Source organism: Aeromicrobium jepli, assembly GCF_047246605.1.
In the GTDB taxonomy this organism is placed as follows: domain Bacteria; phylum Actinomycetota; class Actinomycetes; order Propionibacteriales; family Nocardioidaceae; genus Aeromicrobium.
Map to the genome: position 1 here is coordinate 1 of NZ_JBFOKO010000013.1, position 54274 is coordinate 54274.

60 protein-coding genes (1 of these 60 cut by a window edge) are annotated in these 54274 nt (G+C 72.7%); 39 read left to right on the forward strand and 21 right to left on the reverse strand.

Annotation, left to right across the window (positions count from 1 at the left end):
- Positions 1-73: 73 nt before the first annotated feature.
- On the reverse strand, positions 74-691 hold the full coding sequence (locus tag AB3M81_RS17240) for a class I SAM-dependent methyltransferase (protein WP_412905166.1): 618 nt from the start codon (positions 689-691) through the stop codon (positions 74-76).
- A gap of 77 nt (positions 692-768) precedes the next feature.
- Here AB3M81_RS17240 and AB3M81_RS17245 point away from each other — a divergent pair, with 77 nt between their 5' ends.
- Together AB3M81_RS17245 and AB3M81_RS17250 are read left to right on the forward strand one after the other, a co-directional pair.
- Entirely contained in the window at positions 769-1485 is a 717-nt protein-coding gene (locus tag AB3M81_RS17245; RefSeq protein WP_412905167.1) for a YqjF family protein, read from the forward strand.
- A gap of 51 nt (positions 1486-1536) precedes the next feature.
- The gene (locus AB3M81_RS17250) at positions 1537-2103 is read left to right on the forward strand and encodes a DUF2231 domain-containing protein (RefSeq protein WP_412905168.1); all 567 of its coding nucleotides are present in this window, start codon (positions 1537-1539) and stop codon (positions 2101-2103) included.
- A gap of 3 nt (positions 2104-2106) precedes the next feature.
- Here AB3M81_RS17250 and AB3M81_RS17255 read toward each other — a convergent pair whose 3' ends face one another.
- Both AB3M81_RS17255 and AB3M81_RS17260 read right to left on the reverse strand, forming a co-directional pair.
- Positions 2107-2856 (reverse strand): cytochrome c oxidase assembly protein, encoded by a 750-nt coding sequence (locus AB3M81_RS17255; protein WP_412905169.1) that lies wholly within the window; start codon positions 2854-2856, stop codon positions 2107-2109.
- A gap of 59 nt (positions 2857-2915) precedes the next feature.
- On the reverse strand, positions 2916-3434 hold the full coding sequence (locus AB3M81_RS17260; RefSeq protein WP_412905170.1) for a DUF2243 domain-containing protein: 519 nt from the start codon (positions 3432-3434) through the stop codon (positions 2916-2918).
- A gap of 195 nt (positions 3435-3629) precedes the next feature.
- Between AB3M81_RS17260 and AB3M81_RS17265 the strand changes: the two genes are divergently transcribed.
- The 8 genes from AB3M81_RS17265 (at position 3630) to AB3M81_RS17300 (ending at position 10623) form a co-directional block, all read left to right on the forward strand.
- Positions 3630-4985, forward strand: coding sequence for a cryptochrome/photolyase family protein (locus tag AB3M81_RS17265; RefSeq protein ID WP_412905171.1), 1356 nt, complete (start codon positions 3630-3632; stop codon positions 4983-4985).
- On the forward strand, positions 4982-5614 hold the full coding sequence (locus AB3M81_RS17270) for a CPBP family intramembrane glutamic endopeptidase (RefSeq protein WP_412905172.1): 633 nt from the start codon (positions 4982-4984) through the stop codon (positions 5612-5614). The genes AB3M81_RS17265 and AB3M81_RS17270 overlap by 4 nt, the downstream gene beginning before the upstream one ends.
- Before the next feature lie 4 nt (positions 5615-5618).
- Positions 5619-7013 (forward strand): tryptophan-rich sensory protein, encoded by a 1395-nt coding sequence (locus tag AB3M81_RS17275; RefSeq protein WP_412905173.1) that lies wholly within the window; start codon positions 5619-5621, stop codon positions 7011-7013.
- Positions 7014-7423: 410 nt separating this feature from the next.
- Positions 7424-7831: a VOC family protein gene (locus tag AB3M81_RS17280; RefSeq protein WP_412905174.1), complete on the forward strand. Its 408-nt coding sequence runs from the start codon at positions 7424-7426 to the stop codon at positions 7829-7831.
- The gene (locus tag AB3M81_RS17285) at positions 7828-8379 is read left to right on the forward strand and encodes a DUF488 domain-containing protein (protein WP_412905175.1); all 552 of its coding nucleotides are present in this window, start codon (positions 7828-7830) and stop codon (positions 8377-8379) included. Before AB3M81_RS17280 ends, AB3M81_RS17285 begins: the two co-directional genes overlap by 4 nt.
- Positions 8380-8420: 41 nt before the next feature.
- Positions 8421-8933 (forward strand): hypothetical protein, encoded by a 513-nt coding sequence (locus AB3M81_RS17290; RefSeq protein ID WP_412905176.1) that lies wholly within the window; start codon positions 8421-8423, stop codon positions 8931-8933.
- Positions 8930-9379, forward strand: coding sequence for a DUF421 domain-containing protein (locus AB3M81_RS17295; RefSeq protein WP_412905177.1), 450 nt, complete (start codon positions 8930-8932; stop codon positions 9377-9379). Before AB3M81_RS17290 ends, AB3M81_RS17295 begins: the two co-directional genes overlap by 4 nt.
- Before the next feature lie 65 nt (positions 9380-9444).
- Positions 9445-10623: an alcohol dehydrogenase catalytic domain-containing protein gene (locus AB3M81_RS17300; protein ID WP_412905178.1), complete on the forward strand. Its 1179-nt coding sequence runs from the start codon at positions 9445-9447 to the stop codon at positions 10621-10623.
- Between the two features lie 75 nt (positions 10624-10698).
- On the opposite strand, the gene AB3M81_RS17305 is transcribed toward AB3M81_RS17300, so the two are convergent.
- The 4 genes from AB3M81_RS17305 to AB3M81_RS17320 are packed head-to-tail and all read right to left on the reverse strand — an operon-like array spanning position 10699 to position 12747.
- Positions 10699-11070, reverse strand: coding sequence for a VOC family protein (locus tag AB3M81_RS17305; RefSeq protein WP_412905179.1), 372 nt, complete (start codon positions 11068-11070; stop codon positions 10699-10701).
- Positions 11071-11082: 12 nt separating this feature from the next.
- The gene (locus AB3M81_RS17310) at positions 11083-12150 is read right to left on the reverse strand and encodes a carboxylate-amine ligase (protein WP_412905180.1); all 1068 of its coding nucleotides are present in this window, start codon (positions 12148-12150) and stop codon (positions 11083-11085) included.
- A gap of 49 nt (positions 12151-12199) precedes the next feature.
- A complete protein-coding gene (locus tag AB3M81_RS17315) occupies positions 12200-12361 on the reverse strand; it encodes a DUF8730 family Cys-rich protein (RefSeq protein ID WP_412905181.1) in 162 nt (53 codons plus the stop codon).
- Positions 12361-12747, reverse strand: a complete 387-nt coding sequence (locus AB3M81_RS17320; protein WP_412905182.1) for a carboxymuconolactone decarboxylase family protein — start codon at positions 12745-12747, stop codon at positions 12361-12363. Before AB3M81_RS17320 ends, AB3M81_RS17315 begins: the two co-directional genes overlap by 1 nt.
- Positions 12748-12840: 93 nt before the next feature.
- Between AB3M81_RS17320 and AB3M81_RS17325 the strand changes: the two genes are divergently transcribed.
- From AB3M81_RS17325 to AB3M81_RS17340, 4 genes are all read left to right on the forward strand, one after another.
- The gene (locus tag AB3M81_RS17325; RefSeq protein ID WP_412905183.1) at positions 12841-13251 is read left to right on the forward strand and encodes a DUF302 domain-containing protein; all 411 of its coding nucleotides are present in this window, start codon (positions 12841-12843) and stop codon (positions 13249-13251) included.
- A complete protein-coding gene (locus tag AB3M81_RS17330; RefSeq protein WP_412905184.1) occupies positions 13248-13508 on the forward strand; it encodes a metal-sensitive transcriptional regulator in 261 nt (86 codons plus the stop codon). The genes AB3M81_RS17325 and AB3M81_RS17330 overlap by 4 nt, the downstream gene beginning before the upstream one ends.
- Before the next feature lie 142 nt (positions 13509-13650).
- Positions 13651-15516: a DNA/RNA helicase domain-containing protein gene (locus tag AB3M81_RS17335; RefSeq protein WP_412905185.1), complete on the forward strand. Its 1866-nt coding sequence runs from the start codon at positions 13651-13653 to the stop codon at positions 15514-15516.
- 90 nt (positions 15517-15606) lie between these two features.
- Positions 15607-15837, forward strand: coding sequence for a MazG-like family protein (locus AB3M81_RS17340; protein ID WP_412905186.1), 231 nt, complete (start codon positions 15607-15609; stop codon positions 15835-15837).
- Between the two features lie 44 nt (positions 15838-15881).
- Here the strand turns inward: AB3M81_RS17340 and AB3M81_RS17345 are convergent, their stop codons facing one another.
- Positions 15882-16058, reverse strand: coding sequence for a hypothetical protein (locus AB3M81_RS17345; RefSeq protein WP_412905187.1), 177 nt, complete (start codon positions 16056-16058; stop codon positions 15882-15884).
- A gap of 118 nt (positions 16059-16176) precedes the next feature.
- On the opposite strand from AB3M81_RS17345, the gene AB3M81_RS17350 reads away from it, so the two are divergent.
- The 9 genes from AB3M81_RS17350 (at position 16177) to AB3M81_RS17390 (ending at position 24971) form a co-directional block, all read left to right on the forward strand.
- Positions 16177-18453, forward strand: coding sequence for a catalase (locus AB3M81_RS17350; protein ID WP_412905188.1), 2277 nt, complete (start codon positions 16177-16179; stop codon positions 18451-18453).
- A 1-nt stretch (position 18454) separates the two neighbouring features.
- Positions 18455-19585 (forward strand): glycosyltransferase, encoded by a 1131-nt coding sequence (locus tag AB3M81_RS17355; RefSeq protein WP_412905189.1) that lies wholly within the window; start codon positions 18455-18457, stop codon positions 19583-19585.
- Positions 19582-20655 (forward strand): glycosyltransferase family 4 protein, encoded by a 1074-nt coding sequence (locus AB3M81_RS17360; protein WP_412905190.1) that lies wholly within the window; start codon positions 19582-19584, stop codon positions 20653-20655. Before AB3M81_RS17355 ends, AB3M81_RS17360 begins: the two co-directional genes overlap by 4 nt.
- On the forward strand, positions 20652-21641 hold the full coding sequence (locus AB3M81_RS17365; RefSeq protein WP_412905191.1) for a hypothetical protein: 990 nt from the start codon (positions 20652-20654) through the stop codon (positions 21639-21641). Before AB3M81_RS17360 ends, AB3M81_RS17365 begins: the two co-directional genes overlap by 4 nt.
- Positions 21638-22489 carry a glycosyltransferase family 2 protein gene (locus AB3M81_RS17370; protein ID WP_412905192.1) on the forward strand — a complete coding sequence of 284 codons (852 nt, stop codon included), beginning with the start codon at positions 21638-21640 and terminating at the stop codon, positions 22487-22489. The genes AB3M81_RS17365 and AB3M81_RS17370 overlap by 4 nt, the downstream gene beginning before the upstream one ends.
- On the forward strand, positions 22486-22971 hold the full coding sequence (locus AB3M81_RS17375) for a hypothetical protein (RefSeq protein ID WP_412905193.1): 486 nt from the start codon (positions 22486-22488) through the stop codon (positions 22969-22971). The genes AB3M81_RS17370 and AB3M81_RS17375 overlap by 4 nt, the downstream gene beginning before the upstream one ends.
- A gap of 42 nt (positions 22972-23013) precedes the next feature.
- Entirely contained in the window at positions 23014-24009 is a 996-nt protein-coding gene (locus AB3M81_RS17380; protein WP_412905194.1) for an NAD-dependent epimerase/dehydratase family protein, read from the forward strand.
- A 9-nt stretch (positions 24010-24018) separates the two neighbouring features.
- A complete protein-coding gene (locus AB3M81_RS17385) occupies positions 24019-24687 on the forward strand; it encodes a hypothetical protein (RefSeq protein ID WP_412905195.1) in 669 nt (222 codons plus the stop codon).
- An 83-nt stretch (positions 24688-24770) separates the two neighbouring features.
- Complete coding sequence (locus AB3M81_RS17390) at positions 24771-24971, forward strand: DUF5302 domain-containing protein (RefSeq protein ID WP_412905196.1); 201 nt, start codon at positions 24771-24773, stop codon at positions 24969-24971.
- A 73-nt stretch (positions 24972-25044) separates the two neighbouring features.
- Here AB3M81_RS17390 and gdhA read toward each other — a convergent pair whose 3' ends face one another.
- Positions 25045-26379 (reverse strand): NADP-specific glutamate dehydrogenase, encoded by a 1335-nt coding sequence (gene gdhA, locus AB3M81_RS17395; protein WP_412905228.1) that lies wholly within the window; start codon positions 26377-26379, stop codon positions 25045-25047.
- Between the two features lie 119 nt (positions 26380-26498).
- Positions 26499-27446, reverse strand: a complete 948-nt coding sequence (locus AB3M81_RS17400; protein ID WP_412905197.1) for an NAD(P)H-dependent flavin oxidoreductase — start codon at positions 27444-27446, stop codon at positions 26499-26501.
- A 175-nt stretch (positions 27447-27621) separates the two neighbouring features.
- Between AB3M81_RS17400 and AB3M81_RS17405 the strand changes: the two genes are divergently transcribed.
- From AB3M81_RS17405 to AB3M81_RS17415, 3 genes are read left to right on the forward strand one after another with little or no spacing between them, the layout of a single operon-like run.
- Positions 27622-28533, forward strand: a complete 912-nt coding sequence (locus AB3M81_RS17405) for a crotonase/enoyl-CoA hydratase family protein (protein ID WP_412905198.1) — start codon at positions 27622-27624, stop codon at positions 28531-28533.
- Entirely contained in the window at positions 28530-30137 is a 1608-nt protein-coding gene (locus AB3M81_RS17410; RefSeq protein ID WP_412905199.1) for a class I adenylate-forming enzyme family protein, read from the forward strand. Before AB3M81_RS17405 ends, AB3M81_RS17410 begins: the two co-directional genes overlap by 4 nt.
- Positions 30138-30179: 42 nt before the next feature.
- Complete coding sequence (locus AB3M81_RS17415) at positions 30180-30761, forward strand: TetR/AcrR family transcriptional regulator (protein WP_412905229.1); 582 nt, start codon at positions 30180-30182, stop codon at positions 30759-30761.
- Position 30762: 1 nt separating this feature from the next.
- Here the strand turns inward: AB3M81_RS17415 and AB3M81_RS17420 are convergent, their stop codons facing one another.
- The 5 genes from AB3M81_RS17420 to AB3M81_RS17440 all read right to left on the reverse strand — a co-directional run bounded on the left by AB3M81_RS17420 (position 30763) and on the right by AB3M81_RS17440 (position 35018).
- Positions 30763-31440: a sigma-70 family RNA polymerase sigma factor gene (locus AB3M81_RS17420; RefSeq protein ID WP_412905200.1), complete on the reverse strand. Its 678-nt coding sequence runs from the start codon at positions 31438-31440 to the stop codon at positions 30763-30765.
- Positions 31441-31553: 113 nt separating this feature from the next.
- Positions 31554-32375: a DUF72 domain-containing protein gene (locus AB3M81_RS17425; protein ID WP_412905201.1), complete on the reverse strand. Its 822-nt coding sequence runs from the start codon at positions 32373-32375 to the stop codon at positions 31554-31556.
- Between the two features lie 4 nt (positions 32376-32379).
- Positions 32380-33351 (reverse strand): TIGR03885 family FMN-dependent LLM class oxidoreductase, encoded by a 972-nt coding sequence (locus tag AB3M81_RS17430; protein ID WP_412905202.1) that lies wholly within the window; start codon positions 33349-33351, stop codon positions 32380-32382.
- Between the two features lie 13 nt (positions 33352-33364).
- On the reverse strand, positions 33365-34861 hold the full coding sequence (locus AB3M81_RS17435; protein ID WP_412905203.1) for an FAD-dependent oxidoreductase: 1497 nt from the start codon (positions 34859-34861) through the stop codon (positions 33365-33367).
- Positions 34862-34871: 10 nt separating this feature from the next.
- The gene (locus tag AB3M81_RS17440; protein ID WP_412905204.1) at positions 34872-35018 is read right to left on the reverse strand and encodes a hypothetical protein; all 147 of its coding nucleotides are present in this window, start codon (positions 35016-35018) and stop codon (positions 34872-34874) included.
- 146 nt (positions 35019-35164) lie between these two features.
- Here AB3M81_RS17440 and AB3M81_RS17445 point away from each other — a divergent pair, with 146 nt between their 5' ends.
- The 5 genes from AB3M81_RS17445 to AB3M81_RS17465 are packed head-to-tail and all read left to right on the forward strand — an operon-like array spanning position 35165 to position 38073.
- The gene (locus AB3M81_RS17445) at positions 35165-36151 is read left to right on the forward strand and encodes an iron-containing redox enzyme family protein (RefSeq protein ID WP_412905205.1); all 987 of its coding nucleotides are present in this window, start codon (positions 35165-35167) and stop codon (positions 36149-36151) included.
- Positions 36148-36354, forward strand: coding sequence for a CDGSH iron-sulfur domain-containing protein (locus tag AB3M81_RS17450; RefSeq protein WP_412905206.1), 207 nt, complete (start codon positions 36148-36150; stop codon positions 36352-36354). Before AB3M81_RS17445 ends, AB3M81_RS17450 begins: the two co-directional genes overlap by 4 nt.
- Positions 36351-37214, forward strand: coding sequence for an SDR family oxidoreductase (locus tag AB3M81_RS17455; RefSeq protein WP_412905207.1), 864 nt, complete (start codon positions 36351-36353; stop codon positions 37212-37214). Before AB3M81_RS17450 ends, AB3M81_RS17455 begins: the two co-directional genes overlap by 4 nt.
- Entirely contained in the window at positions 37214-37849 is a 636-nt protein-coding gene (locus AB3M81_RS17460; protein ID WP_412905208.1) for a methyltransferase, read from the forward strand. The genes AB3M81_RS17455 and AB3M81_RS17460 overlap by 1 nt, the downstream gene beginning before the upstream one ends.
- Entirely contained in the window at positions 37849-38073 is a 225-nt protein-coding gene (locus AB3M81_RS17465; protein ID WP_412905209.1) for a hypothetical protein, read from the forward strand. The genes AB3M81_RS17460 and AB3M81_RS17465 overlap by 1 nt, the downstream gene beginning before the upstream one ends.
- 104 nt (positions 38074-38177) lie before the next feature.
- Here AB3M81_RS17465 and AB3M81_RS17470 read toward each other — a convergent pair whose 3' ends face one another.
- Both AB3M81_RS17470 and AB3M81_RS17475 read right to left on the reverse strand, forming a co-directional pair.
- Positions 38178-38714 carry a cysteine hydrolase family protein gene (locus AB3M81_RS17470; protein WP_412905210.1) on the reverse strand — a complete coding sequence of 179 codons (537 nt, stop codon included), beginning with the start codon at positions 38712-38714 and terminating at the stop codon, positions 38178-38180.
- Between the two features lie 91 nt (positions 38715-38805).
- Positions 38806-39582, reverse strand: coding sequence for an SDR family NAD(P)-dependent oxidoreductase (locus AB3M81_RS17475; protein ID WP_412905211.1), 777 nt, complete (start codon positions 39580-39582; stop codon positions 38806-38808).
- A gap of 30 nt (positions 39583-39612) precedes the next feature.
- Between AB3M81_RS17475 and AB3M81_RS17480 the strand changes: the two genes are divergently transcribed.
- Together AB3M81_RS17480 and AB3M81_RS17485 are read left to right on the forward strand one after the other, a co-directional pair.
- Entirely contained in the window at positions 39613-40785 is a 1173-nt protein-coding gene (locus AB3M81_RS17480) for an acyl-CoA dehydrogenase family protein (RefSeq protein WP_412905212.1), read from the forward strand.
- A gap of 166 nt (positions 40786-40951) precedes the next feature.
- Entirely contained in the window at positions 40952-41818 is an 867-nt protein-coding gene (locus tag AB3M81_RS17485; protein WP_412905213.1) for an LLM class flavin-dependent oxidoreductase, read from the forward strand.
- Positions 41819-41858: 40 nt separating this feature from the next.
- On the opposite strand, the gene AB3M81_RS17490 is transcribed toward AB3M81_RS17485, so the two are convergent.
- Positions 41859-42515 (reverse strand): SDR family NAD(P)-dependent oxidoreductase, encoded by a 657-nt coding sequence (locus tag AB3M81_RS17490; protein WP_412905214.1) that lies wholly within the window; start codon positions 42513-42515, stop codon positions 41859-41861.
- 301 nt (positions 42516-42816) lie between these two features.
- Here AB3M81_RS17490 and AB3M81_RS17495 point away from each other — a divergent pair, with 301 nt between their 5' ends.
- Together AB3M81_RS17495 and AB3M81_RS17500 are read left to right on the forward strand one after the other, a co-directional pair.
- Positions 42817-44418, forward strand: a complete 1602-nt coding sequence (locus tag AB3M81_RS17495; protein ID WP_412905215.1) for an AMP-binding protein — start codon at positions 42817-42819, stop codon at positions 44416-44418.
- 212 nt (positions 44419-44630) lie between these two features.
- The gene (locus AB3M81_RS17500) at positions 44631-45203 is read left to right on the forward strand and encodes a hypothetical protein (protein WP_412905216.1); all 573 of its coding nucleotides are present in this window, start codon (positions 44631-44633) and stop codon (positions 45201-45203) included.
- A gap of 61 nt (positions 45204-45264) precedes the next feature.
- On the opposite strand, the gene AB3M81_RS17505 is transcribed toward AB3M81_RS17500, so the two are convergent.
- The 3 genes from AB3M81_RS17505 to AB3M81_RS17515 form a co-directional block, all read right to left on the reverse strand.
- Entirely contained in the window at positions 45265-46017 is a 753-nt protein-coding gene (locus AB3M81_RS17505; RefSeq protein ID WP_412905217.1) for an SCO1664 family protein, read from the reverse strand.
- Positions 46014-46565, reverse strand: a complete 552-nt coding sequence (locus AB3M81_RS17510) for a DUF3090 domain-containing protein (protein ID WP_412905218.1) — start codon at positions 46563-46565, stop codon at positions 46014-46016. The genes AB3M81_RS17505 and AB3M81_RS17510 overlap by 4 nt, the downstream gene beginning before the upstream one ends.
- A gap of 100 nt (positions 46566-46665) precedes the next feature.
- Complete coding sequence (locus tag AB3M81_RS17515; protein ID WP_412905219.1) at positions 46666-47352, reverse strand: histidine phosphatase family protein; 687 nt, start codon at positions 47350-47352, stop codon at positions 46666-46668.
- Between the two features lie 101 nt (positions 47353-47453).
- Here AB3M81_RS17515 and AB3M81_RS17520 point away from each other — a divergent pair, with 101 nt between their 5' ends.
- The 4 genes from AB3M81_RS17520 to icmF all read left to right on the forward strand — a co-directional run.
- Entirely contained in the window at positions 47454-48614 is a 1161-nt protein-coding gene (locus tag AB3M81_RS17520) for an exonuclease SbcCD subunit D (protein WP_412905220.1), read from the forward strand.
- Positions 48611-51499: an AAA family ATPase gene (locus tag AB3M81_RS17525; protein ID WP_412905221.1), complete on the forward strand. Its 2889-nt coding sequence runs from the start codon at positions 48611-48613 to the stop codon at positions 51497-51499. Before AB3M81_RS17520 ends, AB3M81_RS17525 begins: the two co-directional genes overlap by 4 nt.
- 46 nt (positions 51500-51545) lie before the next feature.
- Positions 51546-52214 (forward strand): TetR/AcrR family transcriptional regulator, encoded by a 669-nt coding sequence (locus AB3M81_RS17530; protein WP_412905222.1) that lies wholly within the window; start codon positions 51546-51548, stop codon positions 52212-52214.
- Between the two features lie 231 nt (positions 52215-52445).
- A protein-coding gene (gene icmF, locus AB3M81_RS17535) for a fused isobutyryl-CoA mutase/GTPase IcmF (RefSeq protein ID WP_412905223.1) crosses the window boundary here: on the forward strand, positions 52446-54274 show its 5' portion. Its footprint extends 1318 nt past the window's final position; only the first 1829 of its 3147 coding nucleotides appear in the window; its start codon is at positions 52446-52448; its stop codon lies off the right edge, out of view.

The window sequence follows — 54274 nt, forward strand, 5'->3', positions numbered from 1 at the left end:
AGACATCTCCACTAAGCCGGGAGGTCCTCCTCTTTCACAAGCCCCGTGTCACCAACGTGTCTGCCGAGTACAGCTAGACGACGCGCAGCACCGTGACGGCGAAGTCCGAGTCGGGCTCGAACGGGTCGAGGTGCCACGTCGAGAACCGGCTCTCCACGCGCGCGATCCCGCGCGCCTCGAGGTCGGCCAGGTCGGCGTCGTACTGCTCGAACGGGTAGCTGGGGCCGCGCCGGAAGCCCAGCACCACGCGGCCGCCGTGCCGGGTGGCGGCGCAGAGCCGCTCGAGGACGCGCCGCTCGGTGCCCTCGGCGAGGAACACCATCACGTTCCCGGCGCAGACGACGAGGTCGACGGGCTCGCCGCCGACGTCGTCGAGCGTCAGCTCGCTGAGGTCGACCACCCCGTACGTGGGACCGGGGTGGTCCGCCTCGGCGGCCTCGACGAGGGCGGGATCGACGTCCACGCCGTAGGCCGTGTGGCCCGCCGCGTGGAGCGCCTGGGCGAGCCGCCCCGTCCCGCATCCGGCGTCCAGCACCCGCGAGCCGCGCTGCAGCAGCATGTCCGCGAAGCGCGCCTCGCCCAGCAGGTCGGCGCCCTGCGCCTCCAACGTCCGAAACCGCTCGATGAACCACTGCGAGTGGCCGGGCTGCGTCTCGGTGAACCAGCGCGGACGGGGCGTCGGTGAGCTCATGGCCCCATCCTGCGCGAGGCCGGGTGAGCGAGGGGACGACGGGGGTACACCCCGGACGTCCCCCATCGGAGGAACCCATGGCCCACCGGACCGCCGAGCACCGCATCCGCGTCCCCGTCGCGCACTCGGCCTGGCGGTGGATGGCCTTCGCCCACTGGCGGGTGGATCCGGGTGCGGTCCAGGCGCTCCTGCCCCGGGGCCTGGAAGTCGACACGTACGACGGAGCGGCCTGGCTCAGCCTGACGCCGTTCGAGCTGGCGGACGTGAGGCCGGGCCTGCCGGGACTCCACGGGGTCGACCGCGGCTGGTCCACGCTGGAGACGAACCTGCGCACGTACGTCCGACGGCCCGGGGGAGCGGACGGCCTGTGGTTCCTGAGCCTCGACGTCGAGAACGTCCTGGCCGTCGCGGGCGCACGCCTCGGAGTCGGGGCGCCGTACTTCCGCGCCGACCTGACCCTGCGCCGCGAGGCCGGGACGGTCGCCTACTCGGGGCGGCGGATCGGGTCGGACGCCGACTACGCGATCGCCCTGCGCCCGGGCGAGCCGATCGAGCCCGACCCGCTCGAGGTCTGGCTGACCAGTCGGTGGCGCGCCTACACGCGGCACCTCGGCCGGCTGTGGATGCTGCCCGTCGAGCACGAGCCGTGGCCGCTGCGGGCCGCCGAGGTGGTCGAGCTCGGCGAGACGGTGACCGACGCGGCGGGGTTCGAGGCCCTCGGTGCGCCGGACCTCGTGCACTGGTCCGAGGGGGTCCGCCGGGTCCGCAGCGGCGCGCCGCGCCCCTGCGCATGACGACCGGGCGCCCGGGTACCTCAGCAGCACGGATCGTCGAAAGGACTCATCATGGCGACACGCTCGCACCGGCGCCGCTCCTCCTCGCCCGCCGTCCGGCTGGCCAGGTCCGTGGAGTCGGCCTCGGTCCTGGATCCCGTCGTTCGCGCGATCAACCCCGCGGCCCAGGCGCTGATCGGCTCCGAGGGACGCCGACGGCTCCTGCAGGGCGACTGGCTGGGACATGCGGTCCACCCGCTCATGACCGACCTGCCGATCGGCTTCTGGACGTCGGCCACGGTCCTGGACCTCGTCGGCAGCGAGCAGTCGAGGCCGGGAGCGCGCAAGCTCGTCGGCCTCGGGGTGCTGAGCGCGGTGCCCACGGCGATCACCGGGTGGGCCGAGTGGGCCTCGGTGTCGCGTCCGCAGGAGCGCCGCGTGGGCGTCGTGCACGCCGTCTCGAACGCGGCCGCGATCGCGGCCTATGCCGCCTCGTGGCGCGCCCGGGCCCGCGGCGAGCACGCCCGCGGGCGCAACCTCGCGCTCGTCGGCGCCGCCGTCGCGTCGGCCGGCGGCTTCCTCGGTGGGCACCTCGTCTCGGCGCGGAAGGTCTCGAGCCGGAACGCCGAGTTCGACTGAGTCCTAGCGTCGTCGCGCGGTCGCGGGCACCCGTGTGCCGGCCGGCCGATAGCCGGGCCGTGCCGCCAGCAGCATGACGAGCGCGAGCAGCAGCTCGGCGATGTCTCCGCCGAAGTACATGAGCGACCCCGCCGCCTGGAGCTGTCGGGTGGGCTCGTCCACGCGCACCCACAGTCCCGCGTACAGCAGCTGCGAGACCGCCGAGTGCACGACGATCGCCGCCGCCAGCGTGATCAGACGGGTGCGGACGCTCGCCCGGTGCGGCGACGGGTCGAGCCCGACGATCACCCACGCGAAGAGGAACCCGGACAGCACGAGGTGCACGTGCACGAGCAGGTGCACCGTCGGGGACTCCGTGCTCCAGCGGTAGAGGTCCGTGAAGTAGAGCAGCACGAGTCCGCCGCTGCTCAGCAGGAGCGCGACGAGCGGGGTCGAGAGCACGCGGACCGGTGCGGTGTTGAGCAGCGAGCCGAGTCCGCGCGCCGCCGCGTGGGGGAGTGCCCGCAGCAGCAGCGTGACCGGCATCCCCAGCACGAGCAGCAGCGGCGCCACCATCGCTATGAGCAGGTGCTGCGCGGCGTGGCCGCTGAAGTCGTCGTGCGCGAACGCGTCGAACGGCGGCGAGAGGGCCAGCGCGACGAGCGCGGCCCCGGCGACGAACGCCGAGGTCCGGCGCAGCGGCCAGCCCTGTCGGGACTCGGCGCGGACAGCGCACACGACGTAGGCCACGGCGACGGCGCCGACCACCAGCATCGGCGTGTACGCCGAGACTCCCGAGGATGCCGCGTGGTCCGCGTGTGACGCGAGCACGGTCAGGCGCGCCGGTCGTGCGCGGGCGACAGTCGCCGCGCGAGCAGCCAGCCGACCGCGATCAGGACGACGCCCATCGCGAGGTAGCCCAGGTCCCACGCCAGCTCGGCGTCACCGGGGCGCACGTGATGGATGCCGAGGATCTGGTGGCTCAGCAGGCCCTCGACGACGTTGAACACGCCCCAGCCGACGAGGATCCACGGCCACAGGGCGTTGAGCCGCCACGTCCGGCCGCGCCCGCGCTCGACACGACTGAACAGCATCGCCATGCCGGTCAGCACGAGCAGCCACGTGACGACGTGGAAGATGCCGTCCCACAGCGTGTTCATCTCGAGGCCGTGGACCGTCGTGTCCGGGTAGTAGGGGATGCCCACGTGGTCGCGGTCCGTGGTGGTCAGCAGGTGGTGCCACTGCAGCACCTGGTGCAGGACGATCCCGTCGAGGAAGCCGCCCAGGCCCATGCCCAGGACGATCCCGGGCGCGGCCAGGCTGCGTGGGGTGGTGTCGGTCTCGGAGGTCATCGCTGCTCCTGTTCTCGACGTGGACTCGATGCGCCGCTCGTTGGTCGCGTCACCCGACCAGGGGAAGGTCGGGCACCGGTTCCTGGAGCCGTACCCAGACTCCGCGGAGCCATGCGCGCGCCGTGCCGACCGTGCCGCGCCGCCCTACGGTGGGGGCATGGCGACCATGGACGTGGACCCGGCGCGGCCGCTGCGATGACCTCGATCTGGTGGATCCGCCGCGACCTGCGGCTGGCCGACAACCCCGCGCTGGTGGCCGCCGCCGCCCAGGGCGAGGTCGTCCCCCTGATCGTCCGCGACCCCCGGCTGGCCGGGACCGGTCGTCCGCGACGGGCCCGGCTCGAGGCGTCGCTCGTCGCCCTCGACGAGGCCATGAACGGCGCCCTCGTCGTCCGCACCGGCGACCCCGCCGACGTCGTGCCCGAGGTCGCGGACGAGGCCGGCGCCACGAGCGTCCACGTCACGGGCGAGTACACGCCCTTCGGCCGCCGCCGCGACGAGCGGGTCGTGGAGCGGCTCGAGGAGGCCGGGATCGAGGCCGTGGCCACGGGAACCCCCTACGCGGTCGAGCCCGGCACGGTCCTGTCGGGGCAGGGAACCCCGTACAAGGTGTTCACGCCGTTCTCGAAGGCCTGGCGCGAGATCGCGTACGTCGACCCGGCGCCCAGGCCCGAGGTCGAATGGGTCCGGCTCCACGGCGAGGACCTCGACCACGAGCTGGCCGGTTTCGGTCGCGGCTCCGGCCCGGTCGGCGAGGCCGAGGCGCTCCGGCACTGGCGTGAGTTCGTCGACGAGCGGCTCGCCGACTACGGCGACCAGCGCAACCGTCCCGACCTCGACACCACGAGCCGCATGTCGGTCCACCTCAAGCTCGGCGAGATCCACCCGCGCACGATGCTGGCCGACCTGCACGACTTGGCCCCGGACGACGAGGGCGGCGTGGAGCGGTACGTCACCGAGCTGGCCTGGCGCGAGTTCTACGCCGATGTGCTCTGGCACCGTCCCGACTCGGCCTGGTCCGACCTGCGCGACGAGCTACGCGCCATGCCGTACGACTCCGGGCCCGACACCGCCGCGCTCGTCGACGCCTGGCGCGAGGGCCGCACGGGGTTCCCCTTCGTGGACGCCGGGATGCGCCAGCTGCTGGAGCAGGGCTGGATGCACAACCGCCTGCGGATGGTGACGGCGAGCTTCCTCGTGAAGGACCTGCACGTGTGGTGGCCGGTCGGCGCGCAGCACTTCCTCGACCACCTCATCGACGGCGACATCGCCTCGAACAACCACGGCTGGCAGTGGGTCGCCGGCACCGGCACGGACGCCGCCCCGTACTTCCGCGTGTTCAACCCGGTCGGCCAGGGGCGGCGATTCGACCCCGACGGCGCGTACGTGCGCCGCTGGGTCCCCGAGCTGGCGCACCTCGACGGCGCGGCCGCCCATGAGCCGTGGAAGGTCCTCGACGGCTACGCCCACGGCTACCCCGAGCCGATCGTCGACCACGCCGAGGAGCGCCGCGCCGCCCTCGACCGCTACGACCGGGCCCGGGGCCGATGACCGTGACCGAGGCGACCGGGCGGCGACGCGGGTGGGTCGTGGTGACGCTCGTGGTGGGGGCCGCCGCGCTCGCCTTCACGCTGAACCGGCCGACCGGCGACGACCTGTTCCTCGTCACGGGGTACGCCATGGCCGCCGTGTGGGCGGGAGGCGCACTGCTGTCCGGGCCGATCCCGCGCAGTGACGCGGGAGCCGGCCGCGCGGCGCTCATCGGGGCCGCGGTCGGAGCCGTCCTGCTGGGCGCGTGCCTCGTCGTCGCCGTCCTGATCGCCGACGTCCCCGCCCTGGCTGAGCCCGCCGACGAGCTCCTCGAGCACGCGGACGGCGCCCTGCTGCCGGTCCTGCTCATGACCGCCGTCAACGGCGTCGGTGAGGAGATGTTCTTCCGCGGCGCCCTGCACGACTCGCTGCCGCGCCGATGGGCGTGGCTCGTGAGCACGGCGGTCTACACGCTCACCACCGCCGGCAGCGGAATCGCGCTGCTGGTCCTGGCCGCGGCCATGCTCGGGGGCGTGACCGCGTTCCTGCGCGAGCGGACGGGCGGCCTCGCGGCGCCGATCGCGACGCACCTGGTCTGGTCCCTCGGCATGCTGCTGCTCCTGCCCCACGCCCTCGCGATCGGAAGGTGACCCCATGACACGCACCGCACTGGTGACCGGAGCGTCCGGCTACGTCGGCGGGATGCTCGTGCCTCGGCTGCTCGAGGACGGCTGGCACGTGCGCGTCCTGAGTCGCCGACGGGCGTCGATCGAGGGGCACGACTGGGCCGACCGGGTCGAGGTCGTCGAGGGCGACGCCGGCGACGACCAGGTCCTCGCGCGGGCCCTCGGCGGCACAGACGTCGCGTACTACCTGATCCACTCGATGGGCGGCGGGAGGGACTTCGCCGAGCGCGACCGTTCACTCGCGGAGTCGTTCAGCCGCGCCGCCGAGCGCGCGGGCGTCGGCCGGATCGTCTACCTCGGCGGACTGCACCCGGACGGCGAGCTGTCCCCGCACCTGGGCTCTCGTGTCGAGGTCGGCCAGGTCCTCCTCGACGGTGGTGTCCCGACCGCCGCGCTGCAGGCGGCCGTCGTGCTGGGCGCCGGCTCGATCTCGTTCCAGATGCTGCGGTACCTGACGGTGCGCCTGCCGGTCATGCTCGCGCCCAAGTGGCTCTACAACCGCATCCAGCCGATCGCGATCGACGACCTGCTGCACCACCTCGTGAACGCGGCGGACCTGCCGGCCGACGTGAACCGCACGCTCGACGTGGGCGGGCCCGAGGTGCTGACGTACTCGCAGATGATCCACCGCTTCGCGCGCGTCACGGGACTCAAGCGCCGCACCGTGCTGGGCGTCCCGGTGCTGACACCGGGGCTGGCGAGCCGCTGGATCGGCCTCGTGACGCCGCTGGACACGAAGGTCGCCCGGCCGCTCGTCGACAGCCTCGTGCACGAGGTGGTGTGCCGTGACGACTCCGAGCGGCTGCTGCCCCCGCCGCCCGGTGGTGGCACCGGCTTCGACGAGGCGATCCGGCGCGCCATGGCCGAGCTGGAGCCCGACCACGGTCCGCGAAACCTCGCGATCGCGGCCGCGGCGACGGCCGCCTGTGCGGTGGCCGGCTCGATCGCGACCAACCCGGGCTCGCGGTGGTACCGGCGCCAGGAGCTGCCGCCCTGGCAGCCGCCGGCGCTCGCGTTCCCGGTGGTGTGGACCGCGCTCTACGCCGACGTCGCGGTCACGTCCGCGCGAGCGGTGACCGAGTACGAGCGCGATGGCGACCCGCGCTCGGCGCGCTCGTACTGGCGCGCGTTCGCGGTGAACCTCGTGCTGAATGCGGGCTGGAGCGCCGTGTTCTGGCGTGGCCGTCGACCGGACCTCGCGACGCTCGAGGCCGCCGCGCTCGCGGTGAGCAGCGCCGACCTCGCGCGCCGGGCCGGAAGTCCCGGCCGGCGCCGCGCCCTCGTCCCGTACGCGGTCTGGTGCGCCTTCGCGACGGGCCTGTCGGGCTCGATCGCCCGCCGCAACCGCCTGCGCGGACGCTGATGGGGCGGTGAGCCTTCAACCCCTCCCCGCGGACAGCGGTGAGCCGTCAACCGGACGGGGCACCGTTTCGGTTGATGAACGACCGGCGTCCGAGGCGCTCGATCTCCGGCGCGACCCGGCCCCGGCGCCGCGCGACGATGCCCTGTCGGCGAACGCGATCCATCGGGGCCCAGACGATCGGCTCCATCGACGTGCGAGGCCCGGGGACAGGGCACCGCGAACGTCATCACCGGCTTTCTCCTCGGTCGCCGCGCTGGACGCCATCGAGACCAAGTACGAGCGCAAGGGCAAGCGCGTCGAGATCGTCGGCCTCGACCGCGCCAGCGCCGACCGGCACGGACGCCTCTCGGGCCGGCTGCCCTAGGTCCCACGGGATGCCGTCGCGCGCCCCCTGTGGTGACAATGCCGTCATGGCTGGCTACCCGCAGTTGATCCAGACGGTCATCGACACGACCGAGGTGCGCGCCACGGCGGAGTTCTACCGCGAGCTGTTCGGGCTCGTGTACCGGCCCGGCGACGAGCCGGCGGACGGCGAGGAGCCGCCCCAGTGGCTCGTGCTGCGCCGACCGGACGGCACGAACGCGCTCGCGTTCCAGCAGGCCGACGAGGTCAAGCGCACGACGTGGCCCGACCCCGAGGTGCCGATGCAGCTGCACCTGGACTTCACCGTCACCGACGTCGACGAGCTGTACCGGCACCGCGCCCGGGCCGAGGAGCTCGGCGCGACGTTGCGGCTGGACCGGTCCGACGACAGCGAGGAGCCGCTCTTCGTCATGACCGACCCCGCGGGCCACCCGTTCTGCCTGTTCGTCGGATGAGCGCGCCACTGCTCACGATCGGGCACGGCACGTCGGAGCGCGACGAGCTGGCGCAGCGGTTCCGCGACGCCGGGATCGACACCCTCGTCGACGTGCGCCGCTTCCCGGGCAGCCGGCGCCACCCCGAGGTGTCGCGCGACGCGATGCAGGAGTGGGTCCCCGGCCTGGGCATCGAGTACGTGTGGGAGGAGCGGCTCGGCGGCCGTCGGCGCGTGCCCAAGGACGACCAGGACGCCGACGCGTGGTGGCGCGTCGAGGCCTTCCGCGCCTACGCCGCGCACACGCGCGATCCGGAGTTCCACGCCGGCATGGCCGACCTGCTCGACCGCGTCAGCGGGAGCACGGTCGCCGTCATGTGCTCGGAGTTCGTGTGGTGGCGGTGCCACCGGCGGATCGTCTCGGACGTCGCCGTCCTCGTGCACGGGATCGACGTCGAGCACGTCATGCCGGACGGTCGGCGCAGCGCGCACGAGCCCTCGGAGGGAGCCGTCGTCGCCGGGCAGGGCCTCACGTATCCCGCGACACCTGCCGAGGCGGGCGACGCGTAGCCGGGCTACGGTGACGCTCAGTCGAGCTCTGGAGGTGGATCGTGACCAGGGTGTCCGAGGTGCCGACGCTGGCCGAGGTCGCCGACGTCGACCAGGCCCGTCGCGCGCGCAGGTGGCGTCGCGTGGGGGTGACGCTGCTGACGCTGGTCGTGGCGGCCGCGTGCCTGGGCCTGCTGGGCCCGCGCGAGGGCACCGCGACCGACGGTGACCGCCTCACGGTGGCGTACCCGCAGGTCACGCGATCGGGCTCGGACAGCGCGCTCACGATCGAGGCGAAGGGCGTCTCGGCCGACGCGCCGCTCTCCGTGGAGATCCCACACGAGGCGTTCGAGCGCCTCGGCCTGGAGACGATGACGCCCGCGCCCACGGCGGAGTCCTCCGACGGTGACACCGTCCGGCTCACGTTCGAGGCACCGGGCGCCGACGAGCTCTCGGTCGACCTGTCGGGACGCTTGGGCACCCGGTCGACGCTCGGCACGTTCACGTTCGACGTCCGGGTCACCAGCGCCGGCGAGGAGCTCACCGCCTCGGCCAGGACGTGGGTGCTGCCATGAGCATCGTGCTGAGCGCCGTCGCCGTCTTCGCACTGGTCTGGGTCGTCGTCCGCATCGTCGGCAAGCGCGAGCTGAGCGAGATGGCCCCGTTCGACTTCGTGATCCTCGTGGTCATGGGCGACCTCGTGGCCGAGTCCGTCATCGCCGAGGACACGTCGGTGACGGGGGCCGTCATCGCCGTCGCCACGTTCGGCCTGCTGACCGTGGTCGTCTCGTGGATCTCGTGGCGGCTGCCGCAGCACCGCTCGGTCTTCGAGGGCGTGCCGACCCTGCTCATCAGGAACGGCGAGCTCATCGAGGAGGCGCTGCACATCGAGCGGCTCAACCTCGAGGACCTGCGCACGGCGGCCCGGCTCGAGGGCATCCGCGACCTCGAGGACGTCGAGTGGGCCGTGCTCGAGCAGGACGGCAAGTTCTCGTTCTTCGCGCGAGAGCAGTCCGGCTGAGCGTGTAGGGGCGCCATGCGCGGGTACCCCCCTGCCGACCGATCTTTCCGACGCAGAGGTGGGACATGAAAGCAGTGACCTGGCAGGGCAAGCGCGACGTGCGGGTCGAGCAGGTGCCCGATCCGACGATCCAGGCCGACACGGACGCCATCATCGAGGTGACCACGACCGGCCTGTGCGGATCGGACCTGCACCTGTACGAGGTCCTCGGCCCGTTCATGACCCCGGGCGACGTCCTGGGCCACGAGCCCATGGGCGTCGTCGTCGAGACCGGCTCGGGCGTCGGCAACCTCAAGGTGGGCGACCGGGTCGCCGTCCCGTTCCAGATCGCGTGCGGCAAGTGCTGGATGTGCGACCACGACCTGCAGACCCAGTGCGAGACCACGCAGAACCGCGAGCACGGCATGGGCGCGTCCCTGTTCGGCTACAGCTCGCTCTACGGTGCCGTCCCCGGTGGCCAGGCCGAGCTGCTGCGCGTGCCGCACGCCGACTACGGCCCCATCAAGATCGAGTCCGATCTCGACGACGAGCACTTCGTCTACCTGTCCGACGTGCTGCCGACCGCGTTCCAGGCGCTCGAGTACGCGCAGGTGAAGGAGGGCGACACGCTGCTCGTGATCGGCCTCGGTCCCATCGGCGACATGGCCGCCCGGCTCGCGCTGCACCGCGGGATCCGGGTGATCGGCGCCGACCTCGTGCCCGAGCGCCTCGCGCGCACGGCCGCGCGCGGCGCCGAGACGTACGACGTGACGAAGGTCGACGTGGCCGAGATCGTCCGCGAGGCCACGAGCGGCCGCGGCGCCGACGGCGTCATCGACGCGGTGGGCATGGAGGCGCACGGCTCGCCCGTCGCCCAGGCCGGCCAGACCGCCGTGGGCTTCCTGCCGGACTTCCTGGCGCGCAAGGCGATGACCACGGTGAGCGTCGACCGCCTCGGAGCGTTCCACATCGCGGTGGACGCGGTCCGTCGCGGCGGCACGATCTCGCTGAGCGGCGTCTACGCCGGCACGGTCGACCCGATCCCGCTGCAGACCCTGTTCGACAAGCAGGTCGCGCTGCACATGGGCCAGGCCAACGTCCGGCGGTGGGTCGACCAGGTCAAGCCGCTCGCCGAGGACGCGTCGGACCCGCTCGGCCTGGCCGACTTCGCGACGCACCGGCTGCCGCTGGACCAGGCGCCGGACGCGTATAAGGACTTCCAGGACAAGGCGAACAACACCGTGAAGGTGCTGTTCAAGCCCTGAGGCCCGGTGGTGGGGCGGTGGGCCCCCGTCCGAACCCGTCGGTTCGGCCGGGGGCCCACCTGTGTCCGGAGCGGTTCAGCGTGGGACCTTGAGGACGCAGAACTCGTTGCCCTCCGGATCGCGCAGGACGACGAACGCCTCGTCCGGGCCCTGGCCGACGTCGGCGTACGTCGCGCCGAGGGACAGCAGCCGCTCGACCTCGCGGTCGACGTCGCCGTCCGCCGGGCGCAGGTCGACGTGGGCGCGGTTCTTCGTCGTCTTGGGCTCGCCCGCGTGCTGCACCCACACCGTGACGGCGCCCTCGGGCGCGTCGTCCGGCGGCCACAGGTGGCACGTCGGGCCGTCGCCGTCGCGCTCGAGCCGGTAGCCCAGAGCCTCCGCCCAGAAGCGCGCCATGAGGTCGATGTCGCGGGCGTCGATGGTCCATTGGCGGATGACGGCGGTCATGGGCCCTCCTGCTCAGTGGTGGGGATCGGTCCGGTGGACGAGGTCCTGCATGACGGCTCGCAGGTCGGCGGGCGTGCCCGCGGCCGCGCGCTGGCGGGCGGCGCCGTTGCCCGTGGTGAGCAGCCGCTGGACGCCCTCGCGCACCCGGTCGGTGGTGCCGGCCTCGTCGAGCGCCGGCGCGACGGTGGTCAGCAGGGACTCGAGCGCCTGCGACGCGGGGACGAACTCGCCGGTCGTGGGGTCCATGAGCCGGCCGCCGAGCCCGTCGTGCCGCGCGCGCCAGCGGGCCCAGCGCAGCAGGTCGAGGTTCCAGTCGGCGGCGTCCTGCCCGTCGGCGATCGTGGTCACGATCGCCCGCGCGAGCTCGGCGACGAGCAGCGCGTCGTCGACCTCGGTGCACACGTCGGCGACGCGGATCTCGACGGTCGGGTAGTTCTCGGCGATGCGGGCGTCGAGGTAGACCATGTGCTCGTCGACGGCCGCGCCGGACGAGATGGCCGTCTCGACGAGCCGCCGGTAGGACTTGAGGTCGCCGAACGCGTCGACGACGCCCGCCGTGGGCCACATGTCCCACAGGTGACCGCGGAAGCTGGCATGGGCGGTGTCGCGGCCGTGGAAGAACGGCGCGTTCGCCGAGAGCGCGTTCAGCAGGGGAGTCCACGGGCGCAGTCGGTCGATCACGCGAACGGCGTCCTCGTCGGCGACCTCGACGTGGATGTGCATGCCGCACGTCATGCCGTTGCGGGCGATCTCGCCGTAGTGGGCGATCATGCGCGCGTACCGGGAGTCGGGCGTGGGGACCGGATCGCCACCGCCCAGGACGTCGACGGGCATCGCCGCCAGGTGGAAGCCGGCGGCGCGGGCGGCCGCGACGGCGGAGGAGCGCTGGGCGGCGAGGTCCTCGCGCAGCGCATCGGGGTCATCGTGGGCGTCGGTCTGGATCTCGACCTGCTGCAGGAACAGCTCGTGATCGAGCTCGTCGCCGGGCTCGAGGCGCCGGTGCGCCCTCACGACCGCCTCGGACTCGGGCACCACACGGCCCTCGTCGTCGACCACGAACAGCTCTTCCTCGATCCCCACGCGTCGCACGCGCCCGACGTACCCGCGCGCGGGCGCGCCAAACCGCGCGTCAGCGCCCCAGGATCCGGCGCAGCCAGGAGTCGTTGTCCGGGTCGTCGTGGCCCGCGCACCACTGGTCGGCCGGCACCGTCGCCTTGACCGAGGCCACGTGGTTGCCGCAGCCGGCCCACGTCGTCTTGCCGCACGTGCGGCACGTGGTGGGTCGGCACATCAGACCGCCGCCTCCTTCGCGTCCAGCGCGTCGGCGAACTCGCAGAACGCCTCGTAGGCACGGGCGCCGTGGATCGTCGCGGGCCCGCCGTGCATGAGGAACGTGACGCCGATGGCCTCGGCGGCCTCCTGGCGGGTGGCGCCGGCGCGCGCCGCAGCCTGTCCGTGCGAGGCGATGCAGCCGTCGCAGCCCTCGACGACGCCGATCGCGAGGGCGATGAGCTCCTTGGCCTTGCGGTCGAGCTCGCCGTCGGCGAACGCGGCGCCGGACAGCTCGGCGAAGCCGCGGTAGACGTCGGGGATCGCCTGGCGCAGCCGGCGGTGCTGGGGCGAGAGCTCGCGCAGCACGGACTTGCCGTGGGCGGAGCAGGTGTTCTCGGTGGTCATGTCAGCCTTCCGTCGTCTTGATCTCGAACCCCCTGGGGGGATACGATGACGACGATAACAGAACCCCCCAGGGGGATCCAAGGAGGAGGCAGGATGCCTGCGTTCACGATGGCCGCGACGGTGCGGTCCGGATACGACGAGACGCTCGAGCGGGTGCGGGCGCTGCTGGCCGACGCCGGCTTCGGCGTGCTCACCGAGATCGACCTGCGGGCGACGCTGCGGGACAAGCTCGGCGTGGAGGTGCCGCCCCGCGTGATCCTCGGGGCGTGCCGTCCGCAGCTCGCCCACCGAGCGCTCGAGGCCGACCCGCGCGTCGCGACGCTCCTGCCGTGCAACGTGGTGGTGGCCGCCGAGGAGGCGGGCACGCGCGTGGAGGTGCTCGACCCGGCCGTGATGTCGTCGCTGGGCGACGCCCCCGCGCTGGAGGAGGTCGCCGGTGAGGCCCGCGAGCGGCTCGCGGGCATGATGGACGCCTTGGTCCGAGGAGAGGAAGAACGCCGATGAGACTCGAGCCCGACGAGGTCAAAGCGATCGCGACGCGACTCAAGCGCGCGAACGGTCACCTGGCATCCGTCATCAGGATGCTGGAGGAGGGCACCGAGTGCGAGGACGCGCTCACGCAGCTGGCCGCCGTGAACAAGGCGATCGGCCGCGGCGGCTACGCGCTGGTCTCGACCGGCCTGCAGAAGTGCCTCGCCGAGGGCGGTCCCGACAGCGTCGACGCACAGAAGCTGGAGAAGCTGTTCCTCGCCCTGGCGTGAGCCGGGCGATCCGATACGGCCGATGGGTGAGCGAGGACTGCGCTAGGTTCTCCTCGTAAGTCCGTTGCGGCCCGACAGGCGAGTCCGATGACAAGCCTCCACCCGTGCGGGAAGTTCGTCATGTCTTCCTGGGGTTGTCGTCGTGCCGCTGTACCGCGGGTCTGCCGCGAAGTTCCTTGCGCAGGCCGAAGACGGGTCGTTGTTCACCGTGCTGTCTGAGCAGTTCCGTCACGTCGTGGGCCGCGCCGCGCCGCCGGCGGAGGTCCGGTCATGGGAACGGAGCCTCCGGGTACTGGCGCACGACCTCTCGGATGCGGCTCTTGGACCGGTCGAGGTGCTGGTCGAGCACAAGCTGCCCCTGAGCAGCCTCCGCATGGACGTCGTGCTCTGCGGCGTTGATCCGCAGTCGGCCGTGCCGTCCTACGTCGTCGTCGAGCTCAAGCAGTGGACACACGCCGCGGTCCTCGACGGGACGGACGACGTCTGCGAGCTGGGGCACGGTGTGACGCGACTGCATCCGTCGGCACAGGTGGAGCGCTACTGCAGATACCTGCGCGACTACGTCTCTGCGTTGACGGCCAATCCCACGCGCCTGTCCGGGGTCGCGTACCTCCACAACGCCACGGACCTCGATGTCCAGAGCCTGTGGTCCTACCCCCATGACGACTGCTCGCAGATGTTCACGGGGCAGCGTCGCGGCGAGTTCCTGGATTTCCTCCGCGGGCGGCTCGCCCCGAAGCCCGGTGCTGACGCCGCCGACCTGCTGCTGGGGTCTGCGGTCAGACCGAGCAGGCAGTTGATGGCCGTCGCGGCCGATGAAGTCCAGCGTCGGGAGCAGTTCGTTCTCGTCGACGAGCAGCAGACCGCCTACTCCTTGGTGATGCGCGCGATCGAGAAGTCCTACCGCGCGAACACCAAGGAGGTCATCGTCGTCCAGGGCGGTCCGGGCTCGGGAAAGAGCGTGATCGCGCTCTCCTTGCTGGGCGAGCTGTCGCGCCAAGGGCGCACCGCGCTCCACGCGACGGGATCGAGCTCCTTCACCCAGACCCTTCGTCGGGTCGCGGGTGCGAGGAACAAGCGCGTCCAGTCGATGTTCAAGTACTTCAACCAGTTCATCGACGCCGAGCGGAACGGTCTCGACGTGCTGATCAGCGATGAGGCGCATCGCATTCGCGAGACGTCCGAGAACCGGTACACGAAAGCCTCGCTGCGGACTGGAAGGCCACAGGTCGAGGAGCTCATCGACGCGGCACGGGTGCCTGTGTTCCTGCTCGACGAGCACCAAGTCGTACGACCCGGCGAGATCGGGCGCGTGGAGGACATCCAGGAGGCCGCAGGACGCATGGGTCTCGGTGTTCGGGTCATCGACCTCGATGGCCAGTTCAGGCTGGGTGGGAGCCGCGCGTACGAACGCTGGGTGCTGCGCCTGCTGGGGCTCGAGCCCGGCGGGCCTGCGGTGTGGGAGGGCGACGACACGTTCGACCTCGTGGTCGACCCGGCGCCGTCGCTCATGGAGCAGCGGCTCGAGCGTCTCTTGAATCAGGGCTACGGAGCGCGGATCGCTGCCGGCTACTGCTGGCGATGGAGCGATCCCGTCAAGGACGGAAGCCTGGTCGAGGACGTGGTGATCGGCGACTGGCGACGGCCGTGGAACAACAAGAAGCCCACGTCGCACGGAGGTGCGCCCGGGACACCCTTCTGGGCCACCGACCCGGCGGGCTTCGGCCAGGTCGGCTGTGTCTACACCGCTCAAGGGTTCGAGTACGACTACTCGGGCGTGATCATGGGACCGGACCTGGTCTGGCGCACCGATCATTGGGAGGCCCGGCCCGAGTTCAGCCATGACAGCCAAGTCAAGAGGGCGACGGTCGAGGAGTTCGACCGTGCCGTTCGCAACACGTACAAGGTCCTGCTCACGCGGGGGTTGCGTGGGACCTCGATCTACTCCACGGACCCCGAGACCCAGGCGTTGCTGGAGAAGCTCGTCGGTGGCGCTGCTCGTGGATGACCTGTCGGAGGTAACCCGGGCCATGCGGGAGTTCTCGCAGGCTCGCGACTGGGAGCGCTTTCACGATCCCAATCGCTCACCCTCGCCCTGGTGGGTGAGGTCGGCGAGTTGGCGGAGCTGCTCCAGTGGCTCCCAGCGCGGCATCAGGACCGCGCAGTCCGCAGCGAACCGCTGCAGACGAGACTCGGCGAGGAGCTCTCGGACGTGCTCCTGTACTTGGTGCGACTCGCCGACGTCTGCGGCATCGACCTGGCGTCCGCCGTGGACCGGAAGCTCCTGTTGAACGAGCAGAAGCATCCGGCGCCCGGCCAAGACGGCTGAGCCCGGTCCCGCCGGTCTCATCCCGGCGGGACCGGGCTCACCGGTCAGGCGTGGTGCTCGTCCTGCTCGGCCACGTCGGGCCGGGTGGGGGACTGGGGCATGTCGTCGACGTCCTCGGACGTCGTGGTGTCCGTGTCCGGCGGGACGGGGTTGGCCGAGCTCTCGCTCACCTGGCCCTCCTGCTCGTCCTCGGGTGTGGAATCGCGCGGGTCTGTGGTCATGGTGATCCCTCCTTCGGCAGCCACGTACCCGCCTCGCGCGCGCTGACACGCGCGCCTGCATGACCCGCGCGCGGCGGGGTACGTGCCGGAGGTACCCCACCCTCAGGAGAGCATCAGCATGGATCCGAGCCAGGCCGCGAAGAACATCAAGGACGCCGTCGAGACGACCGCGGAGAAGGTGGCGGAGAAGGCAGCCGACCTGATGCAGCCCGACATCCCGGGACGACCGGGAGCCGAGCCCGCGAGCCTCGAGGAGCCCACCGAGCCGCGCGAGCCGCTGCCGCCCAAGCCCGACCAGGGCGCCCCCGAGGTCCGCACCGCGACCGGCGCGGAGACCGGTGCCGACCCGCGCGTCCGCGCGCAGCAGGGCGCGTACCTGACGACCTCGCAGGGCGCCCGCCTGCGCGACACGGACCACTCGCTCAAGGCGGGTCCGCGCGGGCCGATCCTCATGCAGGACCACCACTTCCGCGAGAAGATCACCCACTTCGACCACGAGCGCATCCCCGAGCGCGTGGTCCACGCCCGCGGCTCGGGCGCGCACGGCGTCTTCGAGGGCTACGGCACCGCCGGTGACGTCACGCACGCCGCGTTCCTGCAGGAGGGCGTGCAGACGCCGGTCTTCACGCGGTTCTCGACCGTCCTCGGCTCACGCGGCTCCGCCGACACCGTGCGCGACACCCGCGGCTTCGCGACGAAGTTCTACACGCTCGAGGGCACGTTCGACCTCGTCGCGAACAACATCCCGGTCTTCTTCATCCAGGACGGCATCAAGTTCCCCGACGTGATCCACGCCGGCAAGCCGCACCCGGACCGCGAGATCCCGCAGGCCCAGAGCGCGCACGACACGTTCTGGGACTTCGTCTCGCTGCACACCGAGGCCCAGCACCACGCGCTGTGGAACATGTCCGACCGGGGCATCCCGCGCTCCTACCGCATGATGGAGGGCTTCGGCGTCCACACGTTCCGGCTCGTCAACGCCGAGGGCACGACGTCGCTGTGCAAGTTCCACTGGAAGCCGAAGCTGGGCACGCACTCCCTCACCTGGGAGGAGGCGCAGCTCATCAACGGCATCGACCCCGACTTCCACCGCCGCGACCTCGCCGACGCGATCGAGGCCGGCGCCTTCCCGCAGTGGGAGCTGGGCATCCAGGTCTTCGAGGACAACCCCGAGCAGGAGTTCGCCGGCATCGACCTGCTCGACCCGACGAAGATCGTCCCCGAGGAGCTGGCGCCGGTCCAGCCGATCGGCCTGCTGACCCTGAACGCGAACCCGACGAACTTCTTCGCCGAGACCGAGCAGGTCGCGTTCCACCCGGGCCACCTCCCGCCGGGCATCGACGTCACCGACGACCCGCTGCTGCAGGCCCGCCTGTTCTCGTACATCGACACGCAGCTGACCCGCCTCGGCGGCCCCAACCACTCGCACATCCCGATCAACCGCCCGCACGCCCCGGTCAACGACATGTTCCGCGACGGCTTCCACCAGCACGCCGACCACGTGGGCGTGGCGCCGTACAAGCCGAACTCGCTCGACGGCGGCTGCCCGTTCCACGCCGGCGCCGGCGACCGGGCGTTCGAGGACCTGCCGGTGCGGGTCACCGAGTCCACCAAGGTCCGCCGGAACCCGGCCTCGTTCGACGACCACTTCAGCCAGGCCCGCCAGTTCTGGCTGAGCATGTCGCCGGTCGAGAAGGAGCACATCATCCGCGCCTACTCGTTCGAGCTGGGCAAGTGCTACGAGGAGGCCGTCAAGGCGCGCCAGCTGCAGTGCCTGGCCAACATCGACCCGGTGCTGTGCAGTGAGGTCGCCACGGCCCTCGGCCTGCCGGCGCCCGAGCCGACGGTCCCGCTCGCGGACGTCGAGCCGAGCCCGGCGCTGTCTCAGGTCGGCGGCGAGTACCCGCCGGACGGCCGCATGGTCGGCATCGTCGTCGATCCCGCGGGCGACCTCAGCGGCGTCGACGCGGTGCGCCGCACGATCGCCGGAGCCGGGATGGTGCCGCTCGTCATCGCGCCGCACGGCGGCACGGTCGGCGGCGTCACGGTGCAGCGCACGTTCGCGACGGCGCGCTCGGTCGAGTTCGACGTCCTGCTGCTCGCGGGCTGCCCGATCCCGGCGCCCGACTCCCTGGCGTCGCGCGACGACAAGGGCGGCGCGCCGGCCGGCCCGGGCCTCGACCCGCGCGTCAAGCTCATGATCGACGAGGTCTGGCGCCACGCGAAGGTGATCGGCGCGTGGGGTCCCGGCCGGGACGCCCTGGAGGCCGCCGGTTACGACGGCCGCCTGACGGGCGTGGTCGTCGACGACGACGCCACCGCCGTCCTGGCGAAGGTCCAGGAGCTCATGGCCCACCACCGGGTGTGGGACCGCTTCCCGGTGGCGGTGTCCTGAGTTGAGGCTCCACGACGAGACGGCCCTGCGCCGTCCCGCGGCCACGGCCGACCCGCAGCGCCTCGCGGCGCTGCGGGTCGCCTCCGTGCCGTCGACGCACGTGTACATCCGCCACCTCGGACCCGTCGAGGGGCCCGCGCCGTTCAAGTTCCTGCCCGACCCGGACCCGGACGACCCGACGCAGCCGGCCCGGGGCCGCTGGTGGCCGCCGGCGATGCTCGACCCGCAGTGGGTCCGCCAAGGCGAGTTCGACGTGTTCCACGTCCAGTTCGGCTTTGACGCGCGCTCGCCCGAGGACCTCGCGGCCCTCGTCGGGGCGCTCAAGGAGCGCGGCAAGCCGTTCGTGCAGACCGTGCACGACCTGCGCAACCCGCACCACCCCGACCGCACGCTGCACGACGCGCAGCTCGACGTGCTGGTGCCCGCTGCGGACGCCCTCGTCACGCTCACCGAGGGCGCGGCGGACGAGATCCGCCGCCGCTGGGGGCGTGAGGCCCACGTGATCCCGCACCCGCACGTCATCGACTTCGCGACGATGGAGCGCCTGCAGCGGCACCGCGCCGAGCGGCGCACCGACGAGTTCCGTGTCGGCGTCCACATCAAGAGCCTGCGCCAGAGCATGGACCCGCTGCCGGTCATGCAAGTGCTCGCGGACGCCGTCACCGCCATCCCCGGCGGCGTGCTGCAGGTCAACGGGCACCACGACGTCCTCGACGACGACGGCGCCCGCCGCGACGACGAGGTCGCCACGTGGCTCACGCGCGCCGCGGCGGACGGCCGGATCGACCTGCGGGTGCACGACTTCATGCCCGACGAGGACCTGTGGGACTACCTCGGCAGCCTCGACGCCGCCGTGCTGCCGTACCGCTTCGGGACGCACTCGGGGTGGCTCGAGGCGTGCCGCGACGCCGGGACCACCGTCGTCGCGCCGACGTGCGGCTACTACGCCGACCAGGCGCCGGTCCTGACGTACGGGTTCGACGAGGACCACTTCGACGCCGACTCGCTCCGGCACGCGATCGAGGTGGCCTTCACCGAGCGTCCCGACCACCGCGTGACCGTCCAGGAGCGGCGCGACCAGCGAGACCACGTCGCCCGGCTCCACGAGCACCTCTACCGGTCGCTGACATGAGACCGCTGCGGATCTGCCTCATCGCCTCCAGCCGGTTCCCGATCCGGGAGCCCTTCGCCGGAGGCCTCGAGGCGCACACGCACGCCCTGGCGCGCCAGCTGCACGCGCGCGGGCACGAGGTGTCGGTGTTCGCCGCGCCGGGGTCGGACCCGTCGCTCGGCGTGGTCGAGCTGCCGGTCGAGACGTTCGAGCCGGCCGAGGGCGAGCGCCACGACACGGGCGTCACGCCGGACTCGTGGCTCAACGAGCACCACGCGTACCTCGGGCTCATGCTCGACCTCGCCCGCACGGGCCACGAGCGGTTCGACGTCGTGCACAACAACTCGCTGCACCACCTGCCGATCGCGATGTCACCGGCCCTGCGGGTGCCGATGTTCACGACCCTGCACACCCCGCCCGTGCCGTGGCTGGCGTCCGCCGTCGCCTACGCCGACCCGGGCAGCACGTTCGTCGCGGTCAGCCGGTTCACCGCGCAGGAGTGGTCGCCGTCGGTCGCCTGCCTGACGATCCACAACGGGATCGACGTCGAGGCGTGGTCACCCGGTCCCGGCGGGGGACCGGCGGTGTGGTCCGGCCGGCTCGTGCCCGAGAAGGCGCCGCACCTCGCGATCGACGCCGCCCGCCGGGCCGGCATGCCGCTGACCCTGGCGGGGCCGAGCCTCGACCGCGGCTACTTCGCCCGCGAGATCGAGCCGCGGCTCGGCGGCGACGTCGAGTACGTCGGGCACCTGACGCACGAGCAGCTGCGCGTCACGCTCGGCGCCGCCTCGGTCGCCGTGGTGACGCCGGTGTGGGACGAGCCGTACGGCCTCGTCGCGGCGGAGGCGCTCGCGTGCGGCACGCCCGTCGCGGCGTTCGCCCGCGGCGCGCTGCCCGAGTTCGTGGACGACTCGGTCGGCGCGCTCGCCCGGCCCGACGACGTCGACGACCTGGCCCGCGCGATGCGGCTGGCCGTGACCCGCGACCGCGCGACCGTGCGCCGTGTCGCGGAGGAGCGGTGCTCGATCGCCCACATGGTCGACAGGTACGAGGAGCTCTACCTCACCGGACGCGAGCGGGTGGCCGCATGATCGGCTACTACGTCCACCACGTCGGCCGCGGTCACCTGCACCGGGCGACCGCCCTGGCCTCGCTGCTCGACCACCCGGTGACAGGACTGTCGTCGCTGCCGCGCCCCGACGGCTGGGAGGGGGAGTGGATCGAGCTCGAGCGCGACGACACGACCGGTCCCGGTGCCGATCCCACGGCGCACGGCGCGCTGCACTGGGTGCCCGAGCGCGACCCGGGCCTGCTCGACCGGATGGCGGCGATCTCGCAGTGGTGCGCGAAGGCCAGGCCGGACCTGATGGTCAGCGACGTCTCGGTCGAGGTCGCGCTGCTCGCCCGGCTGCACGGCATCCGCGTGCTGTCGGTCGTCCTGCCCGGCCACCGCGCGGACGCGGCGCACCGCCTGGGCTTCGCCGCGTCGGCCGCGCTCGTGTCCTTCTGGCCGGAGTCCGCCGCGGGCATGGTGAGCGGCATCGACACCGCCGCGATGCGCCGCTGGCACCGCGTCGGCGCGATGTCGCGATACCCCGTCAGCGACACGCCCGCTCCGGGTGCGCGCCGTGTCGTGGTGCTCAACGGCAGCGGTGGCGATGCCGTCGGTGCGGCCGAGATCGAGGCCGCTCGCGAGCAGACGCCGGACTGGGACTGGCAGGTCCTCGGGCCCGGCGGCTCGTGGGTCGCCGACCCGTACCCGGTCCTGCTTGGTGCCGACGTGATCGTGACCCACGCCGGCCAGAACGCGCTCGCGGAGGTCGCCTCGGCGCGCCGGCCCGGGGTCGTCGTGCCGGGGGACCGGCCCCACCTCGAGCAGCGCACGACGGCACAGGTCCTCGCCGACGGCCCGTGGCCCGTGCTGGTCGAGTCCCAGTTCCCGACGACCGGCTGGCGCGAGCGGCTCGAGACGGCCGCCGCGCTGGACGGGACCGCGTGGTCGTCCTGGTGCGACGGACAGGCCGCGACGCGATTCGCCGCCGTCGTCGACGAGCTCGTCACGGGGGACCGGGGATGACGTCGGTCGCGGCGATCACGATCGTCCACGGCCGGCACGAGCACCTCGTCGCCCAGGAGTGCTCGCTCGCGGCCGGGACGCGGCCGCCGGACGTCCGCGTGATCGTGTCGATGGACGACCCGGCCGTCGCGGACCTCGTCGATGGCGCGACGGTCGTGCCGGTCGAGGCGCACGAGCTCGGCCTCCCGCTCGCCGCCGCGCGGAACGCCGGCGCGCGGACGGCACTCGCGGCGGGCGCCGACGTCCTCGTCTTCCTCGACGTCGACTGCCTCGCCGGCCCCGACCTGGTGGCCGACTACGCCGACGCCGTCACCACCGCGCCGGACCGGCTCTGGTGCGGGCCCGTGACGTACCTGCCACCCGCGCCGGAGGGCGGCTATCCGGACGACCTCGCCGGCTGGGACGACCCGCACGCCGCGCGGCCGGCGCCGCTGCCGGGGGAGCGCGTCGAGGGCGGCGACCCCGACCTGTTCTGGTCGCTGTCGTTCGCGCTGCACCGCGCCGCGTGGGAGCGCATCGGCGGGTTCGACGAGGCCTACGTCGGGTACGGCGGCGAGGACACCGACTTCGGCCACCGGGCCGTCGAGCGCGGCGTCCCGCTCGGCTGGACGGGCGGCGCCCGCGCCTACCACCAGCACCATCCGGTGGAGCGACCCCCGGTGTCGCACCTCGACGACATCCTGCGCAACGGCGCGGTCTTCGCACGGCGCTGGGGCCGCTGGCCCATGACGGGCTGGCTCGAGGCATTCGAGCAGCGAGGGCTCGTCGAACGAGACGGCGACGGCTGGCGACGTGCGGGACGGGCCGACAGCCGAGAGACTGCCAGCACGAGACAGGAGGCATCATGAGGAACGAGGACGTGTTGCACGGCCACATGCGCACCCACCTGATGGGGGCCAGTGGTGGCACCGCGGCGTTCGAGCGCGTCGCCCACACCCACGGCATCCCCGAGGTCGCCGCCGGCCTCAAGGCCATGGCCGAGGAGATCAAGCAGGAGCGCGACTGGCTGCGCGAGATGATGGCCGACGTGGGCATCGAGCCCTCGGTCATCAGTCGGCTCGCCTCGCAGGGCGCCGAGACCTTCGCCAAGTTCCGCCCCACGCTGCGCCTCGTGGGCCGGTCCGAGCTCATGGACGTCCTGCAGCTCGAGGCGCTGTACGCGGCGGTCGCCACGAAGCGCAACGGGTGGCGGTACATGCGCCAGGCCGCGCGTGCCGGGGCGAACCTCGACCTGGCCCAGATCGACGAGCTGGAGCGCTGGGCCGACTCGCAGCTCGAGCGGCTGCGGGACTGGCACGCGCTGACCGCGGCGACGCACTTCCCGGCCTGACCCGGGCCGCGTGAGCCTCGCCGACGCGGGTACGTGGTGGGCATGAAGGTCGTGATCATCGGCGCTACCGGCAACCTGGGTTCGGCCGCCACGCGCGAGCTGACGGCCGCGGGCGACGAGGTCGTCGGCATCGCCCGGCGGCGTCCCGACGTGCCGCAGGACGCCGACGCCTCGGTCCGCTGGCATGCCGCCGACGTGTCCACCGACGCCCTCGAGCCCTTGCTGGAGGGCGCGGACGCCGTGGTGCACCTGGCCTGGAAGTTCCAGCCCACGCGGCACCAGGACATCACGTGGGAGACCAACGCCGTCGGCACCCGGCGCGTGCTCGACGCCGCCGCGACGGTGGGCGTGCCGACGGTCGTGGCAGCTTCGTCGGTCGCCGCCTACTCGCCCGTTGACCACGACCGCCCGGTCGACGAGTCCTGGCTGACCGACGGCACGTCGGAGGCGACGTACTGCCGCGAGAAGGCCTACAACGAGCGGGTGCTCGACGCGTTCGAGCTCGCCAACCCCGGCACGCGCGTGGTGCGCCTGCGCCCCGCGTTCGTCTTCCAGCGCTCGGCCGCCCGCGAGCAGCGCCGGATCTTCGCCGGGCCGCTCGTGCCGGCCATGCTGTTCGAGCGCAGCCGCATCCCGGTCCTGCCCATCCCGCGCGGCCTGCGCATGCAGGCCGTCCACGCCGCCGACGTCGGCCGGGCGATCGTGGCCGCCGTCCACCGGCCGGTCTCGGGTCCGTTCAACCTTGCGGGCGACGGGGTCCTGCGCCGGCCCGAGTTCGGCGAGCTGTTCGGCGCGAGGACCGTCGAGGTCCCGCCCATCGTGGTGCGACGCGCGCTGGGCGCGGCCTGGCGGGCCCACGTCGCCCGGGTGCCGGGGAGCCTGTTCGAGGCGCTCATGCACGTGCCCGTCCTGTCGAGCGACCGCGCCCGCGCGGAGCTGGGCTGGGAGCCGCGGCACACGGGCATGGACGCCCTCGAGGCGCTGCTGTCCGGCGTCACCGAGCACGGCGGCAGCACGATGCCGCCCCTGCACCGCTAGGAGCCGCCGATGTCGTCCGAGCCCGGCCTGCTCACGGCGGCCGCCCGCGGGGGAGGGGCGCTGCTGGAAGGGGCGACCCACGTCGTCTCCGCGCTGCGTCCAGCCCCGAAGCCGCTGCACCCGCGGGGCACCGTCTGGGCCGCCGAGATCCAGCGCACCGGCGGCGGCGTCGTGCCCACCGGCGTGCCGTGGCTGGACGAGCCCGGCACGGATGAGGCCGTCGTCCGGATCTCCGCCGCGATCGGCTTCCCGCACGGCTGGCCCGACATCCAGGGCGTCGCGATCCACCTGCCCGACCAGGACGGCGCCGACCTGCTGCTCGCCAGCACGGGCGCCGGCCGGGTCACCCGGTTCATGCTGCGGCTCGTCAGGCCCACCTCGCGCCACGTGACCTCGACGCTCATGCCGTACAAGGGCCCACGCGGTCCGGTCATGCTCGCGGCGACGCAGGTGGAGCCGGGCGAGTACGCGCTGCTGCGCGCGGCCGGTGACGGCCCGTGGGTCGGCTTCGGCCGGCTGCGGCTCGTCGCGCAGATCGACGAGGAGCACTCCTACGACCCGGTCCTGCGGCCGCTGCCGGGCCTGGAGAACTACGCGTGGGTCGAGCGCTTGCGCGCGCCCGCGTACCGCGCGGCCCGGCACGATCGCGGCGAGACGCTGGACGACAACCTCACCTGAGCCCCCGGACCTGCGGCGCCGTCGGCGACCCGACGCCGTCCTGTGATCCGGGTTACGTTGGAGACCGACCCAGGAGGTATGACGTGACCGACACCGAAGACCTGAAGGCGAAGATGCGCGAGGCGCTCGACAGGAAGAAGGAGCACCACCACCCGACCGCGGAGGGCGTGGAGCACGACGGCAGCGACAAGTCGCACGGCGCGGCCGAGTCGCTCGACAAGCCCGAGTTCCACCGCAAGTCCACCCACGGCGGGATCCGCGGCACCTCCGGCGGATCGACCTGATCCCCGCTGGACGACGAAGCGCACCGAGTCCGGCAGGACTCGGTGCGCTTCGTGTTGGGGCAGTCCCCGGGGCTCAGATGACGCCGAGGGCCAGCATGGCGTCGGCGACCTGCGTGAAGCCGGCGATGTTGGCGCCCGCGGCGTAGTTGCCCGGCGCGTCGTACTCGTCGGCCGTCTCGAGGCAGCGGTCGTGGATGCCGCGCATCGTCTCGGCGAGGCGCTCCTCGGTGTACTCGAACGACCACCGGTCGCGCGAGGCGTTCTGCTGCATCTCGAGCGCGCTCGTGGCGACGCCGCCGGCGTTCGCGGCCTTGCCCGGCGCGAACGTGATGCCGGACTCGGAGAACAGGCGGACAGCCTCGGGCGTGCACGGCATGTTCGCGCCCTCGGCGACGATCGTGCAGCCGTTCTGGGCGAGCGTCGCGGCGTCCTTGTCGTCGAGCTCGTTCTGCGTGGCGCACGGCAGCGCGATGTCGCACGGGACGCTCCAGATGGAGCCCTGGCCGAGCTGGGCGGAGTCGCGCTGGGCGGCGTAGTCGGCCACCCGGCCGCGCTGGACCTCCTTGACCTCCTTGAGCAGGTCGAGGTCGATGCCGGCCTCGTCGACGACGTAGCCGCTGGAGTCCGAGCAGGCCACGACGACCGCGCCGAGCTGCTGCAGCTTCTCGATCGCGTAGATCGCGACGTTGCCCGAGCCGGACACGACGACGCGCTTGCCGTCGAACGAGTCGCCGCGCGAGCGCAGGATCTCCTGGGCGAAGAACACGGTGCCGTAGCCGGTGGCCTCGGTGCGGACGAGCGAGCCGCCCCACGTGATGCCCTTGCCGGTCAGCACACCGGACTCGTAGCGGTTCGTGATGCGCTTGTACTGGCCGAACAGGTAGCCGATCTCGCGGCCGCCCACGCCGATGTCGCCGGCCGGGACGTCGGTGTACTCGCCGATGTGGCGGTACAGCTCGGTCATGAAGGCCTGGCAGAAGCGCATGACCTCGCCGTCGGAGCGGCCCTTGGGATCGAAGTCCGAGCCGCCCTTGCCGCCGCCGATCGGCATGCCGGTGAGGGAGTTCTTGAAGATCTGCTCGAAGCCGAGGAACTTGACGATGCCCAGGTAGACGCTGGGGTGGAAGCGCAGGCCGCCCTTGTACGGGCCGAGCGCGGAGTTGAACTCGACGCGGAAGCCGCGGTTGATCTGGACGTTGCCCTGGTCGTCGACCCACGGAACGCGGAAGATGATCTGCCGCTCGGGCTCGCACACGCGGCGGATGACGGCCGCGTCGGTGTACTGGGGGTGCTTCGCCACGACGGGGTTGAGGCTCTCGAGCACCTCGCGCACGGCCTGGTGGAACTCCGTCTCGCCGGGGTTGCGGTGCAGCACCTCGTCGTAGATCTGGCCAAGGCTCTCGTGCAAAGTCACCGGATGCGTCCCCTCTGGTTTGTTACGAACATGTGACGAGTCGTCACGCCATCCTCCCTCACGGGACCTCGCGCCCGGGCAGGGGCTCCCGGGCGCGAGGGTCGTGCGCCGTGTCAGGCGGTGGCCAGCAGGTCGGCCCGCGCGGCCTCGTACTCGCGCTTGAGGCGGGCGACGAGCTCGGCCGCGGGAACGGTCCGGTCGATCACGCCCAGGCCCTGCCCGGCACCCCAGATGTCCTTCCACGCCTTGGCGTCGCTCGTCCCGCCGGAGCCGAAGTTCATCGTCGACGGGTCGCCCTCGGGCAGCGCGTTCGGGTCGAGGCCGGCGGCCTCGATGCTGCCGCGCAGGTAGTTGCCGTGGACGCCGGTGAACAGGTTGGAGTACACGATGTCCTCGGCCGAGGAGTCCACGATCATCTGCTTGTAGTCGTCGACGACGTTGGCCTCCTCCGTGGCCAGGAACGCCGAGCCGACGTAGGCCAGGTCCGCGCCGGCGGCCTGGGCGGCGAGCACCGCGCGGCCGTGCGCGATCGAGCCCGACAGCAGCAGCGGGCCGTCGAACCAGGCGCGGATCTCCTGCAGCAGCGCGAAGGGGGACAGGGTGCCGGCGTGGCCGCCCGCGCCCGACGCGACGGCGATGAGGCCGTCGGCGCCTTTCTCGATCGCCTTGTGCGCGAAGCGGTTGTTGATGATGTCGTGCAGGACGATGCCGCCGTAGGAGTGGACGGCCTCGTTGATCTCGGGTCGCGCGCCGAGCGACGTGATGACGATCGGCACCCGGTGCTCGACGATCGTCGCCATGTCCTCCTCGAGGCGGCTGTTGGAGCGGTGCACGATCTGGTTGACCGCGAAGGGCGCGGCGTCGGTGCCGGCCAGCTCGTCCTCGATCTGGTCGAGCCAGTCCTTGAGCATCGAGGCGGGGCGGGCGTTGAGGGCGGGGAACGAGCCGACGACGCCGGCCTTGCACTGCGCGATCACCAGGTCGGGGCCCGAGGCGATGAACATCGGGGACGCGACGACCGGGATCGACAGGCGGTTCTCCAGGACTGCGGGCAGGGACATCGTTCAACCTCCGCGGCGGCGCCGCTGATCTCGACAGTGCAACGAGTTGCATATTACTTCGCGGCGCGGAGATGCGCCAGCCCTCGGGGGCGGCGGGACCGTCACAATTCATTGACAGTCCGGACGGACTGTGAAATCGTGACGGCGACCACATCCCTCCCCGAAGGAGACGAGCATGACCTTCGCCGGCACCACCGTCCGGTACGAGGTGCGAGACCACCGCGCCTACATCACGCTGGACCGGCCCGACCGCCTCAACGCGATCACGGCCGAGATGGCGCGCGAGATCCACGCCGCGGTGGACGAGGCCAATGCGGATCGCGCCGTGCGGGTCATCGTCCTGCAGGGCAGCGGCCGATCGTTCTGCTCCGGCTACGACCTGAAGGTGTACGCCGAGGGAGGCGTCGACCACCAGGGTGAGGTCTGGGACCCGATCCAGGACTTCCAGATGATGAAGGCCAACACGGACCACTTCTTCTCCCTGTGGCGCTCGGCCAAGCCGACGATCGCGAAGGTGCAGGGCCATGCCGTGGCCGGCGGCAGCGACATCGCCCTCTCGTGCGACCTCGTGGTCATGGCCGAGGACGCGCAGATCGGCTACATGCCGGCCCGCGTGTGGGGTTGTCCGACGACCGCGATGTGGGTCTACCGGCTCGGCGCCGAGAGGGCGAAGCGCATGCTGCTCACCGGCGACACGATCGACGGACGTCAGGCGAAGGAGTGGGGCCTGGTGATCGACGCGGTCCCGGCCGACGAGCTCGACGCCGCCGTCGAGCGGCTCGCCGACCGGATGGCCGGGGTGCCGATCAACCAGCTCGCGATGCAGAAGCTCATGGTGAACCAGGCCCTCGACAACATGGGGCTGCAGAGCACGCAGAACATGGCCGTGCTGTTCGACGGGATCACGCGTCACTCGCCCGAGGGGCGCTGGTTCGTCGACTTCGCCCAGGAGCACGGCTTCGGCGCCGCCGTCCAGTGGCGCGATGCCGGCCGCTTCATCCCCGACGGCGGAGGGCCCATCCCGTCCGCGGGCGAGGTCGAGCAGCTGCGTCGCGACGCCGCCACGGAGCGGGAGGCCGGCCGATGACCACGCTGACCTCGTCGCTGTGGCCCGCCGACACCAGCGAGCCGGTCCTGCCGCTCACCGTCGGCGACCTGCTCCGTGCGGGGGCGGACGAGTCCCCGGACGCCGTGGCACTCGTCTCGGTCGCGCCCGACCGCGCCCCGCGGACCTGGACCTACGCCGAGCTGCTCGAGGACGCCGAGCACGCCGCGGCGTGGCTGCTCGACCGGTTCGAGCCCGGCGAGCACGTCGTGGTGTGGGCGCCCAACGTCCCGGAGTGGCTCGTGCTGCAGTACGGCGCCGCGCTGTCGGGGCTCGTGCTGGTGACGGCCAACCCCGCCCTGCGCGGCGAGGAGCTGCGCTACCTGATCGACGCCTCGCGGGCGTCGGGCGTGTTCCACGTGGCCGACTTCCGGGGCACGGACATGGCCTCGATCCTCGGCGAGGTCGCCCCGCAGGTGCCGGCCGTGCGCCACGTCGTCGACCTGGCGGGCTGGCTCGAGCAGACCCGTGCCGTCCCGCGTCGCCCCGAGCTGCCCGCGGTGGATCCGCACGGACCGACCCAGATCCAGTTCACGTCGGGCACGACCGGCCGCCCGAAGGCGGCCGTGCTCAAGCACGCCGCGATGGTCAACAACGCGCTGTACGTGCGGCAGCGGTGCGGAGCCGAGCGCGGCGCCACCTTCGCGACGGCACTGCCGCTGTTCCACACGGCCGGATGCGGGCTGGCCGCGATGGGCACGTTCGGCGAGGGCGGCACGCTCGTTCTCGGCGAGCTGTTCGAGCCCGGGCTGCTGCTCACCGCGGTCGAGCAGCACCGCGCCCGCGTCCTCGGAGGCGTCCCGGCGATGCTTCACGCGATGCTCGCCCATCCGCGCCTGGCCGAGTTCGACCTGTCGAGCCTCGACGTGATCATGTCCGGCGGCGACCTGGTGCCGCCGGCGATCGTCGATCGCTGGCGCGAGGTCTGCGGCGCCGCCTCCAGCGCGGTCTACGGCCAGACCGAGCTGAGCCCGATCGTGTGTCAGACACGGCCGGACGACGCCCGCGACGACAACCTGTACACGGCCGGCCAGCCGCTGCCGAACGTCGAGGTCGCGATCCTGGACCCGCAGACGCGCGCGGTCCTGCCCGTGGGGGAGGAGGGCGAGATCTGTGCCCGCGGATACCAGACGATGCTGGAGTACCTCGACCGGCCGGACGCCACGGCACAGGCGATCGACGTCGACGGCTGGCTGCACACCGGTGATCTCGGCCGGATGGACGAGCGCGGGTACGTCACGGTCACGGGCCGCATCAAGGACCTCATCATCCGTGGTGGCGAGAACATCTACCCCCGTGAGATCGAGGACCAGCTCGTACGGCACCCGTCGGTGGCCTCGGCGATCGTCATCGGCCTGCGGGACGAGGCGTGGGGCGAGTCGGTGGCGGCCGTCGTCCAGCTCGCGGACGGGGCGCCCCGCCCGACCGCGGAGGAGCTGCACGCGTTCCTGCGCGAGCGGCTCGCGCCACACAAGACGCCGAAGGCGTGGCACGTCGCGACGGACCTGCCGACGAACGCGATGGGCAAGCTGCAGAAGTTCCGCCTGCGCGAGCAGATCGAGGCCGGCACCCTGCCGGCGTTGTGATGCCCGGGGCCGGCGGTCAGTAGGTTGGTGGCCGTGGCCACGATGACTCGCAAGGAGCAGCTCGCACGCACGCGCGAGCGGCTGCTCGACGCGACCGTCGAGTGCCTCGTGACGTACGGTCACGCGCACACCACGACGCAGCGGATCCAGGACGCGGCGGGCGTCTCGCGCGGGGCGCTGCTGCACCACTTCGGCTCCAAGTCCGAGGTCCTCGTGGCGGCGATCCACCACATCGCCCAGATCCGCTTCGACAGCATCAGCAGCACGCTCTCCGAGCTCGACGACGGTCCGGACTCGCTGCGAGAGATGGTCCGCGCCATCCGCGAGGCGATGACCGGGCCTCCGTTCCAGGCGGCCCTCGAGCTGTGGGCGGCCTCGCGCACCGACGAGCAGCTCCGCGCGGCGCTCCTTCCGGCGGAGCGGCGGCTCGGCGAGGCCCTGCGGGAGATGTTCCACCTCCACGCAGGGATCGCCGATCCCCAGGACGAGACCGTGGCGTTCGAGTCCCTCATGGCGCTCGTCCGCGGCCTCGAGCTCACGCGAAACATGCGGTCGACGTCGGACGTCGCCGACCGGGTGGTCGAGGCGTGGCTCGAGAGCGTCGAGCGACTGCGGTCCGCCTGAGTCAGGCGGCGGCGAGGTCGGGGTGGCCGCGCAGCGTGTCGAGCACCTTGGAGATGCGGCGCGAGACCTGCATCTGGCTGATGCCCAGCCGGTCGGCGATGACCTGCTGCGTGAGGCCGTCGACGAACCGCCACTGCAGCAGCTGGCGCGCGCTCCGGTCGAGGTCGCGCAGCGGCCGGCACACGGACGTCCAGTCGACGACGAGGTCGAGGTTGTCGTCGTTGCGGGCCAGCTCGCGGCGGCCACGCAGGTCGTCGACCGAGTCGGGATGGAAGCAGCCGCGGGCGGCGGCGGCGTCCTTGAGCTCCTGCGGCTCGACGCCGATGCGCTCGGCCAGCTCCTCGACGTTGGCGCCCGTGATCTCGGGCAGCTGCTCGGCGACGATGAGGGCCTGGATCTCCTGCAGCCGGCGCGGCGGACGGACCATCCACGCGCGGTCGCGGAAGTGACGCTTCAGCTCGCCCTGGATCGTGGCGGTCGCGAACGGCGGGAACGGCCCCTGCTCGGGGTCGTAGCGGCGGGCGGCCTTGCACAGGGCGAGGCGGGCGACCTGCTCGAGGTCGTCCATGTCGACGCCCCGGCCACTGAAGCGACGGGCCAGGGCGGACGCGAGTCCGAGGTGATCGAGGACGAGTTCGTCCGTGTCCGACTGGCTCGCGGGGTGCAACATCACAGTCATGGTTCCTCCGGTGGGAGAGGGGAACGTCTGGCTGGGGGGCTCAACCTTTTTCACCCTCACACGCGCCCATGGGGTCGGCAACTGGAAGCGCTTCTGCCCGAATGAGGCGCGGATCAGTCCCGCCGCACCCGTCCCAGCAGCCTCACGGCGTCGTGCGGCGCGTGGCCCTCGGAGTCGTTGTCGAAGTACACGTGCACGTCGCGACCGGCCTCCAGCCAGCGCTCGCACCACTGCGCCCAGCCGTCCAGTCCGGCGTCCGAGTAGCGACTGGCGTACAGCCGCGTGTGCCCGTGCAGCCGGGCGTAGGCGACGCTCGACGACGCGATGTCCAGCACGGGCCACGGCTTCGGGGCGTCGTTGCGCACGGCCGCCACGTCGTGGCGGTGCAGCAACGCCTCGAACTCGGGCACCACGAACGACTCGTGCCGGACCTCGAGGACATGGTGGATCGGCACGTCGACGAGGGGAGTCGTCGTGGCGCGCTCGGGCGGCAGCCGGTCGTCGTGCTGCTCGGCGAGCCGTCCCGCCGCCACCGTCGTGCGCGGCAGCAGGCCGAGGAAGCGGTCGATCAGGTCGGCGTCCCACGTGATCGTGGCGGGCAGCTGCCACACGATCGGGCCGAGCCGCGCACCCAGCTCCAGCACGCCGGAGGCGAAGAAGTTCGCCAGCGCCGTCTCGACGTTCACGAGCCTCAGCAGGTGCGTCACGTAGCGGCTGCCCTTGAGCGAGACGACGAAGTCCTCGGGCGTCTGCTCGGCCCACCGCCGGAAGGTCGTGGGCCGCTGCAGCGAGTAGAACGTCCCGTTCACCTCGACCGCGGGCAGCTGCGACGCGAGATACGTCAGCTGCTTCGTGCGGGCCAGGCCCTCGGGGTAGAAGTCGCCGCGCCAGGAGTCGTAGCTCCACCCGCTCACGCCGATCAGGGGACGGGGCACCGGCTCACCCGCCCAGCCGCTCGCGGACCCGCGGGAGCACGTGCCGCCCGAACGCCTCGATGAAGCCGGCCTGGTCGCGCCCGACCTGGTGGACGTAGATGCGCTCCACGCCGAGCCCGGCGCACGTGCACAGCCACTCGACGTGCTCGTCGAGGTCGGCCGAGACGACCACCCCGTCCGCCAGGTCGTCGGGGGTGGCCCCGGCCGCCGCGGCCGCGATCTCGGCGGGCAGGGCGAGGTCCTGCGTGGCGGATGGGTCGAGCACGGCCATGGCCCACTGGTCCACGGCCTGCTCACGGGCCATCCGCTCGTCCTGCGCCCACGAGACGTGGACCTGCACGTGGACGGGACCGTCGCCGCCCGCGCCCCGGTAGGCCTCGACGACGTCGCGCAGGTGGTCCCACGACGCGTTCACGGTGATGAGGCCGTCGGCCCACGTGGCCACCTCGGCCGCGGACTCCGGGGTCATCGCCGCCGCGAACAGCCGCGGCCGGACGGGCGGCAGGCTGTACAGCCGCGCGCGGTCGACGCGGACGAGGCCGTCGTGGTCGACCTCCTCGCCGTCGAGCAGCCGCGCGATCACGTCGGCGCACTCGGCGAGCCGGGCGTTGCGCTCGGCCTTGTCGGGCCACGGATCGCCCGTCACGTGCTCGTTGAGCGCCTGGCCCGAGCCGAGGGCGACCGTGAGCCGGCCGGGGGCGAGGGCGGCGACGGTCGCGATCGCCTGGGCCAGGACCGCCGGGTGGTAGCGCTGGCCGGGTGCCGAGACCGACGCGAGGGGCACGTCCGTCGTGGCCGCCAGCGCGCCGAGCCACGACCAGGCGAATCCCGACTCGCCGTCCGGCGACCAGGGCGCGAGGTGGTCCGAGGACAGGACGGCGTCGAAGCCGGCCGCCGCGGCGGCGCGCGCGAGGCCGAGCAGCTCGGCGGGGCCGAACTGCTCGTGCGAGGCGTGGTACGCGAGCTCCACGGTCATCGCGGCTCCGCGCTCAGGACCCGTCGGCGCGATCCAGGCACGGCAGCGGACGCGTGGCCGGGCCGTTGAGCACCTGGCCGTCGGGCGCGAATCGAGAGCCGTGCAGCGGGCAGTCCCACGTGCGCTCGGCGTCGTTCCAGCTCAGGACGCCCGCCAGGTGCGTGCACAGGCCCGAGACGCGGCGCACGGTGCCGTCGGCGTTGGACTCGGCCACGACCTTGGCACCCTCGCGGTGGACGAGGCCCTCGCCCTCGGCGGGGGTGCGCGACGGCGCCGTGAGCGCGCCGGCGACGCCGGTGACGACCTCCTTGGCGACCTCGGCGTTGATCTTCGCCCGGCCGGCCGCGGAGACCAGCGGAGCGGAGCGGTGCGTCAGCGCGCGTGCCCACGACGGGGCGTCGCCGAGGATGTCCTGTGAGATCGCGATGGCCGCGGCGGTGCCGTTGGTGAAGCCCCACTTCGCGAAGCCCGTCGCGAAGCGGATGTTCCCGCCGCCACGCGGGAGGTGGCCGTAGCGGGGGAGCCCGTCGCCGGTCGTGTAGTCCTGCGCGGACCACGCGGCGATCTCGCGGGCTTCGGGGAAGTGCTCGGCGGTCCACGAGCGCAGCCCGTCGACGTGCTCGAGCTCCGAGCCGGTGCGTCCGACGCCGTGGCCGTTGCCGCCGACCAGCAGGACCGGCCGGCCGTCGGCCGTGCGCGCGTCGCGCAGGGACAGCGAGGGGGAGCCGGCCGACAGCGCCATCGTGGTCGGCGGCGCGTCCAGCTCGAACGCGACGCTGTACGACCGCGAGGGCTCGAGGTCGGCGAACGCCATGCTGCGGTCGAGGATGGGCGAGCCGGTCGTGACGACCATCGTCCGCGGCTCGATCTGGCGGCCGTCGAGCAGCGTCGCGCGGGGCGCGCCCGTCCAGCTCACGTGCTCGACCCGGGCGTCCTCGACCAGCACGCCGCCGGCCGCGCGCAGCTCGCGCACGAGTGCGGCCACGTGGGTCGCCGGGTCGACCTGGGCCTGGTCCGGCAGAACGGCGGCGCCGTGCGTCGTGAACGGCACGTCGAGCTCGTCGACCCACTCGACGGGCAGGCCCATCGCCTGGGCGGAGACGAACTCGGCGCGCGCCCGGGACCGCTGGTCCGGGCTCGCCGCGAACGTGGCCGCCGGGCGACGGTCCAGGCGCACGTCGTGCTCCTCGGCGAAGCGCACGAGCCACTCGAACCCGGCGAGGTTCGCGTCGACGTACGCGCCGACCAGGTCCCGGTCGTGCTGGCGCAGCAGCGTCGACAGCCGCGTGCCCTGCAGCAGCGTCACCTTCGCCGTGCTGCGGCCGGTGTTGCCGGAGCCCGCGCGCCGGCCCTCGACCACGACGACGTGGCGACCGGCGCGGGCCAGCAGCACCGCCGTGGTGAGGCCCGCGATGCCGGCGCCGACCACGAGGTCGTCACACGTCTCGGGCAGGACGTCCTGCGACGGCTCCGCGACGGGAACCTCCCACAGCGGACTGCGTTCGCTCATGCCTCGCCTCTCAGATCGGCCGGGTGGCGAGCTTCGCGTCCTCGCCGGGCTCGTCGTCGCCGGTGCCCTCGTCCGGGGTGTTGGGCTCGTCCGGCGCCGATGCGGGGTCGGCGGGATCGGCGCCTTCGGCGGGTGCCTCGGGGTGCGGAGTGCTCATGGTTCCTCCTCGGATCGGGTGTCGGCGCAGGCGTACCCGGCCGCCCCCGACTCATGCACGGGGCCGCCGCGGGGCACGAGCGTGCATGACGCGGGCGCGCGCGGGTACGTCGGCGTCGACGCCTGAGGCACGAGGGAAGGACACGGATGAGCACAGCGGTCATGACGGAGCGGGGCGAGGCCACCGCGATGGGCCTGCCGAGGCCGCGGGGCGAGCTGAGCGCCGCAACGGTCGCCGCCCTGTCCGGAGAGCTGCCCTGGGACCGCCTGCCGCGGGTCCGCGCCTCGAGCGACGAGGACGGCCTGCTCACCGCGTGGATCGCCCACGAGCTGCACCACCGGGGATTCCCCGGCCTCGAGGACGCCGAGTGGACACCCGAGCTGATCGCCGTGCGGATGCGCGTCGAGCGCGAGCTCGAGGCCCGGCTGCGCGAGCGCGCCGAGGGCCGGCTGCCCGCGTCGTCGGAGCCGGACGCGCTGCTGGACTTCGTCCGCGAGCACCCCGGCCGCTCCCTCGCCGCGTACGTGCAGCGCTCGGCCACGACGGAGCAGGTGCGCGAGCTGCTGTGGTTCCGCACGCTCTACCACCTCAAGGAGGCCGACCCCACGACGTGGACCGTGCCGCGCCTGCCCGCCCCGTCGCGCGCCGCGCTGGCCGAGCTCCAGTACGACGAGTACGGCGCCGGCAAGCCCGGCCGGCTGCACGCGCACCTGTTCACGCAGGGGCTGCGGGCCTGCGGGATGGACGCGCGCGAGAACGCCGCGATCGACGACGTGCCTGCCGAGGTCCTCGAGATGAACGTGACGCTGACGATGTTCGGCCTCCAGCGGCGCCTGCGCGGCGCCTCGGTGGGGCACCTCGTCGCGTTCGAGGCGTCGAGCTCGGGTCCGTCGCGCAAGCTCGCACGCGGCCTGCGCCGCCTGGGCTTCCCCGAGGAGATGGCGGCGTACTACGACGAGCACGTCGAGGCCGACGCCGTCCACGAGCAGACCGCCGCCCGCTTCATCGCCGGCGCCCTGCTCGAGGCCGAGCCCGAGCTCGCCGAGGACGTCGCGTTCGGCGTCTTCACGTGCCTCGACCAGGAGGACCGGTTCGCCGAGCACATGTTCGCCCGGTGGGGAGTGGACGCGTGAGCCGCGGCGTCGACCTGTGGGTCTGCCCCAACGGCCCGCTGCTGGTGCGCGGCGACATCGGCGTGCGCACCGAGGACGGCGAGGTCCACCGGACCGAGCGCCCCGTGAGCGCCGTCTGCAGATGCGGCAAGTCCGCATCGCTGCCATGGTGCGACGGGACCCACCAAGTGATCCGATTCCGTGACGAAGGAGATTCCGCATGACTGAGGACGAGGCCGGCTTCCCGGCCCAGCAGCAGGAACCGCCCGGAACGACGGGCGAGATGGAGCCCAAGCCCGATCACGGCGAGGAGAGCTACGTCGGGTCGGGCCGACTGGAGGGGCGCAAGGCGCTCATCACCGGTGGTGACTCCGGCATCGGCCGCGCGGTCGCGATCGCGTACGCCCGCGAGGGCGCCGACGTGGCCTTCACGTACATGCCTGAGGAGGTCGAGGACGCCCGCGAGACGTCGCGCCTGGTCGAGGAGGCCGGCCGCACGTGCCTGGCCATCGAGGCCGACCTGCGCGACAGCGCGACGTGCGACCGCGTCGTGGCGCACGCACACGACGGGCTCGGCGGCCTGGACATCCTGGTCAACAACGCCGGCTTCCAGATGGCGCGCGACGGCAGTCTCGAGGAGATGAGCGACGAGCGTCTCGAGCGCACGTACACGACCAACGTGCTGGCGCTGCTGTGGCTGACCCGCGCCGCGCTGGCCCACCTGGGCCGTGGCTCGTGCATCATCAACAACTCCTCGATCCAGGCGTACGACCCGTCGACGAGCCTGCTCGACTACGCCTCGACGAAGGCGGCCATCAACAACCTCACGGTGAACCTCGCCGCCGACCTCGGCGAGCGCGGCATCCGCGTGAACGCCGTGGCGCCCGGACCGATCTGGACGCCGCTGCAGCCGGCCACCCAGCCGGAGGAGAAGATCGAGCAGTTCGGCGCGGACACGCCGCTGGGCCGGGCCGGCCAGCCGGCCGAGGTGGCGCCGGCCTTCGTGTTCCTCGCGTCCGAGCGCGACGCCAGCTACGTGTCGGGCACCGTCCTGGGCGTGACCGGCGGAAAGCCGGTCTTCTGATGCTGCAGCAGGCGCCCGCGGAGCAGGTGATGACGTTCGGCGGTCGCGAGATCAGCTACGACGAGACGGTGCTGACGCCGAGGCCGTGGACCGAGGGGCAGTCGCACTGGGCCCGGGAGCTGCTCGACGAGGCACCGCCCGGGCGCGTCCTCGAGGTGTGCGCCGGTGCCGGCCACATCGGCCTGCTCGCCGTCGTCGGCACCGACCGCGAGCTCGTCCAGGTCGACGCGGACGTCAGCGCGTGTACGTGGGCGCTCAAGAACTCGCGGGCCTGGGGCGTCGAGAGCGAGATCCGCCTGGGGTCCATGATCGACGTCCTGGAGCCCGACGAGCGGTTCGCGCTGATCATCGCCGACCCGCCGTACCTGCCCACCGACGGCGTCGGCCAGTACCCCGAGGACCCCGTGACCGCGATCGACGGCGGCGCCGACGGCCTCGACCTTGCCCGCATGTGCCTCGACGTCATGACGCGGCACCTGGGGCGCGGCGCCGTGGGCCTGCTGCAGCTGCGCGACCTCGACCAGGGTGAGCAGCTCACGTCCGACGCGGCCGCGAGGGGACTCGAGGTCGCCGAGGGGCGACAGTTCGACGGGGGAGCGGTCCTGCTCCTGCGCAGAGTGACGGAGGCGATCTGATGACCGAGCCGATCGACGACGAGACGGCCCGCGGCCGCGAGGCCAAGCTCGATGACCTCACGGTGGACCCGCGCCACGAGGACAAGGACGAGCCCGGCGGCAACGGCGAGCACGGCACCGAGACCGAGACGGTTCCGGGAGTCGAGGGTCCCGAGGGCGTGCCCGACCTGGGCGTCCCGGACGATCCGGGCACCGGCGGCCCGGGCGACGAGGGCGGCGAGTAGTCCCGGCGATCGAGTGGCACCGCGAGGAACGAGCGGGCGTATCGAGATCCTGACGTGGTCTCGATACGCGGCTCGTTCCTCGCCGGGTGCTCGACCACCGTGAGTCAGGTGAGGTCGTCGGGCGTGACGACCTGCTGGCGGTACTGCTCCTCGAGCCACTTCAGCGCGGCGGTGTGCCGCTTCTCGTCGTAGGACGTCACCGCGCCCTCGGCGATCGAGACCTTGAGGTCGTGCGCATAGGCGGTCGCGGCGGTCATCGCGATGCAGGCCTCGGTCACGACGCCGGCGAGCACGATCTCGTCGACGTCGAGGTTGTGCAGGCGGTCGAGCAGGTCGGTGCCGTGGAAGGCGTCGTCGCGACGCTTCTCGATCGACAGGTGCGGGTCGACCTCCAGCTCGCGCAGCCGCTCGATCCCCTCGGTGCCCTCGAGCACGACGGGCTGGTCGTCCTCGCGCATGTTGAGCGCCCACGTCGACTTGTCGCGCGGCAGGACGGTGCGCACCTCGATGACGGGCACGTCGTTGTCCCGCGCCCAGTCGATCCAGCCCTGCACCGCGCGGACCAGGTCCTCGCGCTGCTCGGCCAGCGGGGGCGGGTTCAGGAAGTCCTCTTGCAGGTCGATCAGCAGTAGTGCGCGCACGCGTCCATCCTCGCGTCGACAGCGCTGAGTTGCACGTTCGGCCAGCGACACGCCGTGCGCGAGTGGCCGAACGTGCAACTCAGCGTGGTGGTCACTTCGGGGGCATGCGGATGGCGCCGTCGACGCGGACCGTCTCGCCGTTCATGTAGGAGTTCGTGACGCACTCGACGACCATGCTGGCGAGCTCCTCCGGCTTGCCCAGGCGCTTGGGGAAGTTGACCGACTCGCCCAGCTTGGCCTTGAACTGCTCGGCCGCCTCGCCCTCGCCGTAGATCGGGGTGTCGATGAGGCCCGGGGCGACCGTGTTGACGCGCACGCCCACGGCGGCGAGGTCGCGCGCGACGGGCAGGGTCATGCCGACGACGCCGCCCTTCGAGGACGAGTACGCCGCCTGGCCGATCTGGCCGTCGAACGCGGCGACCGACGCGAGGTTGCAGATCGCGCCGCGCTCGCCGGAGTCGAGCGGCTCGGTGCGGCTCATCGCGGTGGCCGCGAGGCGCAGCGCGTCGAACGTGCCGATCAGGTTGATCGCGATGACCTTCTTGTAGGCGTCGAGGTCGTGCGCGGACTCGAACTGCCCGTCGCGGCCGACCGTGCGCTGCGCCCAGCCGATGCCGGCGGAGTTCACCAGGACGCGCAGCGGCGCCAGCTCCTCGGCGGCGGCGATGGCGGTCTTGATCTGCTCGGTGTCCGTCACGTCGACGTGGATGAAGACGCCGCCGACCTCCTGGGCGAGGGCGTTCCCGGCCTCGTCGTTGAGGTCCGCGACGACCACGCGGGCGCCGCGCTCGGCGAGTTGACGTACGACGGCCGCGCCGATGCCCGAGGCGCCCCCGGTGACGATGGCTGATGCTCCACTGATGTCCATGCCCTGATCCAACCATCCGGTCGGTGGTCCATGCTGGAGGTGCTGCCCACCACCCAGGAGGACCCCGTGGCCGTCGACCGTGTGATGCCCAGCGACGAGGCGAGCGACCTGATCGCGCTGACCCGCCAGATCGTCGACGCCGAGCTGCGTCCGCGCGTCGACCAGGCCGAGCGCACCGGGACGTTCCCGCGCGACGTCTTCCGCACCCTCGGCCGCGCCGGCTTGCTGGGCCTGCCGTACGCCGAGAAGCTGGGCGGGGGCGGCCAGCCCTACGAGGTCTACCTGCAGGTCGTCGAGGAGATCGCGATCGCGTGGGCCAGCGTCGGCGTCGGCACGAGCGTGCACGCGCTGAGCTGCTTCGGCCTCGACCATGCCGGCACGCCCGAGCAGAAGCAGCGGTGGCTGCCCGACATGCTCGGTGGCGAGCTGCTGGGCGCGTACTGCCTGTCGGAAGCGCACGCCGGCTCGGACCCCGCGGCGATGCGGACCACGGCCAGGCGCGACGGCGACGAGTACGTCATCCGGGGCGCGAAGGCGTGGACCACGCACGGCGGCCAGGCGGACTACTACAAGGTCATGGCGCGCGCCGACGCCGGCATCACGTGCTTCCTGGTGCCGGCGGACGCGCCCGGGCTCACCGCCGACGTGCCCGAGGACAAGATGGGCCTGATGGGCTCGACGACGGCCACGATGCTGTTCGACGACGTCCGCGTGCCGGTCGAGCGGCGGCTCGGCGACGAGGGCCAGGGGCTGTCGATCGCGCTCGCGGGGCTCGACTCCGGCCGGCTCGGCATCGCGGCCGTCGCGACGGGCGTGGCGCAGGGCGCGCTCGACGCCGCGGTCGCCTACGCCAAGGAGCGCGAGGCGTTCGGCGTGCCCATCATCGACCACCAGGGCCTGACGTTCCTGCTCGCCGACATGGCCGCCGCGGTCGAGAGCGCCCGCGCGACGTACCTGGCGGCGGCCCGCCTGCGCGACCTCGGCCGGCCGTTCTCGCGGCAGGCGTCGATCGCGAAGCTGGTCGCCACGGACAACGCCATGAAGGTCACCACCGACGCGGTCCAGGTGCTCGGTGGCGCCGGCTACACGAAGGACTTCCCGGTCGAGCGCTACATGCGCGAGACCAAGGTCATGCAGATCTTCGAGGGCACCAACCAGATCCAGCGCCTCGTGATCGGCCGGGACCTCAAGAAGCGCGGCTGACCCCAGCCCGCCCGGCCCGCTCGCGGCCCGCGGTCCGCCCGCCGCCCTCCCGACTTTCTGGAACACGTTCCACGGTTCCGCGCCGAGATGACGTGGAGAGCGTTCGAGAAGTCGAGCGGTGGCGCCCCGGACGGCACCCGGCCCGACGCGGTGCCAAGGTGGAGCCGTGGAAATCGGGGTGCACCTGCCGCAGGTCGCGTTCGCGGGGACGCCGCTCGACGGGGCGCACCTGGGGTCCGTGGTCGACGCCGCGCGGGACCTCGGCTTCGCGGCGCTGAGCGCCAACGACCACCTGACGTTCGCGCGGCCCTGGACCGACGGTCCGACGCTGCTCGCGGCCGCGGCGCCGCGCGCGGGCTCGCTCGAGCTCGCCACCACGGCGGCGCTGCCCGTCCTGCGCGGACCGCGCGCCTACGCCGCCGCGATGCAGGCGCTCGACCAGCTCGCGGAGGGACGCGTCGTCGCGGGCGTCGCGGCGGGATCGTCGCCCACCGACTACGAGCTGGCCGGCGTGCCCTGGCAGGAGCGGTGGCGCCGGTTCGACGAGGCGCTCGGGTCGCTGCACCTGCACCTCGGCCCCGACGTGCCGTTGTGGGTGGCCAGCTGGGGCTCGGCCGCAGGCCTGCGACGCGTCGCCGAGTACGGGGACGGCTGGCTCGCGTCGGCCCACCGGATGACGCCCGCCGAGTTCGGTGCCGCGCGACGGCGGCTCGCCGCCGCGTGTCACGAGCGAGGACGCCCCGAGCCGCCGCACGCCCTCGTCACGATGTGGACCTTCGTGACCGAGCACCCGGTCGTCGCCGAGCGGATCCTCGTCGACGTGCTGGCGCGCGGGCTCGGCCGCGATCCCGCGACCCTGCGCGGACGGGTGTGCATCGGGTCGGCCGAGGCGTGCGCCGAGCTGCTCTCGCAGTACGCCCGGGAGGGCTGTCGTCGCGTCCACCTGTGGCCCGTCGCCGACGAGGTCCACCAGCTCGAGCGCATCGCGAACGAGGTCCTTCCGCTCGTGAGGCCGGTGCCGGCCGGGAGCTGAGCCGGCCCACGCGGCGCGTCCCCCACGGACGAACGGGGACTCAGGACGCGAGCGGCTCGTAGGACTCGGCGACCGGAGCCAGGTCGAGCGGGCCCACCGCGTGCAGCCGCGCGCCGCGCGCGCGGAACGCGGCGGCCATGTGCGCGGCGTACCAGTCGAGGAACGTCGTGCTCAGCCCCTGGGCGATCGTCGGCGCGAGGCGGACCGGCCCGAGCTCGGCCAGCCGGGTCAGCGCCCGTACGACGGCCTCCGGGTTCGTGGACGCCCTGGCCAGCAGCCGGCGGGGGACCGCGGACACCCAGGGCCCGGCGCCGGCCTCGCGCGTCGCGTGGATGAGCGTCGTGCCGGGTGCCGCGACCGCCAGGGTCGCCGCCGTCACGTTCACCGTGCCGAGGACATGACCGCGCAGGATCTCGGCGGGGGAGGAGCCCACGACGCCGGCCGCGTGCACGACCGTCGCGATCGGGCCGGCCTCGCGTGCGGCGGACATGAGCGTCTCGACCGAGCGCCGGTCGGCCGGGTCCGCGACGATCGACTCGGCCGAGACCCCCGCGGAGTCGAGCTGGTCGAGGGCGCGGTGCAGGCGCTCCCGGCTGCTGTCGCTGAGCACGACATGGTGCTCCCGCGCCAGCAGCTTCGCGCTGCGCAGGCCGGTCTCGCCGCATCCCCCGGTCACGACAGCCACGGAATGGGGCATGTGCTCGCTCCCTGTCTCGGACGTGGACCTCGGTGTCCACTCGACCCATCGTGCGCGCTTCCGACCTGCGAGACGAGAGGAAGCGCGACATTCCTCAGGTATCTGAAAACCGCGGCATTGGAGGCAAAACGCGTAACTGCGGATGTCACTGACGGTTACAGCCCTGTGACCAGAGTTACTGATGTGACGTACGTCTCACTCAGTGGGGCCTTCGTTTTCCGCGCTCGCCTCCCACGTGAAGTGACCCGCTGGTAACCTGCGTCACATTGCACGGTCGAAACCAACAGGATCTGGAGAGACAATGGGCGACCTCGGTTACAAGTTGACGGTGCTGCGGCGGATCGGGCTGCTGAAGGCCCAGAACCCCGTACGCCTCGTCAAGGCGGGCAAGAAGCTGGCCTCGTGGGGTCCGGGCTTCCCGTCCGCGCTCGGTGCCGCCGCGGCCCGCAAGCCCGACCAGCTGGCGATCATCGACGACGCCGGCCAGCTGACGTGGCGCGAGGCCAGCCAGGCCGTCAACCGCCTCACGCAGGCGCTGAAGGATCGCGGCTTCGTGCCCGGCGACCCGATCGCCGTGCTGTGCCGCAACCACCGCTACATGGTCATGGCGATGGTCGCGATCTCGCAGATGGGCGGCCGCATGCTGCTGCTCAACACGATGGCCAGCGCCGGCCAGCTCAGCGAGCTCGTCAAGCGCGAGGGCGCCAAGATGGTCATCCTCGACCAGGAGTTCCTGCCCGTCGCGAAGGACATCGACCACGACAAGCTCGTCGTGGCGTGGGAGGACGACGACAAGCACGGCCTGCCCACCCTCATGGGCCTGCAGGAGGGCAAGTCCGACGCCGACCACGACAAGCCCGAGAAGCCCGGCGGCATCGTGATCTTCACCTCCGGCACGACGGGCCTGCCCAAGGGCGCCAAGCGCAAGGAGCCCGAGAACCTCGAGCCGCTGCTGACGTTCTTCGGCTCGATCCCCTACGAGGGCAACTCGACCGTCGTGGTCGCCGCTCCGCTGTTCCACTCGTGGGGCCTGCTCAACTTCGGCTTCGGCCTGTCCACGGTGCCCACGTTCGTGCTGCGCCGCCGCTTCGTGCCCGAGCAGGTCATCCGGGACATCGCGCAGTACAAGGCGAAGGTCCTGGTCGTCGTGCCGCTCATGATGCAGCGCCTCGTCGACGCCGACCCCGAGGTCATCAAGAGCAACGACGTGTCCAGCCTGCAGATCACCGCGTCCAGCGGTTCGGCCCTCGCTGGCGAGCTGGCCACGCACTTCATGGACACGTTCACCGACTCGGTCTACAACTTCTACGGCGCGACCGAGACCGGCTGGGTCACGATCGCCAACCCGAAGGACCTGCGCGACGCGCCGGGCACCGCGGGCCGCGTGCCGTGGCACACCGTGGTCAAGGTGCTCGACGAGAACGGCCACGAGGTGCCGACCGGCCAGACCGGCGTCATCTACGTCGGCAACTCGATGATGTTCGCCGGCTACACGGACGGTCGCACGAAGGACTTCCGCGACGGCCTCATGCACTCGGGTGACCTGGGCTACTTCGACGAGGAGGGCCGCCTGTTCGTCGCTGGCCGCGACGACGACATGGTCATCTCCGGCGGCGAGAACGTGTTCCCGCGCGAGCTGGAGGACGCCCTCATCGAGCACCCGAGGGTCCAGGACGTCGTCGTCACCGGCATCCCGGACGCGCAGTGGGGCCAGTGCCTGGCGGCCTACGTCGTCCCGCGCGAGGGCGAGACGCTCACCGAGGACGAGGTCGTCGAGTACGCCAAGGAGCACGTCGCCCGGTTCGCCGTGCCGCGTGCCGTGATGTTCCTCGACGAGCTGCCGCGCAACCCCACCGGCAAGGTGATGAAGCGCGAGCTGCCGAAGTTCGACGCGACGGCCTGAGCCGCCGCCGACTCCGACGCCCGGTCCCCTCGAGGGGGCCGGGCGTCGTTCGTTCCCGGTCGCCACGCGTGTGGTGACGAAGTCCCGGGAGGTCGGTGACCAAGGTCCCGGAGAAGTCCGGGCCTTCGCCTCATCCCCGCGGCCCGGCGCGTCACTAGCGTCAGGAGTGACCCCACAACGGTGTGGGATCACCGCACAGAAGGAACAGCATCATGCGTCGTTCGGCACTCGACAAGCTCATCTCGTGGACGGGCCTGGCCCTGGCAGCACTCCTGGTCGTCGCCGGTGGATTGACGTCCTGGGCGCACTTCTTCATCGCCGACCAGGTGCAGACCCAGCTCACGGCGCAGGACATCACGATGCCCGAGGGTGACGCCCTGGAGAGCCTCTCGAAGGCCGACCGCGAGGCGCTCGAGCCCTTCGCCGGCAGCCGCATGGACACCGGCGCCGAGGCCCGCGCCTTCGCCGACCACTACATCCTCGCCCACATGAACGCCTCGAGCGACAACCGCACCTACGAGGAGGTCAGCGGCGAGTTCCTCGCGCTGGACGACGCGGCCAAGGCCTCGGCCGAGGGCCAGGAGCTCGGCGCCCTGCGCCAGTCGCTCTTCATGGGCAACACCCTGCGCGGCCTGCTGCTCTACGGATACGCCTTCAGCACGATGGGCACCATCGCCGGGATCGCCGCCATCGCGTCCTTCCTCGGTGCCGCGCTGCTGGCCGTGCTGAGCTTCCTCGGCCTGCGTCACGCGAAGACCCGCGAAGCGGAGATGGCCACCATCTGATCCGCCTCGCATCCCACCAGACGGCCGTCCGGGCCCCCGACCGGGCGGCCGTCGCCGTGTGTCAGAAGGGTGGCCACGGCACCGCGGGCATGTCGCCCTCGGGTGCCGGGAAGACCGGCTCGGCCAGCAGCCGGTCGCAGCGCGCGACGAGCGCGTCCAGCTCGGGATCGTCGAGCAGCGTGGCGAGGTCGTCGGCGAGGTCGCCGTCCAGCCCGTCGCGGACGCGGCGGACGCCCGCGACCTCGTCCTCGGTCAGCGGCCGGCCGAGCCAGCCCCACAGGACGGTCCGCAGCTTCGGCTCGGTGTGGAACGTCAGCCCGTGGTCGACGCCGTGGCGGTGGCCGCCGGGCATGGCCAGCACGTGGCCGCCCTTGCGGTCCGCGTTGTTGGCCAGCACGTCGAACACGGCCATGCGCCGCAGCGCCGCGGTGTCCTCGTGGATGAGCGAGACGGGACGGTCCTCGGCGTCGAGGCCGTCCAGGACGTGGCACCAGTCGCGCGGCAGCTCGTCGGCCGGGACCAGGGTGACGGGCTCCTCGTCGGGCTCGCCGTCCTTCCACTCCTGCAGCATCCCGACGCCGTGCGGGCCGTCGCCCAGCCACGTGCGCGGGACGACGTCCCAGCCGAGCGCCTCCGAGAGCCGCCACGCCGCGACCTCGCGGTGGGCGAGGATCACGCCGGGGAAGTCCCACAGCGGGCGCTCGCCGGCGACGGGCTTGTAGACGACGCGGGTGCCGTCGAGCAGGCCGACGAAGGTGGCGTTGGACGCCGGCAGGATCCGCCCCTCCAGGACGAGGTCCGACCCAGCGGTCACATCAGCTCTTCCGGGGGCTGGCAGACGTGGCCGTCGGGATCGATCGGGGCGAAGCACAGCGGGCACGTGGGGCGGCCGGCGCTGACGATCTCGCGGGTGCGCTTGCAGAACGAACGGGCCGCGCCGACGGGGATGCGGACGTGCAGGACCTCGGCGGGCTCCTCCGGGTCCTCGTCGACGAGCGAGGCGGGGGAGTCCTCGACCAGCGGGAACGCCTCGATGACGACCTGCGCGGTCGAGGGGTCGAAGCCCAGCGACAGCATCCCGACCCGGAACTGCTCGACGACGGGGGTGTCGAGCGGGTCCCGGTCGTCGAGACCCTCGGGGGCCTCGGCCGGCACGCTGAAGGGGTTGCCCTCCTGGATCATGAGCTCGTCGAGGACCTCGTCCAGCTTCTCGGCGAGGGCGGCCGACTGCTCCTTCTCCATGCCCGCGCTGACGAGCCGCTCGCCGGCGCGCGCCTGGAGGTAGAAGGTGCGCTCCCCGGGGCGGCCCACCGTCCCGATCACGAGACGATCGGGCCAGTCGAACTCGTACCGTTGCGCCATGTCCCCATGCTAGGAGCGACCCCGAAGCAGCGCCGCCCGGGCGTGGAGGATCACACCGCCGCCGGCGTGCGGGGCGACGGCCGGGGGCGGCGCCTCGAGGTCACCGCGATGCCGGACCCGCGCCTCCGCCGACGGGCGCGTCCGCCGCGGGGGCGGGCGCCCGCAGCCAGCCGAGCTCGCCGGCGGTGGTGTTCACCGCGATGAGCGTGGGGCGCTGCGGGGCGTACCGCACGATCGACACCGAGGCCGGGTCCACGTGCAGGCGCTGGAAGAGGTCCAGGTGCATCCCGGCGGCGTCGGCGAGCACCGACTTGATGACGTCGCCGTGCGAGACCGCGACCCAGACCGCGGCCGGCCCGTGCTCGGCCTCGATGCGGGCGTCGTGCGCGCGGACGGCCTCGACGGCGCGCGCCTGCATCGCCATGAGGGACTCGCCACCGGGGAACGTGGCGGCGGACGGATGGCCCTGGACGGTCTTCCAGAGGTCCTCCTGCGCCAGCTCGCTCAGCGGCCGGCCCTGCCAGTCGCCGTACCCGCACTCGGTGATCGCCTCGTCGACGGTCGCCTCGAGGTCGTGGTGCGCCGTGATCGCCTCGGCGGTCTCGCGGCAGCGCTCCAGCGGACTCGTGACGACCTCGACGACGGGGACGTCGGCCAGGCGCGCGCCCGTGCGGCCCACCTGCTCGCGCCCCGTGTCGTCGAGGTGGACGCCGGGCAGCCGCCCGGCCAGGGTGCCCGAGGTGTTCGCGGAGGAACGCCCGTGACGGACCAGCAGCACGATCGCCATGGCCCCGACCCTAGTGGGAGAGCGGAAGTCCCCCGAGGTGTGAGCGACGCGCCCGGGCCGGCTGCACGGATTTGTCGGTGCGTCTGATTAGCGTCGAAAGCGTGAAGATCCTGCACACGTCCGACTGGCACATCGGTCGCACGTTCCACCAGCACTCGACCGCCGACGCGCTCGCGTCGGTGCTCGACGCGCTGGTCGCCCTGGTGCGCGATCACGAGGTCGACGTCGTCGTCGTGGCCGGCGACGTCTTCGACTCGTCCACCCCGTCGGCGGCGGCCGTCGAGGAGCTCGATCGCGTGCTGCTGAGCCTGCGCGCCACGGGCGCCACGGTCATCGTCACGAGCGGCAACCACGACTCCCCGGCGCGGCTCGGCGCGAAGGCCGCGTTTGCGCGCGAGTCGGGCGTGCACATCATCACGCGTCCCGAGGACCACGCCACGCCCGTCACGGTCGAGGACCGGCACGGGCCGGTCCACTTCTACGGCATCGCCTACCTCGAGCCGGCGCTCATCCGGCACCGCTGGCCCGAGCAGCGGCTGACGAACCAGGCCACGGCCGTCGGCTTCGCGCTCGACAACATCCGCGCCGACCTGGCACAGCGCGACGGCGACCGCTCCGTCGTCCTGGCGCACACCTTCGTCTCGGGCGCCGAGGGCGAGTCGTGCGAGTCCGAGCGCGGCATCACCGTCGGCGGCGTCGACCGCGTGCCGGTGCCCGCGTTCGACGGCATCACGTACGCCGCGCTCGGCCACATCCACGGCCGCAACACGCTGGCGCCGCACGTGCGCTACAGCGGCGCGCCCCTGCACCTGTCGTTCTCCGAGCAGGACAAGCCCCGCGGCGCCTGGCTCGTCACGCTCGACGCGGCCGGGCTCGGCGAGGTCGAGTGGCTCGACCTGCCGGTCCCGCGGCCGCTCGCCACCATCACCGGCACGCTCGACGAGCTGCTCTCCGACGCCGCGCTGGCCCGGCACGAGCAGCACTGGGTGCGCGCGGTCCTCACCGACGTCTCGCGTCCCAGCGACCCGATGCGCCGGCTCCAGCGGCGCTTCGCGCACTGCGCGCTGCTGGACTTCCGTCCCAGTCGTGTGCACGACGGCGGCGCGCCGGCCGACCCGCGCCGCCTCGCGACGCTGACCGACCAGCAGGTGATGGCCGAGTTCCTCGCCTTCGTCCGCAACGGCGAGGGACCCACGGACGAGGAGGCGGCCATCCTCGACCACCTCGTCAGCGAGGTCGCCGGCACGGACGTCAGCCGATGAGGATCCATCGCATCGAGATGACGGGCTTCGGCCCGTTCCGCCAGACCCAGGTCGTGGACTTCGAGGCCTTCGACGACCACGGCATCTTCCTCATCACGGGGCGCACGGGAGCCGGCAAGTCCAGCATCCTCGACGCCATCGTCTACGCGCTGTACGACTCCGCGCCGCGCTACGGCGGCGGCAGCGCTCGCCGGGTCCGCAGCGACCACTGCACGCCCGACGAGCCGACCCGTGTCGAGCTCGTCTTCAGCGCGGGCGGCCAGACGTACCGGATCGTGCGCCAGCCCGAGTACGTGCGGCCCAAGTCGCGCGGCGAGGGCCTCACCACCGAGAAGGCGAAGGCCGAGCTGTGCCGCCTGGACGGCGGCCAGTGGGTCGGCGTCGCCTCCCAGCTGCGCGTCGTGGGCGAGGAGCTGCACCAGATCCTGCCGCTGTCGTGCGACCAGTTCCTGCAGGTCGTGCTGCTCGCCCAGGGGCAGTTCCAGCGATTCCTCGTGGCCTCCAGCGACGAGCGCCAGCGGCTGCTGCGCACGCTGTTCCGCAGCGACCGGTTCACCGAGTACGACGCCGTCATGCAGCGTCGCGCCGCGGCGCTGCGCAAGGAGCTGCAGATCGCCGAGTCCGGCATCGAGGCCACGATCGAGCGCCTCGTCGAGCACAGCGGCGGCCCCGCCCCCGAGACGGCGAACGAGGAGTGGCTGACCGGTCTGCTCGACGCCCACCAGACCGACGTCGAGGTCGCCCAGGCCGATCTCGAGCAGGCCGACAAGGAGCTGCGCGCCGCGCAGGACGTGCTGCAGCAGGCCACCGACCTGGCCGCGCGCCAGCACCGGTTCACGGCGGCCAGCGCCGAGCTCGGCCGGCTGCTCGCCGAGGTCGACGCGATCGAGCAGGACCGCACCCGCCGCGACCGCGCGGTCGCCGCCCAGTCCGTGGCGGTCGCGCACACCTCGCTGCGCTCCGCGGCCACGCGCGCCCGGGACGCCGATGCCGAGCTCGGTGCGGCGCTGACCCGCTTCACCGAGGTCGTCGGCACCCACCCGCCCGAGGACCTGCCCGCCCACGCCGATCGGCTGACGTCCGAGCTGGCCCTGCTGCAGGCGCGGCTGGCCGACGAGCAGCGCCTCGAGCAGCTGCGGGCCGGCGCCGAGTCCCTGCGCGAGCAGCTGGCCTCCGTGACCGAGCGCCTCGAGCGGCTCACGCAGGAGTGCGAGCAGCAGCAGTCCGTCGTGGACGCGCCCATCGAGCTCTCGTCCGAGCAGGCCCGCCACGCGCTGGACCTGCTGCGCGACGAGGTCGCGCAGGCGACGCGCCGCGTCCGGGCCGAGGAGGAGCTCGCCACCGCCCAGCGGGAGGAGCTGCGCTGCGGCCGCGACCGCACCGCCGCGTCCGCCGCGCTCGACGCCCTGCAGGAGCGCCGCCTGGCCAACTACGCCGGCACGCTCGCCGCCGAGCTGCGCGAGGGCGAGCCGTGCGCCGTGTGCGGTGGCGTCGAGCACCCCGCCCCGGCCGGTCTCGCCGCCGAGCCGGTCACCGAGGAGATGCTCGACGAGGCGCGGACCGCCCTCGACGAGGCGTCCTCGTGTGCGCGCGCCGCGAGCGATCGCGTCGTCGCGCTGCGGACCACGGTCGACGGTCTCGCCGCCGTCCGTCCGTTGGCCGATCTCGAGACCGCCGTGCAGCAGGCGCAGCAGCGGCTCGAGCAGGCGCAGCAGGCCGAGGCGGCTCGTACGCGCGCCCAGTCGGCGTGCGAGCGGCTCACCGCGGAGCGGCAGGACCTCGAGGTCCGCCAGGTCACGCTGCAGCAGGGGATCGAGCACGCCACGGCCCAGGTCGCCGAGCTGGCCGCCGGCGTCGAGCAGGCGCGCGGGGCCGCCGGCTCGGTCGTCGAGCGCATCGAGATCGTCACGGGGCACATCGCGGCGACGAGCGACCTGATCGCGGCGCGGGCCGCCGCGGCGAACGCGCAGGACCAGCTCGGCGAGGCCGCCAAGTCGTTCGACGAGATGCTCGCCCACCACGGCTTCGACGACGAGGAGGCGTTCTCGGCCGCGCGCCTGCAGGACGGCGCCCTGCGCGACCTCACCGCTCGGATCGCCGCGCACGACCGCGCCCGCGCCGGTGCCGAGGCCGCCCTCGCGGCGCCCGAGCTGCAGGACCTGCCCACCGAGCCCGCCGACGTCGAGGGTCCCCGCACGGCGCACGCCGAGGCGGAGAAGGTCTGCGACGCGGCGAAGGAGCACGTCGGGGCGGTGCGCAAGGTCGCCGAGATGACCGGCCGGCTCGCTGCCGCGATCCGCCGCGGCTGGGAGGGCAGCGCCCGCGCCCGGGCCGAGTACGAGGTGCTCGACCGGCTGGCGAAGTCGTTGCACGGCGAGCCGCCGAACACGCGGCGCGTGCGCCTCGAGAGCTACGTCCTCGCGGCCGAGCTCGACCAGATCGTCGCCGCGGCGAACGTGCGGCTGCACGAGATGTCCTCGGGCCGCTACGCCCTGCGCCGCAGCGAGGACGTCGCCACCCGTGGCACCAACGCCGGCCTCGAGGTCCAGGTCATGGACGAGTACACCAGCCAGGCCCGCACGCCCGAGTCGCTCTCCGGCGGCGAGAAGTTCCTCGCCTCGCTGGCCCTCGCGCTCGGCCTGGCCGAGGTCGTCACGAGTCGCGCGGGCGGCATCACGCTCGACACGCTGTTCATCGACGAGGGCTTCGGCTCGCTCGACGCCGAGACGCTCGACGTCGCGATGCACACGCTGGACTCGTTGCGCGAGAACGGCCGCACAATCGGCCTGATCAGCCACGTCGAGACGATGAAGGAGCGGATCCCCGCCCAGCTCTCCGTCGTCAGGACGCCGGCCGGGTGCAGCGCCGTCGAGTCCCGCGTTTGACCTGAAACGACAAGCGTCACAGGCGTCCCGGGCGTATCGTGACAAGATGCGCGACGACGGGTTCCTGAGTCTCCTGCCGCAGCGCCTCGACCTGCCACGAGGGCGGTCCGCCCTGCCGGAGTCCGAGGTCGCGGAGTCGCGACGCGGGCGCATCCTGCAGGCCACGCTCGACGAGGTCGCCGGCTCCGGCTACGCCGCCACGACGGTCGCCTCGATCACCAAGCGCGCCCACGTCTCGCGCACCTCGTTCTACGAGGCGTTCAAGGACAAGGAGCAGGCGTTCGCCGCGGCGCACTGGAACGCCAGCGAGCTCGCGCTCGGCCGCGTGTGGCGGCCCGCGCTGACCGGGGCGGACGTCGACTTCGACACGCGCATGCGCACCGCCGTCGCGGCGTACGTCGGCGTGCTGGAGCGGGCGCGCGCGTTCACGATCTGCTTCTACGTCGAGATCCGGGCTGCGGGGGAGCGCCTGCAGTGCCAGCGCGACGAGATCACCGACCAGCACCTGGCGATCCTGCGTGACCTCGCCGAGGCGTCCGGAGTCGGCCGCTCCGGCAGCGCTCTCGACCGCGACGTCCTGCGTGGCGTGCTGGGCGCGTTCGACGAGCTCGTGGGCCGCGCGGTCCGCGCGCAGCGTCACGACGAGGAGCTCGACCTGGGCTCGGTCGTCGAGCCGTTCACGCGGCTGCTGCTGGCTGTGATGCATGGCACCTGACGACACGCGCCCGGCGCGGCGCGCGTGCCGATTCCGCGGGCCACGGCGCGTGTACGTTGTGGTCGGCGATGCGGCTCGACCCCCCCTCGATGAGCCCCGCCGTGCCGGTCGGCGTCCCCGTCATCTCCCCGAGGACGGGGGCGCCGACACCCGACCAGAACAGTGTGACCTGGATGACATCGGGCGACGCGCATCGTACATTACTAGGACATCCTAGTAATTGAGGTCGCCATGCACGTCCCGACGCATCCCGTGCGCTTCGTCACCGCCTCGAGCCTGTTCGACGGCCACGACGCGAGCATCAACATCATGCGGCGCATCCTGCAGAGCCAGGGCGCCGAGGTGATCCACCTGGGCCACAACCGCTCGGTCGCCGAGATCGTCGACGCCGCGGTGGAGGAGGACGTCCAGGGCGTCGCGGTGAGCTCGTACCAGGGCGGGCACGTGGAGTACTTCGAGTACCTCGTGCAGCTGCTCGCCGAGCGCGGTGCCGGCCACACCCGGGTCTTCGGCGGCGGGGGAGGCGTCATCGTCCCCGACGAGATCGCGCGGCTCCGCGAGGCCGGCGTGACGATCTTCAGTCCGCAGGACGGCCAGCGGCTGGGACTCGTCGGGATGATCAACACGCTCATCGAGCAGTGCGACGTCGACCTCGTCGAGCTCGGCCTGCCCGAGCCGGACGCCGTCGTGGCCGGCGACCGGACGGCGGTCGCGCGTGCCGTCACGGCGGCCGAGCAGGGCCGACTGCCGCAGGGCCTCGCGGACGCCGTCGCGCGGGCGGCGGAGCGGTCGACCGCCCCGGTGCTGGGCATCACCGGCACGGGCGGCTCGGGCAAGAGCTCGCTCACGGACGAGCTGGTGCGGCGGCTGCGGGTGGACCACGCCGACAAGCTGCGGGTGGCCGTGGTGGCGATCGACCCGACCCGGCGCAAGGGCGGCGGCGCGCTGCTCGGCGACCGGATCCGGATGAACGCGCTCGGCGGCCCCGTGACGTTCCGCTCGCTCGCCACGCGCGGCAGTCACGAGGTGCCCGAGCACCTGGCGGACGTGGTCGCGGTGCTCAAGGGCGCCGGTCACGACCTGGTCATCGTGGAGACGCCCGGCATCGGCCAGGGCGACGCCGGCATCCTGCCGTACGTCGACCGCTCGCTCTACGTCATGACGCCCGAGTTCGGCGCGGCCAGCCAGCTGGAGAAGATCGACATGCTCGACTTCGCCGACGTCGTCGCGATCAACAAGTTCGAGCGCCGCGGCGCCAAGGACGCGCTGCGCGACGTGGGCCGCCAGCTCGTGCGCAACCGCGAGGCGTTCGGCCAGCAGCCGTCCGACATGCCCGTGTTCGGCACGTCGGCGGCCCACTTCAACGACGACGGCGTGACCGCGCTGTACCAGGAGCTGCGCGACGTCCTCGGCCTCGAGCCGGGCGTCCTGCCGCGCGTGGACGTGCGGCACTCGACCGACGAGCACCACCTCGTGCCGCCGCAGCGGATCCGCTACCTCGCCGAGATCGCCGAGACCGTGCGTGGCTTCCACGCCGAGACCGAGCGGCTCGCCGACCTCGCCGACCGCGCGCAGCACCTGGCGACCGCGGCCGCGATGCTGCCCGACGACGAGGCCGTCGCGGAGGCGGCGCGGAAGGCGCTCGACGACCTGCCGGCCGACGTGCGGAGCGCGTTCGAGCAGTGGCCTGCGGTCGTCGAGTCCTACTCCGGCGACGAGCAGGTCGTGAAGGTGCGCGACCGCGAGCTGCGGTTCCGGCTCGCGCGCGAGACGCTCTCAGGCAACCAGGTCCGCCGCGTGAGCCTGCCGACGTACCGCGCGCACGGCGACCTCGTGCGGTTCTGGCGGCGCGAGAACCTGCCCGGCCACTTCCCGTTCACGGCCGGGGTCTTCACGTTCAAGCGCGACAACGAGGACCCGGCGCGCATGTTCGCCGGCGAGGGCGACCCCTTCCGCACGAACCGCCGCTTCAAGCTGCTCAGCGAGGGTCAGCCGGCCACCCGCCTGTCGACCGCGTTCGACTCGGTGACGCTCTACGGCCGCGACCCCGACGAGCGCCC

What these genes read in the sequence shown, in the direction of transcription:
- AB3M81_RS17240 (WP_412905166.1), bottom strand. Translation starts at nt 691, where the DNA reads ATGAGCTCACCGACGCCCCGTCCGCGCTGGTTCACCGAGACGCAGCCC.
- AB3M81_RS17245 (WP_412905167.1), top strand. Translation starts at nt 769, where the DNA reads ATGGCCCACCGGACCGCCGAGCACCGCATCCGCGTCCCCGTCGCGCAC.
- AB3M81_RS17250 (WP_412905168.1), top strand. Translation starts at nt 1,537, where the DNA reads ATGGCGACACGCTCGCACCGGCGCCGCTCCTCCTCGCCCGCCGTCCGG.
- AB3M81_RS17255 (WP_412905169.1), bottom strand. Translation starts at nt 2,856, where the DNA reads ATGCTGGTGGTCGGCGCCGTCGCCGTGGCCTACGTCGTGTGCGCTGTC.
- AB3M81_RS17260 (WP_412905170.1), bottom strand. Translation starts at nt 3,434, where the DNA reads ATGACCTCCGAGACCGACACCACCCCACGCAGCCTGGCCGCGCCCGGG.
- AB3M81_RS17265 (WP_412905171.1), top strand. Translation starts at nt 3,630, where the DNA reads ATGACCTCGATCTGGTGGATCCGCCGCGACCTGCGGCTGGCCGACAAC.
- AB3M81_RS17270 (WP_412905172.1), top strand. Translation starts at nt 4,982, where the DNA reads ATGACCGTGACCGAGGCGACCGGGCGGCGACGCGGGTGGGTCGTGGTG.
- AB3M81_RS17275 (WP_412905173.1), top strand. Translation starts at nt 5,619, where the DNA reads ATGACACGCACCGCACTGGTGACCGGAGCGTCCGGCTACGTCGGCGGG.
- AB3M81_RS17280 (WP_412905174.1), top strand. Translation starts at nt 7,424, where the DNA reads ATGGCTGGCTACCCGCAGTTGATCCAGACGGTCATCGACACGACCGAG.
- AB3M81_RS17285 (WP_412905175.1), top strand. Translation starts at nt 7,828, where the DNA reads ATGAGCGCGCCACTGCTCACGATCGGGCACGGCACGTCGGAGCGCGAC.
- AB3M81_RS17295 (WP_412905177.1), top strand. Translation starts at nt 8,930, where the DNA reads ATGAGCATCGTGCTGAGCGCCGTCGCCGTCTTCGCACTGGTCTGGGTC.
- AB3M81_RS17300 (WP_412905178.1), top strand. Translation starts at nt 9,445, where the DNA reads ATGAAAGCAGTGACCTGGCAGGGCAAGCGCGACGTGCGGGTCGAGCAG.
- AB3M81_RS17305 (WP_412905179.1), bottom strand. Translation starts at nt 11,070, where the DNA reads ATGACCGCCGTCATCCGCCAATGGACCATCGACGCCCGCGACATCGAC.
- AB3M81_RS17315 (WP_412905181.1), bottom strand. Translation starts at nt 12,361, where the DNA reads ATGTGCCGACCCACCACGTGCCGCACGTGCGGCAAGACGACGTGGGCC.
- AB3M81_RS17320 (WP_412905182.1), bottom strand. Translation starts at nt 12,747, where the DNA reads ATGACCACCGAGAACACCTGCTCCGCCCACGGCAAGTCCGTGCTGCGC.
- AB3M81_RS17325 (WP_412905183.1), top strand. Translation starts at nt 12,841, where the DNA reads ATGCCTGCGTTCACGATGGCCGCGACGGTGCGGTCCGGATACGACGAG.
- AB3M81_RS17330 (WP_412905184.1), top strand. Translation starts at nt 13,248, where the DNA reads ATGAGACTCGAGCCCGACGAGGTCAAAGCGATCGCGACGCGACTCAAG.
- AB3M81_RS17345 (WP_412905187.1), bottom strand. Translation starts at nt 16,058, where the DNA reads ATGACCACAGACCCGCGCGATTCCACACCCGAGGACGAGCAGGAGGGC.
- AB3M81_RS17350 (WP_412905188.1), top strand. Translation starts at nt 16,177, where the DNA reads ATGGATCCGAGCCAGGCCGCGAAGAACATCAAGGACGCCGTCGAGACG.
- AB3M81_RS17360 (WP_412905190.1), top strand. Translation starts at nt 19,582, where the DNA reads ATGAGACCGCTGCGGATCTGCCTCATCGCCTCCAGCCGGTTCCCGATC.
- AB3M81_RS17365 (WP_412905191.1), top strand. Translation starts at nt 20,652, where the DNA reads ATGATCGGCTACTACGTCCACCACGTCGGCCGCGGTCACCTGCACCGG.
- AB3M81_RS17370 (WP_412905192.1), top strand. Translation starts at nt 21,638, where the DNA reads ATGACGTCGGTCGCGGCGATCACGATCGTCCACGGCCGGCACGAGCAC.
- AB3M81_RS17375 (WP_412905193.1), top strand. Translation starts at nt 22,486, where the DNA reads ATGAGGAACGAGGACGTGTTGCACGGCCACATGCGCACCCACCTGATG.
- AB3M81_RS17380 (WP_412905194.1), top strand. Translation starts at nt 23,014, where the DNA reads ATGAAGGTCGTGATCATCGGCGCTACCGGCAACCTGGGTTCGGCCGCC.
- AB3M81_RS17385 (WP_412905195.1), top strand. Translation starts at nt 24,019, where the DNA reads ATGTCGTCCGAGCCCGGCCTGCTCACGGCGGCCGCCCGCGGGGGAGGG.
- AB3M81_RS17400 (WP_412905197.1), bottom strand. Translation starts at nt 27,446, where the DNA reads ATGTCCCTGCCCGCAGTCCTGGAGAACCGCCTGTCGATCCCGGTCGTC.
- AB3M81_RS17405 (WP_412905198.1), top strand. Translation starts at nt 27,622, where the DNA reads ATGACCTTCGCCGGCACCACCGTCCGGTACGAGGTGCGAGACCACCGC.
- AB3M81_RS17410 (WP_412905199.1), top strand. Translation starts at nt 28,530, where the DNA reads ATGACCACGCTGACCTCGTCGCTGTGGCCCGCCGACACCAGCGAGCCG.
- AB3M81_RS17415 (WP_412905229.1), top strand. Translation starts at nt 30,180, where the DNA reads ATGACTCGCAAGGAGCAGCTCGCACGCACGCGCGAGCGGCTGCTCGAC.
- AB3M81_RS17420 (WP_412905200.1), bottom strand. Translation starts at nt 31,440, where the DNA reads ATGACTGTGATGTTGCACCCCGCGAGCCAGTCGGACACGGACGAACTC.
- AB3M81_RS17430 (WP_412905202.1), bottom strand. Translation starts at nt 33,351, where the DNA reads ATGACCGTGGAGCTCGCGTACCACGCCTCGCACGAGCAGTTCGGCCCC.
- AB3M81_RS17435 (WP_412905203.1), bottom strand. Translation starts at nt 34,861, where the DNA reads ATGAGCGAACGCAGTCCGCTGTGGGAGGTTCCCGTCGCGGAGCCGTCG.
- AB3M81_RS17440 (WP_412905204.1), bottom strand. Translation starts at nt 35,018, where the DNA reads ATGAGCACTCCGCACCCCGAGGCACCCGCCGAAGGCGCCGATCCCGCC.
- AB3M81_RS17445 (WP_412905205.1), top strand. Translation starts at nt 35,165, where the DNA reads ATGAGCACAGCGGTCATGACGGAGCGGGGCGAGGCCACCGCGATGGGC.
- AB3M81_RS17455 (WP_412905207.1), top strand. Translation starts at nt 36,351, where the DNA reads ATGACTGAGGACGAGGCCGGCTTCCCGGCCCAGCAGCAGGAACCGCCC.
- AB3M81_RS17460 (WP_412905208.1), top strand. Translation starts at nt 37,214, where the DNA reads ATGCTGCAGCAGGCGCCCGCGGAGCAGGTGATGACGTTCGGCGGTCGC.
- AB3M81_RS17465 (WP_412905209.1), top strand. Translation starts at nt 37,849, where the DNA reads ATGACCGAGCCGATCGACGACGAGACGGCCCGCGGCCGCGAGGCCAAG.
- AB3M81_RS17475 (WP_412905211.1), bottom strand. Translation starts at nt 39,582, where the DNA reads ATGGACATCAGTGGAGCATCAGCCATCGTCACCGGGGGCGCCTCGGGC.
- AB3M81_RS17480 (WP_412905212.1), top strand. Translation starts at nt 39,613, where the DNA reads ATGCTGGAGGTGCTGCCCACCACCCAGGAGGACCCCGTGGCCGTCGAC.
- AB3M81_RS17490 (WP_412905214.1), bottom strand. Translation starts at nt 42,515, where the DNA reads ATGCCCCATTCCGTGGCTGTCGTGACCGGGGGATGCGGCGAGACCGGC.
- AB3M81_RS17495 (WP_412905215.1), top strand. Translation starts at nt 42,817, where the DNA reads ATGGGCGACCTCGGTTACAAGTTGACGGTGCTGCGGCGGATCGGGCTG.
- AB3M81_RS17500 (WP_412905216.1), top strand. Translation starts at nt 44,631, where the DNA reads ATGCGTCGTTCGGCACTCGACAAGCTCATCTCGTGGACGGGCCTGGCC.
- AB3M81_RS17510 (WP_412905218.1), bottom strand. Translation starts at nt 46,565, where the DNA reads ATGGCGCAACGGTACGAGTTCGACTGGCCCGATCGTCTCGTGATCGGG.
- AB3M81_RS17515 (WP_412905219.1), bottom strand. Translation starts at nt 47,352, where the DNA reads ATGGCGATCGTGCTGCTGGTCCGTCACGGGCGTTCCTCCGCGAACACC.
- AB3M81_RS17525 (WP_412905221.1), top strand. Translation starts at nt 48,611, where the DNA reads ATGAGGATCCATCGCATCGAGATGACGGGCTTCGGCCCGTTCCGCCAG.
- AB3M81_RS17530 (WP_412905222.1), top strand. Translation starts at nt 51,546, where the DNA reads ATGCGCGACGACGGGTTCCTGAGTCTCCTGCCGCAGCGCCTCGACCTG.